At 60.7% G+C, this 48846-nt stretch carries 42 protein-coding genes; 33 read left to right on the forward strand and 9 right to left on the reverse strand.

What is annotated here, in order from left to right:
- Positions 1-154: 154 nt before the first annotated feature.
- Complete coding sequence (locus tag QMX97_RS16845; protein WP_065903110.1) at positions 155-2746, reverse strand: glycosyltransferase; 2592 nt, start codon at positions 2744-2746, stop codon at positions 155-157.
- A gap of 211 nt (positions 2747-2957) precedes the next feature.
- On the opposite strand from QMX97_RS16845, the gene tcdA reads away from it, so the two are divergent.
- Positions 2958-3773 carry a tRNA cyclic N6-threonylcarbamoyladenosine(37) synthase TcdA gene (gene tcdA / locus QMX97_RS16850; RefSeq protein ID WP_083221362.1) on the forward strand — a complete coding sequence of 272 codons (816 nt, stop codon included), beginning with the start codon at positions 2958-2960 and terminating at the stop codon, positions 3771-3773.
- 247 nt (positions 3774-4020) lie between these two features.
- Here tcdA and QMX97_RS16855 read toward each other — a convergent pair whose 3' ends face one another.
- The 4 genes from QMX97_RS16855 to QMX97_RS16870 form a co-directional block, all read right to left on the reverse strand.
- The gene (locus QMX97_RS16855; protein ID WP_282397292.1) at positions 4021-4434 is read right to left on the reverse strand and encodes a SufE family protein; all 414 of its coding nucleotides are present in this window, start codon (positions 4432-4434) and stop codon (positions 4021-4023) included.
- On the reverse strand, positions 4431-5636 hold the full coding sequence (locus tag QMX97_RS16860) for a cysteine desulfurase (protein WP_282397293.1): 1206 nt from the start codon (positions 5634-5636) through the stop codon (positions 4431-4433). The genes QMX97_RS16855 and QMX97_RS16860 overlap by 4 nt, the downstream gene beginning before the upstream one ends.
- A gap of 69 nt (positions 5637-5705) precedes the next feature.
- The gene (gene dapD / locus QMX97_RS16865; RefSeq protein WP_106804963.1) at positions 5706-6740 is read right to left on the reverse strand and encodes a 2,3,4,5-tetrahydropyridine-2,6-dicarboxylate N-succinyltransferase; all 1035 of its coding nucleotides are present in this window, start codon (positions 6738-6740) and stop codon (positions 5706-5708) included.
- A 32-nt stretch (positions 6741-6772) separates the two neighbouring features.
- On the reverse strand, positions 6773-7135 hold the full coding sequence (locus tag QMX97_RS16870) for an ArsC family reductase (protein ID WP_003189147.1): 363 nt from the start codon (positions 7133-7135) through the stop codon (positions 6773-6775).
- Between the two features lie 213 nt (positions 7136-7348).
- Here QMX97_RS16870 and QMX97_RS16875 point away from each other — a divergent pair, with 213 nt between their 5' ends.
- Positions 7349-8992, forward strand: a complete 1644-nt coding sequence (locus QMX97_RS16875) for a Na+/H+ antiporter (RefSeq protein WP_213552389.1) — start codon at positions 7349-7351, stop codon at positions 8990-8992.
- Positions 8993-9004: 12 nt separating this feature from the next.
- On the opposite strand, the gene dapC is transcribed toward QMX97_RS16875, so the two are convergent.
- The 3 genes from dapC to map all read right to left on the reverse strand — a co-directional run bounded on the left by dapC (position 9005) and on the right by map (position 13899).
- Positions 9005-10204 carry a succinyldiaminopimelate transaminase gene (dapC, locus tag QMX97_RS16880; RefSeq protein WP_106804960.1) on the reverse strand — a complete coding sequence of 400 codons (1200 nt, stop codon included), beginning with the start codon at positions 10202-10204 and terminating at the stop codon, positions 9005-9007.
- 143 nt (positions 10205-10347) lie between these two features.
- Positions 10348-13050 carry a [protein-PII] uridylyltransferase gene (locus tag QMX97_RS16885; protein ID WP_106804959.1) on the reverse strand — a complete coding sequence of 901 codons (2703 nt, stop codon included), beginning with the start codon at positions 13048-13050 and terminating at the stop codon, positions 10348-10350.
- 66 nt (positions 13051-13116) lie between these two features.
- Entirely contained in the window at positions 13117-13899 is a 783-nt protein-coding gene (gene map / locus QMX97_RS16890) for a type I methionyl aminopeptidase (protein ID WP_065903086.1), read from the reverse strand.
- Between the two features lie 387 nt (positions 13900-14286).
- On the opposite strand from map, the gene rpsB reads away from it, so the two are divergent.
- The 23 genes from rpsB (at position 14287) to ispD (ending at position 40489) form a co-directional block, all read left to right on the forward strand.
- Positions 14287-15024 (forward strand): 30S ribosomal protein S2, encoded by a 738-nt coding sequence (gene rpsB / locus QMX97_RS16895; protein WP_003189158.1) that lies wholly within the window; start codon positions 14287-14289, stop codon positions 15022-15024.
- Positions 15025-15227: 203 nt separating this feature from the next.
- Positions 15228-16091: a translation elongation factor Ts gene (gene tsf / locus QMX97_RS16900; RefSeq protein ID WP_025855127.1), complete on the forward strand. Its 864-nt coding sequence runs from the start codon at positions 15228-15230 to the stop codon at positions 16089-16091.
- A gap of 212 nt (positions 16092-16303) precedes the next feature.
- Entirely contained in the window at positions 16304-17047 is a 744-nt protein-coding gene (gene pyrH, locus QMX97_RS16905) for a UMP kinase (protein ID WP_003189161.1), read from the forward strand.
- Positions 17044-17601 (forward strand): ribosome recycling factor, encoded by a 558-nt coding sequence (gene frr / locus QMX97_RS16910; protein WP_016974404.1) that lies wholly within the window; start codon positions 17044-17046, stop codon positions 17599-17601. Before pyrH ends, frr begins: the two co-directional genes overlap by 4 nt.
- 17 nt (positions 17602-17618) lie before the next feature.
- Positions 17619-18374, forward strand: a complete 756-nt coding sequence (uppS, locus tag QMX97_RS16915) for a polyprenyl diphosphate synthase (RefSeq protein ID WP_016974405.1) — start codon at positions 17619-17621, stop codon at positions 18372-18374.
- Positions 18374-19180 carry a phosphatidate cytidylyltransferase gene (locus QMX97_RS16920; protein ID WP_065903083.1) on the forward strand — a complete coding sequence of 269 codons (807 nt, stop codon included), beginning with the start codon at positions 18374-18376 and terminating at the stop codon, positions 19178-19180. Before uppS ends, QMX97_RS16920 begins: the two co-directional genes overlap by 1 nt.
- A complete protein-coding gene (ispC, locus tag QMX97_RS16925; RefSeq protein ID WP_106804958.1) occupies positions 19177-20367 on the forward strand; it encodes a 1-deoxy-D-xylulose-5-phosphate reductoisomerase in 1191 nt (396 codons plus the stop codon). The genes QMX97_RS16920 and ispC overlap by 4 nt, the downstream gene beginning before the upstream one ends.
- A gap of 53 nt (positions 20368-20420) precedes the next feature.
- The gene (gene rseP, locus QMX97_RS16930; RefSeq protein ID WP_065903081.1) at positions 20421-21773 is read left to right on the forward strand and encodes a sigma E protease regulator RseP; all 1353 of its coding nucleotides are present in this window, start codon (positions 20421-20423) and stop codon (positions 21771-21773) included.
- A 74-nt stretch (positions 21774-21847) separates the two neighbouring features.
- The gene (gene bamA / locus QMX97_RS16935) at positions 21848-24235 is read left to right on the forward strand and encodes an outer membrane protein assembly factor BamA (protein WP_065903080.1); all 2388 of its coding nucleotides are present in this window, start codon (positions 21848-21850) and stop codon (positions 24233-24235) included.
- Positions 24236-24280: 45 nt separating this feature from the next.
- Positions 24281-24784 (forward strand): OmpH family outer membrane protein, encoded by a 504-nt coding sequence (locus QMX97_RS16940; protein ID WP_003172279.1) that lies wholly within the window; start codon positions 24281-24283, stop codon positions 24782-24784.
- A 3-nt stretch (positions 24785-24787) separates the two neighbouring features.
- Positions 24788-25843, forward strand: coding sequence for a UDP-3-O-(3-hydroxymyristoyl)glucosamine N-acyltransferase (gene lpxD / locus QMX97_RS16945; RefSeq protein ID WP_282397294.1), 1056 nt, complete (start codon positions 24788-24790; stop codon positions 25841-25843).
- Positions 25844-25954: 111 nt separating this feature from the next.
- Positions 25955-26395, forward strand: coding sequence for a 3-hydroxyacyl-ACP dehydratase FabZ (gene fabZ, locus QMX97_RS16950; RefSeq protein ID WP_003172281.1), 441 nt, complete (start codon positions 25955-25957; stop codon positions 26393-26395).
- Positions 26392-27168 (forward strand): acyl-ACP--UDP-N-acetylglucosamine O-acyltransferase, encoded by a 777-nt coding sequence (gene lpxA, locus QMX97_RS16955; RefSeq protein ID WP_065903075.1) that lies wholly within the window; start codon positions 26392-26394, stop codon positions 27166-27168. The genes fabZ and lpxA overlap by 4 nt, the downstream gene beginning before the upstream one ends.
- Before the next feature lie 2 nt (positions 27169-27170).
- Complete coding sequence (gene lpxB, locus QMX97_RS16960) at positions 27171-28310, forward strand: lipid-A-disaccharide synthase (protein ID WP_065903073.1); 1140 nt, start codon at positions 27171-27173, stop codon at positions 28308-28310.
- Complete coding sequence (gene rnhB / locus QMX97_RS16965) at positions 28307-28939, forward strand: ribonuclease HII (RefSeq protein ID WP_065903072.1); 633 nt, start codon at positions 28307-28309, stop codon at positions 28937-28939. Before lpxB ends, rnhB begins: the two co-directional genes overlap by 4 nt.
- A 76-nt stretch (positions 28940-29015) precedes the next feature.
- A complete protein-coding gene (gene dnaE / locus QMX97_RS16970) occupies positions 29016-32537 on the forward strand; it encodes a DNA polymerase III subunit alpha (protein ID WP_213552381.1) in 3522 nt (1173 codons plus the stop codon).
- Positions 32538-32666: 129 nt separating this feature from the next.
- Positions 32667-33614: an acetyl-CoA carboxylase carboxyltransferase subunit alpha gene (locus tag QMX97_RS16975; protein WP_003172288.1), complete on the forward strand. Its 948-nt coding sequence runs from the start codon at positions 32667-32669 to the stop codon at positions 33612-33614.
- A 192-nt stretch (positions 33615-33806) separates the two neighbouring features.
- A complete protein-coding gene (gene tilS, locus QMX97_RS16980; RefSeq protein ID WP_282397295.1) occupies positions 33807-35126 on the forward strand; it encodes a tRNA lysidine(34) synthetase TilS in 1320 nt (439 codons plus the stop codon).
- 273 nt (positions 35127-35399) lie between these two features.
- Positions 35400-37031: a CTP synthase gene (locus QMX97_RS16985; protein ID WP_065903062.1), complete on the forward strand. Its 1632-nt coding sequence runs from the start codon at positions 35400-35402 to the stop codon at positions 37029-37031.
- 5 nt (positions 37032-37036) lie between these two features.
- Positions 37037-37882 carry a 3-deoxy-8-phosphooctulonate synthase gene (gene kdsA, locus QMX97_RS16990; protein WP_106804954.1) on the forward strand — a complete coding sequence of 282 codons (846 nt, stop codon included), beginning with the start codon at positions 37037-37039 and terminating at the stop codon, positions 37880-37882.
- A gap of 163 nt (positions 37883-38045) precedes the next feature.
- Positions 38046-39335 carry a phosphopyruvate hydratase gene (gene eno / locus QMX97_RS16995; protein WP_065903054.1) on the forward strand — a complete coding sequence of 430 codons (1290 nt, stop codon included), beginning with the start codon at positions 38046-38048 and terminating at the stop codon, positions 39333-39335.
- A gap of 171 nt (positions 39336-39506) precedes the next feature.
- Positions 39507-39785, forward strand: a complete 279-nt coding sequence (gene ftsB / locus QMX97_RS17000; protein ID WP_003172294.1) for a cell division protein FtsB — start codon at positions 39507-39509, stop codon at positions 39783-39785.
- Entirely contained in the window at positions 39782-40489 is a 708-nt protein-coding gene (ispD, locus tag QMX97_RS17005; protein ID WP_201143653.1) for a 2-C-methyl-D-erythritol 4-phosphate cytidylyltransferase, read from the forward strand. The genes ftsB and ispD overlap by 4 nt, the downstream gene beginning before the upstream one ends.
- Before the next feature lie 57 nt (positions 40490-40546).
- Here the strand turns inward: ispD and QMX97_RS17010 are convergent, their stop codons facing one another.
- Positions 40547-41443 (reverse strand): LysR substrate-binding domain-containing protein, encoded by an 897-nt coding sequence (locus QMX97_RS17010; RefSeq protein WP_065903049.1) that lies wholly within the window; start codon positions 41441-41443, stop codon positions 40547-40549.
- Positions 41444-41552: 109 nt separating this feature from the next.
- On the opposite strand from QMX97_RS17010, the gene QMX97_RS17015 reads away from it, so the two are divergent.
- The 8 genes from QMX97_RS17015 to rpoS all read left to right on the forward strand — a co-directional run bounded on the left by QMX97_RS17015 (position 41553) and on the right by rpoS (position 48752).
- Positions 41553-42665, forward strand: a complete 1113-nt coding sequence (locus QMX97_RS17015) for an S-(hydroxymethyl)glutathione dehydrogenase/class III alcohol dehydrogenase (RefSeq protein WP_282397296.1) — start codon at positions 41553-41555, stop codon at positions 42663-42665.
- Positions 42666-42747: 82 nt separating this feature from the next.
- Positions 42748-43599: an S-formylglutathione hydrolase gene (gene fghA, locus QMX97_RS17020; RefSeq protein ID WP_282397299.1), complete on the forward strand. Its 852-nt coding sequence runs from the start codon at positions 42748-42750 to the stop codon at positions 43597-43599.
- A 54-nt stretch (positions 43600-43653) separates the two neighbouring features.
- Positions 43654-44127, forward strand: coding sequence for a 2-C-methyl-D-erythritol 2,4-cyclodiphosphate synthase (ispF, locus tag QMX97_RS17025; protein WP_012722614.1), 474 nt, complete (start codon positions 43654-43656; stop codon positions 44125-44127).
- Positions 44124-45182: a tRNA pseudouridine(13) synthase TruD gene (truD, locus tag QMX97_RS17030; protein ID WP_282397297.1), complete on the forward strand. Its 1059-nt coding sequence runs from the start codon at positions 44124-44126 to the stop codon at positions 45180-45182. The genes ispF and truD overlap by 4 nt, the downstream gene beginning before the upstream one ends.
- Entirely contained in the window at positions 45170-45919 is a 750-nt protein-coding gene (surE, locus tag QMX97_RS17035; protein ID WP_282397298.1) for a 5'/3'-nucleotidase SurE, read from the forward strand. The genes truD and surE overlap by 13 nt, the downstream gene beginning before the upstream one ends.
- A 41-nt stretch (positions 45920-45960) precedes the next feature.
- On the forward strand, positions 45961-46596 hold the full coding sequence (locus QMX97_RS17040) for a protein-L-isoaspartate(D-aspartate) O-methyltransferase (RefSeq protein WP_177343936.1): 636 nt from the start codon (positions 45961-45963) through the stop codon (positions 46594-46596).
- A 208-nt stretch (positions 46597-46804) separates the two neighbouring features.
- Positions 46805-47641: a peptidoglycan DD-metalloendopeptidase family protein gene (locus QMX97_RS17045; RefSeq protein ID WP_065903043.1), complete on the forward strand. Its 837-nt coding sequence runs from the start codon at positions 46805-46807 to the stop codon at positions 47639-47641.
- A gap of 106 nt (positions 47642-47747) precedes the next feature.
- Positions 47748-48752 (forward strand): RNA polymerase sigma factor RpoS, encoded by a 1005-nt coding sequence (gene rpoS, locus QMX97_RS17050; RefSeq protein WP_025855149.1) that lies wholly within the window; start codon positions 47748-47750, stop codon positions 48750-48752.
- Positions 48753-48846 lie beyond the last annotated feature (94 nt).

A 48846-nucleotide genomic window follows, 5' to 3' on the forward strand; every position in this document is an offset into this window, starting at 1 on the left:
GCATCGCTGCGGTGTGCCTGGCAGACCGCGGCGTCTGCATCGCCGGCAAGCCAGCTCCCACAGGGAATTGGGCCAGGCCAAGTCTCACAAAACGGCCGTTATCTTATAGCAAAACGGCGGCCAGAGGCCGCCGTTTAGTGCATTGCGCGAGTTTTTACTCCGCCGTTGCCGGCTCAACCGTCGGTGCCGGTTTGGGCAACGACGAGAGGAACGCCATGATCAACGCCGCTACATAGGGCAGCGACTGCACCAGCAGCATGACCACCCAGAAGCGCATGTCATTGCTCGGCAGGCCCTGCACCAGGTAGATCCCCAGCGCCGCGCCCCACAACAGCAGCATGATGAACATTTCTTCGCGGGCTTCGGAAATCGCTACCCAGAAGCCGTGGTTATCCGCGTTTTTCGGTGTACGAAAGAACGGAATGCTGGTGGTGAAGAAACCGTACAGCACCGCTTTGGCGATGGTATGGGACAACGCCAGCCCGGCGAGGGCCGCGCAGAACGCATCTTTCAAGTTCACGCCCACCGCGCGGCGGTAGAGGAAGATGATCTTGCCGACCTTGAACACGAACAGCGCCAACGGCGGGATCGCGAAAATCAGCAGCGGCGGGTCGACCCGGGTTGGCACGATGATCATCGCCGCCGACCACAACAGCGCGCCGACGGTGAAGAAGATGTTCATGCCATCCGCCACCCACGGCAACCAGCCCGCGAGGAAGTGATAGCGCTGGCCACGGGTCAGCTCGGTGTCTTTGCCGCGCAACAGGCTGGCGGTGTGCCGCTTGATGATCTGAATCGCACCGTAGGCCCAGCGGAAACGCTGTTTCTTGAAGTCGATAAAGGTATCCGGCATCAGGCCCTTGCCGTAGCTGTCGTGGTAGTACGCCGCCGACAGGCCTTTCTCGAACACGCGCAGACCGAGTTCGGCATCTTCACAGATGCACCAGTCGGCCCAGCCGAGCTCTTCGAGCACCGAGCGGCGGGTCATGGTCATGGTGCCGTGCTGGATGATCGCGTCACGGTCGTTGCGGGTAACCATGCCGATATGGAAGAAGCCTTTGTATTCGGCGTAGCAGAGCTTCTTGAAGGTGCTTTCGTTCTGGTCGCGGTAGTCTTGCGGCGATTGCACGACCGCGATTTTCGGGTCGGCGAAGTGCGGCACCATGTGCTTGAGCCAGTTCGGCGACACGCAGTAGTCCGAGTCGATCACCGCGATCACTTCGGCATCCTTGGCGGTGTGCGGGATCAGGTAGTTCAGCGCGCCGCCCTTGAAACCGGCCAGGGGCGCGACGTGGAAGAACTTGAAGCGCGGGCCCAGGGTTGCGCAGTAGTCACGCACCGGCTCCCACACCGCCGGGTCCTTGGTGTTGTTGTCGATGATCAGGACTTCGTAGTCCGGGTAATCGAGCGCGGCCAGGGCGTCGAGGGTCTGTTTGACCATCTCTGGTGGCTCGTTGTAGCACGGCACGTGGATCGACACTTTCGGGCGGTAGTCCGAATCCCCTTCAACCGGCAGGAATTCACGCCGGCGCTTGTGAGTCCAGACCGCTTCGGCCAATTCGTGGGCTTCGGTCAGCAACACGATGAATACGCCCAGCGCACCGAGCGCCAACAGGAATCCGACCGTCAGGCTGAACCAGGTGCTGTATTGCTGGCTGTAGTCGTAGCCGATCCACACCAGCACCGACCCGCACAGGAACGCGATAAAGGTCAGGAAGGTGCGGCCACGCTGGCGCAAGGCCGAGCCGTCGATCATCAGCAGGGTCAGTGACAGCAGCGCAAGCACCACCGAACCGATGGCCAGCACGCGCCACTGCGGGATGGCGACCACCGGGCCTTCGAAGTTGAATTTCTGCTGGCGTGCGGCGTTGTACACGCCCCAGTAGGCGCCCACCGAACCTTCGTCGCTGGCTTTCCACGGCTGGTCGAAGGCCTCGATCACGAAGTAGTTGTAGCCCTGGCGGTTCAGCGTATTGACCAGCTTGCGCAGGTAAATTGCCTGGTCCGCCGGCGAGGCGTCAGCACCACCGCGCATGCGCCCGTTGCTCGGCCAGCCAACCTCCGACAGCAGCAACGGCTTTTTCGGGAAGGTCTTCTTCAGGTCCCTGGCACGGTCGAGTACGAACTGGCCCGCCTGGTCGACCGGAATATGTTCCCAGTACGGCAGGATGTGCGCGGCGATCAAGTCGACGTGCTTGGCCAGTTGCGGGTTATGTTCCCAGATGTGCCATTGCTCGGAGGTGGTCACCGGCACTTTCACGGCGGCGCGCACGCGGTCCAGCAGCACGATCAGCGCTTCGGGGGTGATTTCTTCACGGAACAACGCTTCGTTACCGACGACTACCCGCACAACGCTGCGCGAGCTGTTGGCGATCTCGATGGCGCGCTGGATTTCACGCTCGTTGCGCTCCAGGTCCGGGCTGATCCAGATCCCCAGCGTCACGCGCAGGCCGAACTCTTCGGCGAGCTTGGGGATATCCCCCAGCGTACCGTCGACCGAGTAGGTACGGATGTTGTCCGTCAGCTTGCTCATGATCGCCAGATCCTGGCGCATCTGGTCGTCGGTCGGGTACTGGTCTTTCTGCGGGTACTGGCCTTGCTGGAACGGCGAGTAGGAAAAACCGGAGATCTGCTCGGGCCAGTTAGGGGTGGTGACCGGGCGGTTGATCAGCGCCCAGAAGCCGGTGAACAGCGCGGCAATTGCCAGCACCACCACCAGGTTGAGTCCAAATTTACGCGATGACATGGCTATTTCGGGTTCCAAAGGGTGTGGAACGAAAAGAGGTGTCGGCCTACGCCGAACGGCGCGCATCCTACACCGGCGCTTCCCTGAGCGTATAGCAGACAGAGAAAAGCCGGACGTTAGTCAGCGAAAGACCACCTAAGTTCTTTACTTGTAACTTGTAGCTTAAAACTTGCCGCTGCGTAGACCATAATGCGCGCCGGTTTTTGGGGTAATGGTCATGAGTACAGAAGATCCGCGGTTTGCAGGCGTCGCCCGCTTGTATGGCATTGAAGGCCTGGAACGCTTGAAAGCGGCCCATGTGGCAATCGTCGGCGTTGGCGGCGTGGGCTCCTGGGCGGCTGAAGCCATGGCCCGCTGCGGGGTGGGCGAGATTTCGCTGTTTGACCTGGACGATGTCTGCGTCAGCAACAGCAACCGCCAGTTGCACGCCCTGGACATCACCGTGGGCAAGCCCAAGGTCGAAGTGATGGCCGAGCGCCTGCGCGGCATCAACCCGGATTGCACGGTGCACGCGGTGGCCGACTTCGTGACCCGCGACACCATGGCCGAATACATCACGCCGACCATCGATTGCGTGATCGACTGCATCGACGCCGTCAACGCCAAGGCCGCGCTGATCGCCTGGTGCAAGCGCCGCAAGATCCAGATCATCACCACCGGCGGCGCGGGCGGACAGATCGACCCGACGTTGATCCAGGTCTGTGACCTGAACCGTACCTTCAACGACCCGCTGGCCTCGAAAGTGCGTTCCACCTTGCGCCGCGATTACGGCTTTTCCCGCACCGTGACCCGCCATTACAGCGTGCCGTGCGTGTTTTCCACCGAGCAGCTGCGCTATCCCAAGCCGGACGGCAGCATCTGTTTGCAGAAGAGTTTTGTCGGGGATGGGGTGAAACTGGACTGCGCGGGTGGGTTTGGCGCGGTGATGATGGTCACGGCCACGTTTGGCATGGTGGCGGCGACCAAGGCCGTAGACAAGATCGTGGCCGGCGTGCGCAGGCCGTCGGAGCGGGTCAAGCCTGAGTAAGCCTCACTGCTCAGTACGCGCTTAAAAGGTCGGAGCTGGCTTGCCTGCGGTAGCCTCACCGCGGTCTGACTGATAGACCGAGGTGCCTGCATCGCCGGCAAGCCAGCTCCCACCTTTGATCTCCATCTGCCCGGTTGCCTGAGCCACACCTCAATTCCTGTGGTAGCTGGCTTGCCCGCGAAGGCAGTGTGTCAGTTGATGCATCAGGTGCCTGACACACTGCTTTCGCAGGCAAGCCAGCCCACGTTTAGTTTTGTCTACTGCTTAATTCGCGCATGCGCTGCAAGACAGCATTCAAGCCATTGCTGCGCGACGGCGACAGCTGCCGTGACAGGCCCAGCTGTGCAAACCAATCAGGCAAGTCGACGGCCTGTAACTCGGCGGCCGACAAGCCATTGACCCGTGCCAGCAGCAACGCCACCAACCCACGAATCATCCGCGCATCGCTGCTGGCAGCAAACTGCCAGTGGCCGTCCTCTAAACGTCCCACCAACCACACCAGGCTTTCACAGCCCTGCACCAGGTTGGCGTCGACCTTATCCTCATCCGCCAATGGCGGCAGGCGCTCGCCCCATTGCATCAGCATCCGCGCGCGCTGCTCCCAACTGCCGACCGCCTGGAAGGCTTCCAGCGCGGCTACCGCATCCAACGGCAGGCTCATCGCAGCATGTCCAGCGCCTGGTCGAGCGCTTCAAAGAAGCGTTCCAGGTCATCGGAGTCGTTGTACAGCGCCAGGGACACACGAATGGCCCCGGACAAATGCAGCGCCTTGAGCAGCGGCATCGCGCAATGATGGCCGGCGCGAACGGCAATGCCTTGCTCGGTCAGCAGGTGCGCAAGGTCGGCGTTGTGCACGCCCTCGACCACGAAACTCACCAGCGCCACCTGCGGCGCACCCAGCACACGCACGCCATTGCGTGCCTGCAGCCCGCACAGCAGGTAGTCATGCAGTGCCGCTTCATGGGCGGTCACTGCCTGTTCGTCCAGTGAGCTCAGGTAATCCAGGCTGGCACCCAGGCCAATCACACTGGCAATCGGCGGCGTTCCGGCCTCGAAGCCCAGCGGCGCGGGGCGAAAGCTGGCGCTGTGATAATCGGCCTGCTGCACCATCTCGCCGCCGAACTGCCAGTGGCGCAGGTGATGCAGGGCTTCATTGCGGCCAAACAGCACACCGACGCCGTCCGGGCCGTACAGTTTGTGGCTGGAAAATACATAAAAGTCGCAGCCCAGGGCCTGCACATCGTGGCGACCGTGGACGATGCCTTGCGCGCCATCGACCACCGTCAGCGCGCCATGGGCCTTGGCCAGTGCCAGCAAGGGCTCCAGCGGCTGCCAGGTACCGAGCACGTTGGACAGCTGGCTCACCGCCAGCAGGCGTGTACGTGGGCCGATCAACTCGGCAGCGGCATGCAGGTCGATCACGCCGTCAGCGTCCAGCGGCAACACCACCAGCGTAAGCGCGCGACGTTTGGCCAGTTGCTGCCAGGGCAGCAGGTTGGCGTGATGTTCCAGGGCGCTGATGACCAGCTCATCGCCCGCATTGAATAAGTGCTCGAGGCCATACGCCAAGAGGTTCAGCGCTGAGGTAGCGCCATGGGTAAACACGATTTGCCCGCTGTCACCTGCGTTCAACCACTGCGCAACCTTGCTGCGACTGTCCTCGAAGGCCTGGGTCGCATGGGCACCCGGCAAATGTTGGGCACGGTGCACATTGGCTGCGCCATTGGCGTAGTAATGGCTGATGGCATCCAACAGCGCTTGGGGTTTTTGTGTGGTGGCGGCGTTGTCCAGGTAGGTCTGGTCTTGCCGTTGCAGGGTGGCGATGGCCGGAAAATCGGCGCGCCAGGGGGAGGGCACAAGCATGGTGATCAAGACTCGTATAAGCGAGCCGCAACCCGAAGGCGCGGCCCGCTAGTGGCATCGAGTGGCTGCTTAGTTGTGAGCGTGCAGCGCTTCGTTCAGTTCGATGGCCGATTTGTGGGTTTTGCACTCCACGGCACCGGTCTCGGAGTTGCGGCGGAACAGCAGGTCCGGCTGGCCGGCCAGCTCGCGAGCCTTGACCACCTTGACCAGTTGGTTCTGCTCATCAAGCAGCGCGACCTTGGTCCCGGCGGTGACGTACAGGCCCGATTCCACGGTGTTGCGGTCACCCAACGGGATGCCGATACCGGCGTTGGCGCCGATCAGGCAGCCTTCGCCGACCTTGATCACAATGTTGCCGCCGCCCGACAGGGTGCCCATGGTGGAGCAACCGCCGCCCAGGTCCGAGCCCTTGCCGACGAACACGCCCGCCGAAACACGGCCTTCGATCATGCCCGGGCCTTCGGTGCCGGCGTTGAAGTTGACGAAACCTTCGTGCATCACCGTGGTGCCTTCGCCCACATAGGCGCCCAGGCGGATACGCGCGGCGTCAGCGATACGCACGCCGGCCGGTACCACGTAGTCGGTCATTTTCGGGAACTTGTCCACCGAGAACACTTCCAGCAGCTCGCCACGCAGGCGCGCTTCCAGTTGGCGTTCGGCCAGTTCGTTGATGTCGATGGCGCCCTGGCTGGTCCACGCTACGTTTGGCAGCTGCGGGAACACACCGGCCAGGCTCAGGCCATGTGGCTTGACCAGGCGATGCGAGAGCAGGTGCAGCTTGAGATAGGCCTCAGGCGTGGAGGTCAGTGCGGCGTCTTCGGCCAGCAGGGTGGCAACCAGCGGGTTGTGGCTTTCAGCCAGGCGGCTCAGCAGCGCGGCCTGGGCAGCGTCGACGCTTTTCAGCGCGTCAGCCAGTTGCAGGGCTTGGGTCACGGTGAAGGTGATCGCCTGGTTGCCTTCGCTGTAGCCAAGGATTGGCGCGATGGCGGCAACGATTTCAGCCGATGGGTTGAGCAAGGGTTGTGCGTAAAATACTTCCAGCCAAGCACCTTGGCGGTTCTGAGTGCCGACGCCGAAGCCCAGGCTGAACAGGGAATTGGACATGCTGTTACCTCTACAAAAATGGAAGGGCTGGCCTACTTGAGGGCCGCCGAATAACTATCTGGCTTGAAGCCAATCAGGGTTCTGTCACCGAGATCAAGCACCGGGCGCTTGATCATCGAGGGTTGTGCGAGCATCAGTTCAATAGCTTTCGACTGATCGAGATCGGCTTTGCGTTCGTCTTCGAGTTTGCGAAAGGTGGTGCCCGCACGGTTCAAAACCACCTGCCAACCGTGCTCGTTGCACCATTGGGTCAAGTGTTCGCGGTCGATACCGGCCGTTTTGTAGTCGTGGAACTCATAACTGACGCCGTGCTCATCGAGCCACGTGCGCGCCTTTTTCATGGTGTCGCAGGCTTTGATGCCGAAAAGGTGCAACGTTTTGCTTGAAGCGGTCAAGGAATTGCCCCCCTTTGGACAAATGAAACTGAAAGGTCACGGATTATGCCACGGCCAGCGGGTTTGGGTGCCTCTCGTCAGCACCGTGCGACTTTTGTGCAAAGGCCAGCGCGCAGCATAGGCGAGTAACATAGCCCGGTAATATGGCACTTCAACGGCCAGATGTTGCCTGATAGGTGTCGTTGCAAGTCGATTGTCCGGGAAACCCGCGTTATGCAAACCGCCTACACCGTTCTTATCCTGCTGATGCTGGTCAGCGTTTCGCGCCTGGTCGGGCGCATCATTCCCTTGCCGTTGCCCCTCGTACAGATTGCCGCCGGCGCCTTGCTGGCATGGCCTACGCTGGGGTTGCATGTGGCGCTGGACCCGGAGCTGTTCCTGTTTCTGTTCCTGCCGCCGCTGCTGTTCTCCGATGGCTGGCGCATGCCCAAGCGCGAATTGTGGCGCCTGCGCGGGCCGATCCTGACGCTGGCCGTGGGGCTGGTGCTGTTCACTGTGGTCGGTGCCGGCTACTTCATCCATTGGCTATTGCCGACGATCCCGTTACCGGTGGCCTTCGCCCTGGCCGCCGTGCTGTCGCCGACGGATGCCGTGGCGGTGTCGGCGATTGCCCAGAACCGTTTGCCGACCCCCCTGATGCATATGCTCCAGGGCGAGGCGTTGATGAATGATGCCTCGGGCCTGGTGACCTTCAAGTTTGCCTTGGCAGCGGCGTTGACCGGCGTGTTCTCGTTGGCCGATGCCAGCCTGACCTTTGTGTTGGTCGCGGTGGGTGGCCTGGCAGTCGGGGTGGCGCTGAGCTGGCTGGTCGGGCGCCTGCGCGCCTGGATGATCGCGCGGGGCTGGGACGACCCGGCGACCCACGTGGTGTTCATGTTGCTGCTGCCGTTTGCCGCCTATGTGCTGGCTGAGCGCCTCGGCGCCTCGGGCATCCTGTCGGCGGTCGCCGCGGGCATGATGCAAAGCTGGCTCGACCTGCTGCCGCGCCAGACCAGCACGCGCCTGCTCAACCGCAGCGTCTGGTCGCTGCTGGAGTTTGCCTTCAATGGCCTGATCTTCCTGCTGTTGGGCCTGCAATTACCGGACATCATCAAGGCTGTGGTCAGCCATGAGCCGACGCTGTGGCCGACCTTGTTGTATCGCTGCCTCGACGTGATCGCGATTTTCCTGGTGCTGGTGGTGTTGCGCTTTATCTGGGTGCAAAGCATCTGGCGCCTGTCGGGCTTGCTCCGCCGCCTGCGTGGGAAAAGTGAGTTGACCCTGGTGCCCACTGCACGCTCCTGCTGGCTGTTGACCGTCGGCGGTGTGCGCGGTGCGGTGACCCTGGCCGGCGTCATGTCGGTGCCATTGTTGCTGGCGCCGGGCCAGAATTTTCCCGAGCGCGACCTGCTGATCTTCATCGCGGCCGGCGTGATCCTGCTGTCGCTGATTGCCGCCTGTATCGCCTTGCCGCTGCTGCTGCGCGGCATCGAAAAAAGCCCGGATGAAAAGCGCCACAACGAGGTACGCGAGGCCTGGAAAAAGACTGCGGTGGCCGCAATTCATGCCCTGGAGACAGAGGAACCCGCCGAAAGCGGCACCCCGGACGCCGCCCAGGCCGCACTGGCGACCGAGCTGAAGGCGCGGCTGATGTCGGAATATCGTCATCAACTGGAGGTGTTCAACGACTCGGCAGAAGCCCAGGCGCTGGCGCAGCAGATGGATCAGCTTGAACGCAAACTGCGCCTCAAGGCCCTGCGTGCGCAGCGGTTGGAGCTGTACAGCCTGAGCCGTCATCACCAGATTGGTGATGACGTATTGCGCGAAGTGTTGGCGGATCTGGATATGAGCGAGGCGAACCTGGGTCAGGTGAAGTGACCTGCGGGGCGCTTAGCGGCGACGCTGGATAAAGTCGCGAATCCGCTCAGCGGCCTCCACACACTCTGCCAATGGCGCAACCAGTGCCAGGCGCACACGCCCGGCGCCGGGGTTGAAACCGTCGACTTCCCGCGACAGGTACGAACCCGGCACCACGGTCACGTGTTCTTCCACGAACAGGTCGCGGCAGAAGGCGGCATCGTCGCCATTCACATTCGGCCACAGGTAGAACCCGCCGTCCGGGGCCTGTACGTCCAGCACCGGCTTGAGGATTGCCAGCACGGCGTCGAACTTCTCGCGATACAGGTCGCGGTTGGCCTGCACGTGGGCTTCGTCCTGCCAGGCGGCGATGCTCGCCAGTTGGGTTTGCACGGGCATCGCGCAGCCGTGGTAAGTGCGGTACAGCAGGAAACCCTTGAGGATTTCGGCATCGCCGGCCACGAAGCCCGAGCGCAGGCCTGGCAGGTTGGAGCGCTTGGAGAGGCTGTGGAACACCACGCAACGCTTGAAGTCCTTGCGACCCAGCGCCACGCAGGCGCTGAGCAGGCCTGGCGGCGGGGTCTGTTCGTCGAAGTACAGCTCGCTGTAGCACTCGTCGGCGGCGATCACGAAGTCGTATTCGTCGGCCAGGGCGATCAGTTTTTTCAGTGTGTCGACCGGGATCAGGGCGCCGGTCGGGTTGCCTGGGGAGCACAGGAAGAGGATCTGGCAGCGTTTCCAGATATCGGGCGAGACCGCATCGAAATCCGGGTTGAAGCCATTTTCGTCCAGGCACGGCAGGTAGTGCGGCTTGGCCCCGGCCAGGAACGCGGCGCCTTCGTAGATCTGGTAGAACGGGTTCGGGCTGACGACCAGCGCGTCGTCGCCGCGGTTGACCACGGTCTGGGTGAAAGCGAACAAGGCCTCACGGGTGCCATTGACCGGCAGGATGTTACGCGCCGGATCGAGCCAGCCCTTGGGCACATTGAAGCGGCGTTCGCACCAGGCGCCGATGGCCTCGCGCAGGGCCGGGATGCCCAGGGTGGTGGGGTAGACCGCCATTTGGTCGAGGTTGTTGCTCAGCGCTTCGGCGACGAATGCCGGCGACGTGTGCTTGGGTTCGCCGATGGACAGCGCGATCGGGCGTTTGTCCGGGTTCGGCGTGACACTGCCGAGCAGGGCGCGCAATTTCTCGAACGGGTAGGGCTGCAGCTGGTTCAGGGCGTTGTTCATAAGGGCCTCAATCACGGTGGGCACGGACCCTGTGGGAGCTGGCGTGCCTGCGATGGCATCGCGTCGGTGTAGCTGATACACCGAGCGGCCCGTATCGCAGGCAAGCCAGCTCCCACAGGGATCGTGTTTACAGCGTTAAATAATCAAATGGTCAGGCGCGACAGCTCGACGCCAGGCTCCTGGGTCACGCTCAACTGCTGGACGATGGCCTCCTGCAAGCGGCGGCACAGTTCAGGGTCGGACAGCGGCTGGTTATCCGCATCGGTAATAAAGAACACGTCTTCCACGCGCTCGCCGAGGGTCGCAATCTTGGCGTTCTGCAATGACAGGTCGAACTCCAGGAAAATCCCGCCGATACGCGCCAGCAGGCCTGGCCGGTCCGGGGCGCTGAGTTCCAGCACCGTCACCGGGCGCTGGGCGTCGTTGGAAATGGTGACCTGGGGCGCGAACGCAAAGTGCTTGAGCTGGCGCGGTACGCGACGCTGGATGATGGTCGGGTAGTCATCCGGGTTGCGCAGCGCTTCGGTCAGGCCTTCGCGGATCTTTTTCACGCGCACCGGATTGTCGCCAATCGAGTCGCCGTCGGTGTCGAGCACGATATAGGTGTCGAGGGTGAACTGGCTGCTGGAGGTGATGACCCGGGCGTCATGGATGTTCAGGTTGAGCTGGTCCATCGCCGCCACGGTCACGGCGAAGAAATCGTGCTGGTCGGGCGCGTAGATGAAAATCTGCGTGCCGCCTTCGAATTCGCGCTGGGTGGTTTCCTTGATCAGCACCAGCGGGCCGCCATCGGCAGGCTGCTGCAGGATCGCGTCAGTGTGCCAGGCAACATCGCCGGCGGTGTGGCGCAGGAAATAATCGTCTCCCAGCTGCGACCATAGCTGTTCGACGTCGTCCGGGTCATTGCCGCCGCGCACCAGGATATCCAGGGCTGCGCTTTGCGTGCGGCGGATCTGCTCCTCGCGGTCCACCGGGTTTTCCAGGCCGCGACGCAGGGCACGCTTGGTCTCGGTGTACAGCTGGCGCAACAGGCTGGCGCGCCAGGAGTTCCACAGCGTCGGGTTGGTGGCGTTGATGTCGGAGACGGTCAGCACATACAGGTAATCGAGGCGGGTTTCATCACCGACGATCTGCGCGAAATCATGGATCACCTGCGGGTCGGACAAGTCCTTGCGCTGGGCGGTGGTCGACATCACCAGGTGGTTCTGCACCAGCCAGACGATCAGGCGGCTGTCCCACAGCGGCAACTGGTGGCGCTGGCAGAAGGCCTCGGCATCCACTGCACCGATTTCCGAGTGGTCGCCATGCCGGCCTTTGCCGATGTCGTGGTACAGGCCGGCCAGGTAGATCAGCTCCGGCTTGGGCAGCTTGGCCATTAGCTTACTGGCCAGCGGGAATTTCTCTGACACCTGAGTGTACTGCAACTTACGCAGGTGCTTGATCAGGTTGAGGGTGTGGGCGTCCACCGTATAGATGTGGAACAGGTCGTGCTGCATCTGCCCGACGATAAAGCCGAATTCCGGCAGATAGCGCCCGAGAATGCCGTAGCGGTTCATCCGACGCAGGTTGCGGTGGATGCCGATCTTGCACTTGAACAGCTCGATGAACAGGCTGGTGTTGCGAATGTCGTGGCGAAAATCGTCGTCGATCAGGTGACGGTTTTCTCGCAGCAGGCGAATGGTGTCGGCGCGCACACCTTTGATTTCCGGCTGTTGGGCCATCAGCACGAAGATTTCCAGCATGGCGAACGGGGTGCGGCGGAACACGTTGTCGTTGCGCGCCTCGATATAGCCGTCATGCAGTTGGAAGCGCGAGTTGATCGGCTGCGGCGGCGCTTCGTCTTCAGGGGCCAGGATCACTTCTTCGAAGTGCTGGATGATCAGGTCGCTGAGTTGGGCAATGCTCATGACCACCCGGTAATACTGCTGCATGAAGCTTTCGATGCTGGTCTTGGCGTCCTCGCCTTCGAACCCCAACAGGGTCGCGATGGAGCGCTGGTGGTCGAACAGCAGGCGGTCTTCGGCGCGCCCGGCGAGCATGTGCAAGGCGTAGCGCACTTTCCAGAGAAACTCCTGGGACGAAGCCAACAGGGCGTTTTCGCTCTCGACCAGGAACCCTTCGCCCGCGAGGGCGCGCAGGTTCAGGGTGCCGTACTGGCGACGGGCAACCCACAAAATCGTCTGGATATCCCGCAACCCGCCCGGCGAGCCTTTGACGTTGGGTTCCAGGTTGTATTCGGTGTCGTTGTACTTGTGATGGCGGGCCTTCTGCTCGGCACGCTTGGCCAGGAAGAAGTCCTTGCTCGGCCACATGTGTGCGGTACTGGTGACTTCGAGCATGCGCTGGCGCAGGCGCTCGGGGCCGGCGATGGTGCGGCTTTCCATCAGGTTGGTGATCACCGTCAGGTCGGCGCGGGCCTCTTCGGCGCATTCGTCCACCGAGCGCACGCTCTGGCCGACTTCCAGGCCGATGTCCCACAGCAGCGTCAGAAAACGCTCGATGGAATCGCGAAAGATCTCATGATCGGCGCTGTCCAGCAGGATCAGCAGGTCGATGTCGGAGTAGGGGTGCAACTCGCCGCGACCGTAGCCGCCGACCGCCACCAGGGCGATGTCGGCGTCTTCGCTCCAACTGAACTGTTCCCAGGCCTTCTGCAGGATGTTATCGACGAACCAGGCGCGGTCCTCGATCAGCCGACGGATGTCCCGGCCGCTGCGAAAGCGCTCGTCGAGCACCTCGCGGGCCTGGCGGATAGCTTTCTTGAAAGCGGCGATAGGGCTCGCCTTCAGGGCCAGTTCGGCCTGGAACTGGCCACGGTCGAAGAGTTCGGGATCCACCTGGGGCATCGATCGGCTTTCCTTTCTATCTAACAGTCAGTCACAACACAATGGGGGAAAACCAAGGCTGCTGCCTTACGCCGAGACGCGAGGGATCGTGTCGTCGGCGCGCAGGGTGAAGATCTCGTAGCCGGTCTCGGTGACCAGCAGGGTGTGTTCCCACTGGGCCGAGAGCTTGCGGTCCTTGGTGATGGCGGTCCAGCCGTCGCCCAGTACCTTGGTGTCGGCCTTGCCCTGGTTGATCATCGGCTCGATGGTGAAGGTCATGCCGGCCTTGAGTTCCATGCCGGTGCCGGCACGGCCGTAGTGCAGGATCTGCGGCTCCTCGTGGAACACTGTGCCGATGCCGTGCCCGCAGAATTCGCGCACCACCGAGAAGCCGTTCTTTTCAGCATGCTTCTGGATCACTTCACCGATGTCGCCCAGGCGGCAGCCAGGCTTGACGATTTCGATGGCCTTGTACATGCATTCCTGGGTGACCTGGGACAGGCGCTCGGCCCAGACCGGCACGGTGCCGACGTGGAACATGCGGCTGGTGTCGCCGAAGTAGCCATCCTTGATCACGGTGACGTCGATGTTCAGGGTGTCGCCTTCCTTCAATGGCTTGTCACCCGGGATCCCGTGGCAGACCACGTGGTTGACCGAGGTGCAGATCGATTTGGGGAAGCCCTTGTAGTTCAGCGGCGCAGGGATGGCCTTTTGCACGTCGACTATATAGTCGTGGCAGATCTGGTTGAGCGTTTCGGTGGTGACGCCTGGCTTGACGTGCTCGGCAATCATTTCCAGCACGTCGGCAGCCAGTTTGCCGGCGATGCGCATGCCGGCGATGTCTTCGGCGGATTTCAAACTAACGGTCATACAGGCTCTCTCTAGCGCGACGCGCTGAAATCAATACGGTTTACGGGTGTGCGACAAAAGGTTGCAGAACTCGCACAAGCCCCAAAAAACGCGATTCTAACAGACGATGGCGTCAAATCATGACCCTCTGATGATCGCTTCTCTCTATCAGATGGGGCTAAATTCGCTCTATTCAAAGGGTTACGCCAATGCCGCGCACGGCAAATGTGATTGCGGGTTTCGTTTTCGCCCTTCGTGTGGTATAAAATGCGCCGCTTTCCGGGGATACCCCGCAAAGCTTAAATCCACACACGTGTCGACACGATGACCTGGGTGCCGGAGGCCTTGCTGCCGCTGGTTGGTCATTGGGATACGTGGAGGCCAAACCCGACTTATTAAGGAACTATCATGTCCCAAGTCAACATGCGCGATATGCTGAAGGCCGGTGTGCACTTCGGTCACCAGACCCGTTACTGGAACCCGAAAATGGGTAAGTACATTTTCGGCGCGCGTAACAAGATCCACATTATCAACCTTGAAAAAACCCTGCCAATGTTCAACGAAGCTCTGACTTTCGTAGAGCGCCTGGCCCAGGGCAAAAACAAGATTCTGTTCGTCGGCACCAAGCGTTCCGCTGGCAAGATCGTTGCTGAAGAAGCAGCACGTTGCGGTTCGCCGTACGTCGATCACCGCTGGTTGGGCGGCATGCTGACCAACTTCAAAACCATCCGTGCTTCCATCAAGCGTCTGCGTGACCTTGAAGTGCAAGCCGAAGACGGTACTTTCGCCAAGCTGACCAAGAAAGAAGCGCTGATGCGCTCCCGTGACCTGGAAAAGCTCGATCGTTCCCTGGGTGGTATCAAGGACATGGGCGGTCTGCCTGACGCACTGTTCGTTATCGACGTTGATCACGAGCGCATCGCGATCACCGAAGCCAACAAGCTGGGCATCCCGGTTATCGGCGTAGTCGATACCAACAGCAGCCCGGAAGGCGTTGACTACATCATCCCAGGCAACGATGACGCAATCCGCGCTATCCAGCTGTACATGGGTTCGATGGCTGATGCTGTAATCCGTGGTCGCAACCACGTTGCTGGCGGTACCGAGCAGTTCGTTGAAGAAGCTCCGGTAGCAGCCGCTGAGTAATTGACGCCCTGGCGTTGACTCAGTAAGCAAAAAGGGGGCTTGGCCCCCTTTTTGCCACCTCGAAAACCATTTGTGGGCGCCCACTTGTGGCAGCGCAACCTAGCGACTGTAACGTGCAGCGGCCTACAACGGAGATTCGGGAAGAATTGATCGCCCGTTTGATCGGGTGGAATGGTTGAAAACCTATCCAAGAGGATTTTGAAATGGCAGAGATTACTGCAGCGTTGGTTAAAGAACTGCGTGAGCGTACCGGCGAAGGCATGATGGATTGCAAAAAGGCCTTGACCAAGGCCGGCGGCGACATCGAAAAAGCCATCGACGACATGCGTGCTTCGGGCGCCATCAAGGCCGCCAAGAAAGCCGGTAACGTTGCTGCTGAAGGCGCCATCGCCCTGAAGGAAGACGGTAAATCCGCAGTCCTGCTGGAAGTGAACTCGCAGACCGACTTCCTGGCTCTGCAGGATGACTTCAAGGCATTCGTTGCTGCCAGCGTTGAAAAAGCATTCGCTGACAAGCTGACGACCGTTGAGCCTCTGATCGAAGCTCAAGAAGCTGCTCGCCTGGTACTGGTCGGCAAGGTTGGCGAAAACGTCAACATCCGTCGCCTGGCTCGCGTTGAAGGTGATGTTGTCGGTGGTTACCTGCACGGCAACAAAATCGGTGTAGCGGTTGTTCTGAAAGGCGGCGACGTTGAGCTGGCCAAAGACATCGCTATGCACGTTGCTGCCAGCAACCCTGAGTTCCTGCTGCCTTCGGAAGTTTCTGCCGAAGCGATCGAGCGTGAAAAAGCTGTGTTCCTGCAGCTGAACGAAGAAAAAATCAAAGGCAAGCCAGAAAACATTGTTGAGAACATGGTCAAGGGCCGTATCAGCAAGTTCCTGGCTGAAGCAAGCCTGGTTGAGCAGGCGTTCGTCAAGAACCCTGAAATCAAGGTCGGCGAACTGGCCAAGAAAGCCGGTGCTGAAATCGTTTCCTTCACTTACTTCAAAGTAGGCGAAGGCATCGAGAAGCCGGTCGACAACTTCGCTGAAGAAGTTGCTGCCCAGCTGGCTGCCGCCAAGCAATAAGACAGTTTTCAACTGTCGCCCAAAAGAGGCTGCCCGCTCACGCGCGCAGCCTCTTTTCAAATGGGCAGGCCGATTTTATTTGGCTTACCCTCGGAACTGGCTTACAAAGCCGTGTTCCGATGGCGCTGTGACAGCGTCCAGCTAGAGTGAACGCAAGCCGTAAACGGCTCGCCAAGAATTTTTTAAAAAATACGCCGCAGGAGAGATTCGCAATGGCTCAGCAGGGCAGTGGTTATCAGGCTCGCTATAAACGCATTCTACTCAAGCTTAGCGGCGAGGCCCTGATGGGCTCGGAAGAGTTCGGGATCGATCCGAAGGTGCTCGATCGCATGGCGCTTGAAGTCGGCCAACTGGTCGGTATCGGCGTGCAGGTCGGCCTGGTGATTGGCGGCGGCAACCTGTTCCGCGGCGCGGCACTGAGTGCGGCCGGCATGGATCGGGTAACCGGCGACCACATGGGCATGCTGGCCACTGTGATGAACGCCCTGGCGATGCGTGACGCCCTGGAGCGTGCCAATATCTCGGCTATCGTGATGTCGGCTATTTCCATGGTTGGCGTGACCGATCACTATGATCGCCGCAAAGCCATGCGCCACCTGAACTCCAAAGAAGTGGTGATCTTCGCTGCGGGTACTGGCAACCCGTTCTTCACCACGGACTCGGCTGCCTGCCTGCGCGCCATCGAGATCGATGCCGACGTAGTGCTCAAGGCCACCAAGGTGGACGGCGTCTACACCGCAGACCCATTCAAAGACCCGCATGCCGAGAAGTTCGATCATCTGACCTACGATGAAGTGCTGGATCGCAAGCTGGGTGTGATGGACCTGACGGCTATTTGCCTGTGCCGCGACCACAAGATGCCGCTGCGCGTATTTAACATGAACAAGCCCGGCGCCCTGCTGAACATCGTACACGGCGGCGCGGAAGGGACTCTGATCGAGGAAGGCCAACAATGATCAACGAAATCAAGAAAGACGCCCAAGCGCGTATGCAGAAATCCCTGGAGTCTCTGAGCCATGCTTTTGGCCAGATTCGTACCGGCAAGGCTCACCCAAGCATCCTGGGTAGCGTGATGGTGCCTTACTACGGCGCTGACACCCCGCTGAGCGGCGTGGCCAACGTCACTGTGAAAGACTCGCGCACCCTGCAGGTCGTGGCGTTCGAGCGCAACATGCTCGCTGCCGTCGACAAGGCAATCCAGAGCGCTGGGCTGAACCTCAACCCGACCAACCTGGGCGAGTTGCTGCTGATCTCCATGCCTGCCCTGACCGAAGAAACCCGCAAGGGCTTCACCAAGCAGGCGCGCAGCGCCGCGGAAGATGCTCGTGTTGCCGTGCGCAACATCCGTCGTGATGCCCTGGGTGACCTGAAGAAGCTGGTCAAGGACAAGGAAATCAGCGAAGACGAAGAGCGTCGCGCCGTCGCCGATATCGACAAGCTGACCAAGGACGCCGAGGCCCAGATCACCAAGGCCACGGAAGAGAAAGAAAAGGACCTGATGGCCGTATAAGGGGTCAGGACGCCTTCATGGAAAAGACCAAGCAGACTGTACCCTCTGTGGTGCCGCGCCATGTCGCGATCATCATGGATGGGAATAATCGCTGGGCGAAGAAACGCTTTATGCCGGGTGTTGCCGGGCATAAAGCGGGTGTCGATGCGGTACGGGCTGTGATTGAGGTGTGCGCCGAGGCCAAGGTCGAAGTCTTGACCCTGTTTGCCTTCTCCAGCGAGAACTGGCAGCGCCCGGCCGAAGAAGTCAGTGCCTTGATGGACCTGTTCTTCAAGGCTCTGCGTCGCGAGGCCAAGCGCCTCAACGACAACAACATCAGCCTGCGCATCATTGGCGATCGCTCGCGTTTCCACCCGGAATTGCAGGCCGCCATGCGCGAAGCCGAGGCCATTACCGCCGGGGCCAACCGTTTTGTGCTGCAGATCGCGGCCAACTACGGCGGCCAGTGGGATATCGCCCAGGCCGCGCAGCGACTGGCCCGCGAAGTGCAGGCCGGTCATCTGCGCCCGGACGACATCACGCCCGAACTGCTGCAGACCTGCCTGGTGACCGGCGACCTGCCGTTGCCGGACTTGTGCATCCGCACCGGTGGCGAGCACCGCATCAGCAACTTCCTGCTGTGGCAGCTGGCCTATACCGAGCTGTACTTCTCCGACCTGTTCTGGCCGGACTTCAAACACGATGCCATGCGTAATGCGCTGGCCGATTTCGCTTCCCGTCAGCGTCGCTTCGGTAAAACGAGCGAGCAGATCGAAGCTGGAGCCCGGGTTTAATGCTTAAACAACGAATCATCACAGCACTGATCCTGTTGCCGATCGCCTTGTGTGGGTTTTTCCTGCTCGATGGTTCCGGCTTTGCGCTGTTTATTGGCTTGGTCGTAACCCTGGGCGCCTGGGAATGGGCGCGCCTGGCGGGCTTCAGTGCACAGTTGCCACGTGTGGTGTACGCCGCAATCGTGGCGCTGTTGCTGTTTCTCATGTACATCCTGCCGGACGTCGCGCCCTGGGTGCTGGGGGCGGCGGTCTTGTGGTGGGCGCTGGCGACGTTCCTGGTGCTGACCTATCCGCGCACCAGCAGTCATTGGTCCAGTGTGGCCTGCAAGCTGGTCATTGGCCTGTTGATCCTGCTACCGGCCTGGCAAGGGCTGGTACTGATCAAGCATTCGCCGATGGGCAACTGGCTGATCATGGCGGTGATGGTGCTTGTCTGGGGCGCGGATATCGGCGCCTACTTCTCGGGTCGTGCGTTCGGCAAGCGCAAGCTGGCGCCGGCGGTCAGCCCGGGCAAGAGCTGGGAGGGCGTGTACGGCGGCCTGGCATTGACCCTGCTGATCACGCTGGTGGTGGGTGTGGTGCGTGACTGGTCGGTGAAGGAGATCTTCCTGGCGCTGCTGGGCACTGCCATCGTCGTCTTTATCTCGGTGGTCGGTGACCTGACCGAAAGCATGTTCAAGCGCCAGGCCGGGATCAAGGACAGCAGCAACCTGCTGCCGGGCCACGGCGGCGTGCTGGATCGTATCGACAGCCTGACGGCGGCCATCCCGATTTTTGCCGTACTGCTGTGGATGACTGCCTCGTGAGCCGCCTGCAACAGGTAACCGTGCTGGGGGCTACGGGCTCGGTAGGGCTGAGCACCCTGGACGTGATCGCTCGCCACCCGGATCGCTATCAGGTCTTCGCGCTGACCGGGTTCTCACGTTTGAGCGAATTGCTCGCCCTGTGTGTGCGCCATGCACCGCGTTTCGCCGTCGTGCCTGAGGCCGCGTTGGCGCGCGGGCTGCAGGATGATCTGCGGGCTGCCGGGCTGGCTACCCAGGTGTTGGTGGGCGAGGAGGGGCTGTGCCAGGTGTCGGCGGATGCCGAGGTGGATACCGTTGTCGCCGCCATCGTCGGGGCAGCTGGCTTGCGTCCAACCCTCGCTGCGGTCGATGCTGGCAAGAAGATCCTGTTGGCCAATAAAGAAGCGCTGGTGATGTCCGGTGCGCTCTTTATGCAAGCGGTGCGCAAGAGCGGCGCGGTGTTGCTGCCCCTCGACAGTGAGCACAACGCCATCTTCCAGTGCATGCCGGGTGACTTTGCCCGAGGCCTGAGCCAGGTCGGCGTGCGTCGGATTCTGCTGACGGCCTCTGGTGGTCCTTTCCGTCAAACTCCGTTGGCTGAGCTGGAGCATGTGTCTCCGGACCAGGCCTGCGCTCATCCGAACTGGTCCATGGGGCGCAAGATCTCCGTGGATTCGGCAAGCATGATGAACAAGGGGCTGGAGTTGATCGAGGCCTGCTGGCTGTTCGATGCACGCCCCGAGCAAGTCGAGGTGGTGATCCACCCGCAAAGTGTGATTCATTCCCTGGTCGACTATGTGGATGGTTCGGTGTTGGCGCAGTTGGGTAACCCCGACATGCGCACGCCCATCGCCAACGCCCTGGCCTGGCCGGAGCGGATTGATTCCGGCGTGGCGCCATTGGACCTGTTTGCAATTGCGCGGCTGGATTTCGAGGCGCCGGACGAGCAACGCTTTCCTTGCCTGCGCCTGGCTCGACATGCAGCGCAAGCGGGTAACAGCGCACCGGCGATGCTCAATGCTGCCAATGAAGTGGCCGTGGCGGCGTTTCTCGAACGGCGCATCCGCTTTCCGCAGATCGCGAGTATCATCGAGGACGTCCTGGCGCTTGAGCCTGTCGTGGCAGTGAATGATCTGGGAGCGGTGTTCGAGGCTGATGCCAAGGCTCGTGCCCTGGCTCAACAATGGCTGGACCGCAACGCGCGTTAGTTTGAGGGCGTGTTTGAGCCTTCAGGCACTGGATTGGAATGCGGAGAAATTAGATGAGTGCGCTTTACATGATTGTCGGCACCCTGGTTGCTCTGGGTGTGCTGGTTACCTTCCACGAATTCGGCCACTTCTGGGTGGCACGTCGTTGCGGCGTCAAGGTATTGCGCTTTTCCGTCGGTTTCGGCATGCCGCTGTTGCGCTGGCATGACCGTCGCGGCACCGAGTTTGTGATTGCGGCCATCCCCTTGGGTGGCTACGTCAAGATGCTTGACGAGCGCGAAGGTGAAGTGCCGGCTGATCAACTGGACCAGTCCTTTAACCGCAAGACCGTTCGTCAGCGTATTGCGATTGTTGCCGCGGGACCGATCGCCAACTTCCTGCTGGCGATGGTGTTCTTCTGGGTGCTGGCCATGCTCGGCAGCCAGCAGGTGCGCCCGGTCATCGGCGCGGTCGAGGCCGATAGCATGGCGGCCAAGGCCGGCCTGGTCGCAGGGCAAGAAATTGTATCCATTGATGGCGAGCCCACCACGGGGTGGGGCGCGGTCAATTTGCAATTGGTTCGTCGCCTGGGTGAGAGCGGTACCGTCAATGTGGTGGTGCGCGAGCAGGATTCCACTACCGAAACCCCGCGTACGCTGGCCCTTGACCATTGGCTGAAGGGGGCTGACGAGCCTGATCCGATCAAATCCCTGGGTATCCGTCCGTGGCGCCCGGCGCTGCCGCCGGTGCTCGCCGAGCTGGACCCGAAAGGCCCGGCCCAGGCCGCCGGGTTGAAAACCGGTGATCGCCTGTTGGCCCTCGATGGCCAGGCATTGGGCGACTGGCAGCAAGTGGTCGACCTGGTTCGTGTACGGCCTGATACCAAAATTGTGCTGAAAGTTGAGCGCGACGGTGCTCAAATCGACATCCCTGTCACCCTGGCGGTGCGCGGGGAAGCCAAGGCGGCCGGGGGTTACCTGGGTGCCGGGGTGAAAGGTGTAGAGTGGCCGCCATCGATGGTGCGCGAGGTCAGTTTCGGGCCGTTGGCAGCAATTGGCGAGGGCGCTCGACGCACCTGGACCATGAGTGTGCTGACCCTCGAATCCCTCAAGAAAATGTTGTTCGGCGAGCTCTCGGTAAAAAACTTGAGTGGACCGATAACCATTGCTAAAGTGGCGGGCGCTTCTGCCCAGTCGGGTGTCGCGGATTTCCTGAATTTCCTGGCTTATCTGAGTATTAGCCTGGGTGTTCTGAATTTGCTGCCCATTCCAGTATTGGATGGGGGGCATCTGTTGTTTTATCTGGTCGAGTGGGCGCGTGGTCGTCCCTTGTCGGATCGGGTGCAGGGTTGGGGGATACAGATCGGTATCAGTTTGGTGGTCGGGGTGATGTTGTTAGCCTTGGTCAACGATCTGGGTCGTCTGTAACGCTTCGCTGAATTGCGAATCTGCCGCATTTTGCGGCAGTTTGTTTATTGCCAGTTGGAATAAGAAAGGACTTCATGAAACGTCTGCTGCTAACTGCGGTTCTCACCGTATTGATGATCGCCGAAGTTCACGCCGAGTCCTTCACCATCTCCGATATTCGCGTCAACGGCCTCCAGCGGGTTTCCGCGGGTAGCGTCTTTGGTGCCTTGCCGTTGAACGTTGGGGAACAGGCTGATGACCGTCGCCTGGTGGAATCCACTCGTGCGCTGTTCAAAACCGGTTTCTTTCAAGACATCCAACTGGGTCGCGAAGGCAACGTCCTGGTCATCACTGTCGTCGAGCGACCTTCCGTCGCCAGTATCGAGATCGAAGGCAACAAAGCGATCTCCACTGAAGACCTGATGAAGGGCCTCAAGCAATCCGGTCTGGCCGAGGGCGAGATCTTCCAGCGCGCCACCCTTGAGGGTGTGCGTAACGAGCTGCAACGCCAGTACGTTGCCCAGGGCCGCTACTCCGCGACCGTGGAAACCGAAGTGGTCCCGCAACCTCGTAACCGTGTCGGCCTCAAGGTCAACATCAACGAAGGTACCGTGGCGGCGATTCAGCACATCAACGTGGTGGGCAATACCAAGTTCGCTGATGACGACCTGATCGACCTGTTCGAACTCAAGACCACCAACTGGTTGTCGTTCTTCAAGAACGACGACAAGTACGCACGTGAAAAACTCTCCGGTGACCTGGAGCGTCTGCGCTCCTACTACCTGGACCGTGGCTATATCAACATGGATATCGCTTCGACCCAGGTGTCCATCACCCCGGACAAGAAGCACGTCTACATCACCGTCAACGTCAACGAAGGCGAGAAGTACAAGGTTCGTGACGTCAAGCTCAGCGGCGACCTGAAAGTCCCTGAAGACCAGGTCAAGGCGCTGTTGCTGGTGCAGAAGGACCAGGTGTTCTCGCGCAAGCTGATGACCACCACCTCCGAACTGATCACCCGCCGCCTCGGTAACGAAGGCTATACCTTCGCCAACGTCAACGGCGTGCCGACCCCGCACGATGATGACCACACCGTGGACATCACTTTCGTTGTCGACCCAGGCAAGCGTGCCTACGTGAACCGCATCAACTTCCGTGGCAACACCAAGTCTGCGGACGAAGTGCTGCGTCGTGAAATGCGTCAGATGGAAGGTGGCTGGGCGTCGACTTACCTGATCGACCAGTCCAAGACCCGTCTTGAGCGCCTGGGCTTCTTCAAGGAAGTCAACGTCGAGACCCCGGCCGTACCGGGCGTGGATGACCAGGTTGACGTGAACTACGCCGTGGAAGAGCAGGCGTCGGGTTCCATCACCGCCAGCGTTGGTTTCGCACAGAGCGCCGGCCTGATCCTCGGTGGTTCGATCACCCAGAACAACTTCCTCGGTACCGGTAACAAGGTTTCCATCGGCCTGACCCGCAGCGAATACCAGAGCCGCTATAACTTCGGTTATGTCGACCCCTACTGGACTGCCGACGGTGTGAGCCTGGGCTACAACGCCTTCTACCGCACCACCGACTACAAAGACCTCGACGTTGACGTAGCAAGCTATGCGATCGACAGCCTGGGTGTGGGCGCCAACATTGGCTACCCGATCAGCGAAACGTCGCGCCTGACCTTTGGCCTGACCGCGCAACAGGATGAGATCAAGACCGGTGTGTACACCGTGGACGAGATCTTCGACTTTACCCGTCGCGAAGGTGACAAGTTCCTGAACTTCAAGGCGTCCGCCGGCTGGTCCGAGTCGACCCTGAACAAAGGTGTGCTGGCAACCCGTGGTCACTCCCAGAGCCTGACCCTGGAAACCACGACGCCGGGCAGCGACCTGTCGTTCTTCAAACTCGACTACCGCGGCCAGTTGTTCCAGCCGTTGAGCGATAACTACACCATGCGCCTGCACACTGAGCTGGGCTATGGCGATGGTTATGGTTCGACCAATGGCTTGCCGTTCTATGAGAACTACTATGCTGGTGGTTTCAACTCGGTACGTGGCTTCAAGGACAGCACCCTGGGTCCTCGTGGTACGCCAAGCCGTGGTGTGGGTGTAACCGGTAACCAAGGCACTGTGGCGGATTCGGACAACGACCCGCTGCCGTTCGGTGGTAACGTTTTGATTCAGGGTGGTGCGGAGATTCTGTTCCCGCTGCCATTCGTGAAGGATCAGCGTTCGCTGCGTACTTCGGTCTTCTGGGACGTGGGTAACGTGTTCGACTCCAAGTGCGAGCAGATCCGTAACCCGAGCGGCGTGAAGTCCGAAACCCAATGCAACGACGTGAGCCTCAGCAACCTGGCAAGCTCCGTGGGTGTGGGTGTGACCTGGGTGACTGCGCTTGGCCCATTGAGCTTTGCTCTGGCCATGCCGATCAAGAAACCGGATAACGCTGAAACCCAGATTTTCCAATTCTCCCTCGGCCAGACGTTCTAAGCGTCTGACCCAAGATAACGACAACGGATTCTGTAGGAGTACATCGTGCGTAAGTTGACTCAATTGGTTCTGCTGGCCACCGTGCTGGTAACCACCCCGGCCTTCGCCGAAATGAAAATCGCCGTCCTGAACTATCAGATGGCTCTGTTGGAATCCGATGCGGCCAAGAAGTACGCCGTGGATGCCGAGAAGAAATTCGGTCCGCAACTGACCAAGCTCAAGACCCTGGAAAGCAGTGCCAAGGGCATCCAGGATCGCCTGGTAGCCGGTGGCGACAAGATGCAGCAGGGCGAGCGCGAGCGCCTGGAGCTTGAATTCAAGCAAAAGGCCCGTGACTACCAGTTCCAGTCCAAGGAGCTGAACGAAGCCAAGGCAGTTGCCGACCGCGAAATGCTCAAGCAGCTGAAGCCGAAACTGGACAGCGCTGTGGAAGAAGTCATCAAGAAAGGTGCCTTTGACCTGGTGTTCGAGCGTGGCGCTGTCATCGACGTCAAGCCTCAATACGACATCACCCGTCAGGTGATCGAGCGCATGAACCAGCTGAAGTAAGCCATGACCGCGACTATCAAGCTCGGCGAGTTGGCCGAGTTCCTGGGGGCCACCTTGCGTGGCTCCAAGGAGAAAGAAATCACTGGGCTAGCCACCTTGCAGGAGGCTGGCCCAGCTCAGTTGAGCTTCCTCGCAAATCCCCAATACCGTAAATACCTCGTCGATAGCCAGGCTGCAGCCGTGTTGCTCAAAGCCGCTGACGCCGAAGGGTTTGCCGGGGATTCGCTGGTGGTGGCCGACCCGTACCTGGCTTATGCACGGGTATCGCACCTGTTCGACCCGAAACCCAAGGCTGGCGCCGGTATTCATCCTTCGGCGGTCATTGCCGATGATGCGCAGGTTGACCCTGCGGCCAGCGTCGGCGCGTTTGCGGTGATCGAGAGCGGTGCACGCATTGCGGCGGGTGTGACTGTCGGTGCGCATTGCTTCATCGGCGCACGCTGCGAAATCGGTGCCGATGGCTGGCTGGCACCCCGCGTGACCCTGTACCACGATGTGCGTATCGGCGAGCGTGTGGTCATCCAGTCGGGTGCCGTGATCGGCGGTGAAGGTTTTGGCTTTGCCAATTCCAAAGGTGTCTGGAACAAGATTGCCCAGGTCGGCGGCGTATTGATCGGCGACGACGTGGAAATCGGTGTCAACACCGCTGTTGATCGCGGGGCCCTGGCCGATACCGTGATCGGTAACGGCGTGAAGCTCGATAACCAGATCCAGATCGCCCACAACGTCCAGATTGGCGATCACACCGCCATGGCGGCGTGTGTAGGCATCTCCGGCAGCACCAAAATCGGCAAGCATTGCATGCTAGCCGGTGGCGTAGGGTTGGTGGGGCATATTGAAGTTTGCGACAACGTATTCATCACCGGCATGACCATGGTGACCCACTCGATTACCGAGCCGGGTGCCTATTCTTCCGGTACCGCCATGCAGCCTGCAGCTGAATGGCGCAAGAGTGCAGCACGGTTGAGGCAGCTCGACGACATGGCTCGACGCCTCAAACAGCTGGAAAAGCGTGTTGGAGACGTGACCCCTGGCGGTAATGCTTCATCAGAAGGCTGATACCATTTCCATATCAAGTGTGCACAGCCGCTAGACTGCCTCCTTGATTTGCTAGCGGGGCGTGCTTTTAGTTCGCCCGCCCCCAATCTTTATTACAGGCTTCCCCCCGAAATGATGGACATCAACGAGATTCGCGAATACCTGCCTCACCGTTACCCGTTCCTGCTGGTGGACCGCGTAGTGGACCTCAATGTTGAGGAAAAGCGCATTCGTGCCTACAAGAATGTCAGCATCAACGAACCGTTCTTCAATGGTCACTTTCCTGCGCATCCCATCATGCCGGGCGTGTTGATCATCGAAGCGATGGCCCAGGCTGCCGGTATCCTTGGTTTCAAAATGCTCGACCTCAAGCCTGCCGATGGCACGCTTTACTATTTCGTGGGCTCCGACAAGTTGCGTTTCCGCAACCCGGTTACCCCGGGTGACCAGTTGATCCTGGAAGCCAAGTTCATCAGCTGCAAGCGCCAGATCTGGAAGTTCGAATGCCAGGCTTCGGTGGATGGCAAGCCGGTGTGCTCCGCCGAGATCATCTGTGCGGAACGCAAACTATGAGTTTGATTGACCCTCGCGCAATCATCGATCCGTCGGCCGTGCTGGCCGCCGACGTTGAGGTCGGCCCTTGGTCGATCATCGGCGCAGGTGTGGAAATCGGCGAGGGGACTGTCATCGGGCCGCACGTGATCCTCAAGGGTCCGACCCGCATTGGCAAACACAACCGCATCTACCAGTTCTCCTCGGTAGGCGAAGACACCCCGGACATGAAGTACAAGGGTGAAGAGACACGCCTGGTAATCGGTGATCACAACATCATCCGTGAAGGCGTGACCATTCACCGTGGCACTGTGCAGGATCGTGCCGAGACCACGCTGGGTGATCACAACCTGGTCATGGCCTATGCCCATATCGGCCATGACAGCGTGATCGGCAACCACTGCATCCTGGTCAACAACACTGCCTTGGCTGGCCATGTGCACGTTGACGACTGGGCCATCCTGTCCGGCTTTACCCTGGTGCATCAGTACTGCCATATCGGCGCCCACAGCTTTTCCGGCATGGGTACCGCAATCGGCAAGGATGTACCGGCGTTTGTCACGGTATTCGGCAACCCGGCCGAAGCCCGCAGCATGAACTTCGAAGGCATGCGCCGTCGGGGTTTCAGCGAAGAGGCGATCCACGCCCTGCGCCGTGCCTACAAGGTGGTTTATCGTCAGGGGCTGACGGTGGACCAGGCGTTGATCCAACTGGCCGAGTCGGCAGCGTTGTTCCCGGAAGTCGCGGTGTTTCGCGACTCGATCCAGGCGTCGACTCGCGGCATCACCCGCTGATCATGGCCACTCTGCGTATCGCGCTGGTGGCCGGAGAAGCCTCCGGCGACATTTTGGGCGCAGGTCTGATGCGGGCGCTCAAGGCCCAGCATCCAGCGGTGGAGTTCATCGGCGTCGGCGGCCCGCTGATGCAGGCTGAAGGGCTCACGTCCTACTTCCCCATGGAGCGCCTGTCGGTCATGGGCCTGGTTGAGGTGCTGGGGCGCCTGCGCGAGCTGTTGGCCCGTCGCAAGCTGCTGATCCAGACCCTGATCGAGGAAAAGCCTGACGTCTTCATCGGCATCGACGCACCGGATTTCACCCTCAACATCGAACTCAAGTTGCGCCAGGCCGGGATCAAGACCGTGCACTACGTCAGCCCATCCGTTTGGGCGTGGCGGCAGAAGCGCGTGCTGAAAATCCGTGAAGGCTGTGACCTGATGTTGACCCTGTTGCCGTTCGAGGCCAGGTTCTACGAAGAGAAGGGGGTGCCGGTAAGGTTTGTCGGGCATACCCTGGCGGACACCATTCCCTTGCAGGCTGACCGCGCGGCTGCGCGTGCCGAGCTGGGCCTGCCCGACGGCCCGCTGGTGGCGCTGATGCCGGGCAGCCGTGGCGGCGAAGTCGGCCGTTTGGCCTCGGTGTTTTTTGATGCCGCCGAGCGCCTGCAGGCCTTGAAGCCGGGCGTACGTTTCGTGCTGCCGTGCGCCAGCCCGCAGCGTCGCGCGCAGATCGAAACCTTGCTGGAAGGCCGCAACCTGCCATTGACCTTGCTCGACGGTCAGTCGCACCTGGCTCTCGCGGCCTGCGACGCGGTGTTGATCGCCTCGGGTACCGCGACCCTGGAAGCCTTGCTGTACAAGCGCCCGATGGTTGTGGCCTACCGCCTTGCGCCGCTGACGTTCTGGATTCTCAAGCGCATGGTCAAGAGCCCTTACATCTCCTTGCCCAACCTGCTGGCCCAGCGCCTGCTGGTGCCGGAGTTGTTGCAGGACGATGCGACGCCCGAGGCCCTCGCGCAAACTCTACTACCCTTGATCGACGGCGGCGAAGAACAGACCCGTGGTTTCGACGACATCCACCGCACCCTGCGCCGGGATGCCTCGAACCAGGCGGCTGACGCCGTGTTGAGCTTGATCGGCCACAAACAGGAAGCTTTATGAGCACGCAAATGGGCCTGGATTTCAGCCTGGTTGCCGAAGCCCACGCACTCGTGGCCGGCGTTGACGAAGTCGGACGCGGCCCGCTGTGCGGCGCGGTGGTGACGGCGGCGGTGATCCTCGACCCGAACCGCCCGATCCTGGGCCTCAACGACTCGAAGAAGCTCACCGAAGCACGCCGTGAAAAGCTCTACGACGAGATCTGTGAAAAAGCCCTGAGCTGGCATATCGCCCGGGCCGAAGTCGAAGAAATCGACGAATTGAATATCCTCCACGCCACCATGCTGGCCATGCAGCGTGCGGTGGAAGGCCTGCACATCACGCCGAAAATGGCGATGATCGACGGCAACCGTTGCCCCAAGCTGGCCATGCCGTCCGAGGCGGTGGTCAAGGGCGATAGCAAGGTGCCGGCCATTGCCGCCGCTTCGATCCTGGCCAAAGTCAGTCGCGACCGTGAAATGGCTGCGTTTGAATTGATCTATCCCGGCTACGGCATCGGTGGGCACAAGGGCTATCCGACGCCCGTTCATCTGGAAGCCCTGGCACGCCTGGGTCCTACCCCGATCCACCGCCGCTCGTTCGCCCCGGTGCGCCAGGCCTACGAGCTGCGCGAGAGCCTCAGCGAGGTTTAGTCGCGAGGCTGATGTTTTTGCCAAGGCCCGGTACAATCCGGGCCTTGTTGTTTTCATGTATCAAGACAGGATCACTATGCCGGCTTCATTCGTTCATCTACGCCTGCACACTGAATACTCCCTGGTCGACGGCCTGGTACGGATCAAACCGCTGGTCAAAACCCTGGTGGGCATGAATATGCCTGCGGTCGCGGTGACCGATCAGAACAACATGTGTTCCCTGGTCAAGTTCTACAAGAACGCCATGGGCGCCGGGATCAAGCCGATCTGCGGCGCCGACCTGTGGCTGTCCAACAAGGACCCCGATAACCCCCTGAGCCGCATCAGCCTGTTGGCGATGAACGGCGTCGGTTATCGCAACCTCACCGAATTGATTTCCCGTGGTTTTATCGATGGCCAGCGCAACGGCTCGATCATCATCGAGCGCGAGTGGGTCGCCGAGGCCAGCGAAGGCCTGATCATGCTGTCGGCCGCCAAAGAAGGCGAGATCGGCATCGCGCTGTTGGGCGGCAACCCGCACGAAGCCGAAGTGTTGGCGAGTGAGTGGATGCAGGTCTTTCCGGGGCGCTTCTATCTGGAAGTGCAGCGCACCAACCGCCCCAACGATGAAGAGCATCTGCACGCCGCCGTGGCCCTCGCCGACAAGCTGGGTGCGCCGCTGGTGGCGACCAACGATGTGCGCTTCATCAAGAAAGAAGATTTCGAGGCCCACGAAACCCGCGTGTGCATCGGCGAAGGCCGGGCCCTGGATGACCCGCGCCGCTCCAAGAACTACAGCGAAGAGCAGTACCTCAAAAGCGCGGATGAAATGGCCGAGCTGTTCAGTGACCTGCCCGAGGCCCTGGAAAACTCGGTCGAAATCGCCAAGCGCTGCAATATCGAAGTGAAGCTGGGCAAGCACTTCCTGCCCAACTTCCCGATTCCCGATGGCATGACCATCGATGAATACTTTCGCAAGGTGTCGTTTGACGGCCTGGAGGAGCGCCTCAGCGTCCTGCTGCCCAGGGACACCACCGAAGACTACGAGGCCAAGCGCCAGGTCTACGTCGATCGGCTGAATTTCGAGCTGGATATCATCATCCAGATGGGGTTCCCCGGTTACTTCCTGATCGTGATGGACTTCATCCAGTGGGCCAAGAACAACGGCGTACCGGTCGGTCCGGGCCGGGGGTCAGGTGCTGGCTCGCTGGTGGCCTATGTGCAGAAGATCACCGACCTCGACCCGCTGGAATATGACCTGCTGTTCGAGCGCTTCCTCAACCCGGAACGGGTCTCCATGCCCGACTTCGACGTCGACTTCTGCATGGACGGTCGCGACCGCGTGATCGAATACGTGGCCGAGAAGTACGGCCGCAACGCCGTGAGCCAGATCATCACCTTCGGTTCGATGGCGGCCAAGGCGGTAATCCGCGACGTGGCACGGGTGCAGGGCAAGTCCTACGGCTTGGCTGACCGCCTGTCGAAAATGATTCCGTTCGAAGTCGGCATGACCCTGGAGAAGGCTTACGAGCAGGAAGAAATCCTGCGCGACTTCATCAAGGTCGATGAAGAAGCCGCCGAAATCTGGGACATGGCGCGCAAGCTTGAAGGTGTGGTGCGTAACGTCGGTAAACACGCCGGTGGTGTGGTTATCGCGCCGACCAAGCTGACCGACTTTTCGCCGATCTATTGCGACGAAGAAGGCGATGGCCTGGTGACCCAGTTCGACAAGGATGACGTCGAGGCTGCCGGCCTGGTGAAGTTCGACTTCCTCGGCCTGCGGACCCTGACGATCATCGACTGGGCGCTCAAGACCATCAACCGCGACCGCGCCAAGGTCGGTGAAGAACCGCTGGATATCGCCTTTATCCCGCTGGACGACAAACCGACGTACACGCTGTTGCAAAAAGCTGAAACCACAGCGGTGTTCCAGCTTGAATCGCGTGGCATGAAAGAGCTGATCAAAAAGCTCAAGCCCGACTGCCTGGAAGACTTGATCGCACTGGTGGCCCTGTTCCGTCCGGGCCCGTTGCAATCGGGCATGGTGGATGACTTCATCAACCGTAAGCACGGGCGTGCCGAGCTGGCGTACCCGCACTCGGACTACCAGTACGAAGGCCTCAAGCCCGTATTGGCGCCGACCTACGGCATCATCCTGTATCAAGAACAGGTGATGCAGATTGCCCAGGTCATGGCCGGTTACACCCTCGGTGGTGCGGACATGCTGCGTCGAGCCATGGGTAAGAAAAAGCCCGAGGAAATGGCCAAGCAGCGCGGCGGTTTCATTGAAGGTTGCGCCACCAACAATATCGACGCTGACCTCGCCGGTAACATCTTCGACCTGGTGGAAAAATTCGCCGGTTACGGGTTCAACAAATCCCACTCCGCCGCGTACGGCCTGGTCTCGTACCAGACCGCCTGGCTGAAAGCCCACTACCCGGCGCCGTTCATGGCTGCGGTACTCTCGGCGGATATGCACAACACCGACAAGGTCGTGACCTTGATCGAGGAAGTGCGCACCATGAAGCTGCGCCTCGACGCGCCGGATGTGAACGCCTCGGAATTCAAGTTCACGGTGAACGACGAAGGCCGCATCATCTATGGTCTCGGCGCGATCAAGGGCGTCGGCGAAGGCCCGGTGGAAGCCATCACCGAAGCCCGCCAGGACGGCCCGTTCAAGGACCTGTTCGACTTCTGCGCACGGGTTGACCTCAAGCGCATCAACAAGCGCACCCTCGACGGCTTGATCCGCAGCGGTGCGCTGGACCGCCTCGGCCCGTACTTCCATGACGAGCCGAAGGCCTACCAGGCGAACATCGACCGCAACCGCGCCGTGCTGCTCACCGCCATGGAAGAAGCGATCAAGGCCGCCGAACAGACCGCCCGCACCCACGACAGCGGTCACGCCGACCTGTTTGGCGGGCTGTTCGTCGAGGAAGACGCGGATGTGTACGGCAACCATCGCAAGGCCAAGGAGTTGACCCTCAAGGAGCGCCTCAAGGGTGAGAAAGACACCTTGGGCCTGTACCTCACCGGTCACCCGATTGATGAGTACGAAGGCGAGATTCGCCGTTTCGCCCGCCAGCGCATCATCGACCTGAAGCCGGCGCGGGATACCCAGACCGTCGCCGGCATGATCATCGCCCTGCGCGTGATGAAAAACAAAAAGGGCGACAAGATGGGCTTTATCACCCTTGACGACCGCTCGGGCCGGATCGAGGCGTCGCTGTTTGCCGACGCCTTCCATTCCGCGCAGTCGCTGCTGCAGACCGATGCCATGGTGGTCGTGGAAGGGGAGGTCAGCAACGACGACTTCTCCGGCGGCCTGCGCCTGCGGATCAAGCGGGTGATGAGCATGGAGGATGCGCGTACCAATCTGGCCGAAAGCCTGCGCCTGAAGGTGAAAACCGAGGCACTCAAGGGCGATCAGCTACGCTGGTTGGGCGACCTGCTCAAGCGCCACCGTGGTGCGTGCCCGGTGACCATGGAGTACACCGGCAATGACGCCAAGGCGATGCTGCAGTTTGGTGAGACCTGGCGAATTGATCCCGCTGATGGCTTGATTCAAGCATTGCGTGACCAGTTCGGGCGAGACAACGTCTTCCTCCAATACCGTTGACGGTCAGATATGTCTGATCACGACTAAACATTTAATCTCGACCTAAACGCGCCTCTCCCTTAAGGTAGGGCGCGAATAGACAACCGGCTGGCCAGGCACTCCCTGGCCGTCGACCCAAGACGGACGCTTATGAACCCGAATTTTCTTGATTTCGAACAGCCGATCGCTGACCTGCAAGCCAAGATTGAAGAACTGCGCCTGGTCGGCAATGACAATTCGCTGAACATCGGCGATGAGATCGCTCGCCTGCAAGACAAGAGCAGCACGCTCACCGAGGACATCTTCGGCAAGCTGACCAGCTGGCAGATCGCGCGCCTGGCTCGCCACCCGCGCCGTCCATACACCCTGGACTACATCCAGCACATCTTCACCGAGTTCGACGAGCTGCACGGCGACCGCCACTTCTCCGACGACGCGGCCATCGTTGGCGGTATTGCCCGCCTGGACGACCAGCCAGTGATGGTGATCGGTCACCAGAAAGGCCGTGAAGTGCGCGAGAAAGTCCGTCGCAACTTCGGCATGCCGCGTCCGGAAGGCTACCGCAAGGCGTGCCGCCTGATGGAAATGGCCGAACGTTTCAAGATGCCGATCCTGACCTTCATCGACACCCCGGGTGCATACCCAGGTATCGACGCTGAAGAGCGCAACCAGAGCGAAGCGATCGCCTGGAACCTGCGAGTGATGTCCCGTCTGAAAACCCCGATCATCGCCACCGTGATCGGTGAAGGTGGTTCCGGCGGTGCACTGGCCATTGGCGTCTGCGATCAGCTGAACATGCTGCAATACTCGACCTACGCGGTGATCTCGCCGGAAGGTTGCGCCTCGATCCTGTGGAAAACCGCCGAAAAGGCGCCGGACGCTGCTGAAGCCATGGGCATCACCGCCGATCGCCTCAAAGGCCTGGGTATCGTGGACAAAGTCATCGCCGAGCCTTTGGGCGGTGCCCACCGTGACCCGGCCGCGGCTGCCGCGACCATCCGTGCCGAACTGGGCTCGCAACTGGCGATGCTCAAGAAGCTGGATAACGAAGCGCTGCTGGCTCGTCGCTATGAGCGCCTGATGAGCTACGGCCTCTAAGCACGACGCAGTACTCAATGTGGGGGCTGGCTTGTGTGGGAGCTGGCTTGCCTGCGATAGCATCAACTCGGTGTCACTGATGACCCGAGTTGCCTGCATCGCGGGCAAGCCCGGTTCCCACGCAAGCCCGCTCCCACATTTGCTTTGTGTATGCTTGGCGGACGTATTCCAGATTGGCGGCGGTAATGTGTGATGAAACCAACTCTACCCGCCCAACTCCTGCAAGCCCTTGCCCCGTGGCGCAATGCCCCGGCCTGGCACGTCGCATTCTCGGGTGGCCTTGATTCCACTGTCCTGCTGCACCTCCTGGCCACGTTGGCCAACACTGACCACCTCCCGCCACTGAGCGCGATCCATGTCCACCATGGCCTGCAAGCTGCCGCCGACGCGTGGCCTGTTCACTGCCAGTCAGTATGCGACAGCCTGGGCGTGGCCCTGCGTGTGATGCGCGTGCAGGTGCAACCCGGTGCCAGCCTGGAGCGCGCCGCCCGAGACGCGCGTTACCAGGCGTTTACCGAGGTGACGGGGGCAGGGCAGGTGCTGCTCACCGGCCAGCATCGTGACGATCAGGCTGAAACCCTGCTGTTTCGCTTGTTGCGTGGCGCCGGGGTGCGCGGGTTGGCGGCAATGCCGGTACAGCGGCCATTGGCAGGTGGCTATCTGGTGCGGCCATTGCTGCATGTCTCGCGTGAAGAGCTGGAAGCCTACGCCCGCGTGCATCAGCTCAGGTGGATCGAAGACCCGTCCAACGCCGATCCACGCTTCTCTCGCAACTACCTTCGTCATCGTGTGTTGCCGGTGCTTGCGCAGCGCTGGCCTCAGGCCGTAGCCAGCCTTGCGCGCACGGCCGAGCACCTGAGTGAAGCCCAGGGCCTGCTCGATGAGCTGGCACACATGGATCTGCACGCCGCCGATCAGCCGTCCCCCTTTGCCTGGCTGCCGTTACCGTCGCTGGAGCTAGCGCCGCTGTGTGAACTGTCCGACGCTCGTCAACGCAACGCCCTGCGGCATTGGCTGACTCCGCTTACCCGCTTGCCCGACAGCGACCATTGGGCCAGCTGGCTTTCCCTGCGGGATGCCAAGGACGACGCACAGCCTGTGTGGCGCCTTGCTGACGGTGAGCTGCATCGTTGCCGTGGGCGTATCTGGTGGCTGCCTGCCGTTTGGTCGGAATTTTCCGACGCATCGGTGAGCTGGCCTGATCCGCAATACCCACTAGAGTTACCCGGCAATGGTCGGCTGAGTGTGACCGGCAATGCGCCTGCAGGCCCTTTGGTTGTCCGTTATCGCCAGGGCGGTGAAATCGTCGAAGTGCCAGGTCGAGGCCGGCGTGACTTGAAGCGCCTGCTTAATGAAAGTGGGCTGCCGGGTTTTGTCCGTGGCAGATTGCCGCTGCTCTATCAGGGCGAGCAATTGCTGGGTGTGCCCAGCCTTGCGGGACTCTGGCCAGCAACGCGCGAACGCTGGCAATTGCATTGGGTGCCACAGACCTGCGATCAAGGTTTGAGCTGATAGAGCCTTTCCGGTAGACTACGCTCCCTTCTTGATACAACTTCTGTGGATTCGCCTGAATCGCAGCAGTTGCCGATTACCAAGCAGTCTTTGCTGGGCGATTCCAAAAAATGTGTAGCGATCAACGTACCGGTGTTTCATTGCTGGTCTGTCACAACGCGGCGGTTTTTTTGAAAGGTGCACTGTGATTAATGCAGGTGATCGGGGGCTTCGGCCTTCCTTCGCTTTCCCCGGCGGCTCGGACCGCTTTAACGCAGACTTCTAGGGTTTTTCATGACGCGCTACATATTCGTCACGGGCGGTGTTGTTTCTTCATTGGGGAAAGGCATTGCCTCCGCTTCATTGGCGGCCATCCTGGAGGCGCGGGGACTTAAGGTCACCATGCTCAAGCTGGACCCGTATATCAACGTCGACCCGGGCACCATGAGCCCGTTCCAGCACGGTGAAGTGTTCGTCACCCACGACGGCGCCGAGACTGACCTGGACCTGGGCCACTACGAGCGGTTCATCCGCACGACCATGACCCAGAACAACAACTTCACCACTGGCCGTGTCTACGAGCACGTGCTGCGCAAGGAGCGCCGTGGCGACTACCTGGGTGCAACCATCCAGGTGATCCCGCACATCACCGACGAAATCAAGCGCCGCATCATCAAGGGTGCAGGCGACGCGGACGTGGCGATGGTCGAGATCGGTGGCACCGTGGGTGACATCGAGTCCCAACCGTTCCTCGAAGCCATCCGCCAGTTGCGTTTCGAAGTCGGCGCCAAGCGCGCGATGCTGATGCACCTGACGCTGGTGCCGTACATCGCCACCGCCGGCGAAACCAAAACCAAGCCCACCCAGCACTCGGTCAAGGAACTGCGTTCCATCGGCCTGCAGCCGGACGTGCTGGTGTGCCGCTCCGATCACCCGATCGACATCTCCTCGCGTCGCAAGATCGCGCAGTTCACCAACGTTGAAGAGCGTGCGGTAATTGCCCTGGAAGACGCCGACACTATCTACAAGATCCCGGGCATCCTGCACTCGCAAGGCCTGGATGATTTTGTGGTCGAGCGTTTCGGCCTGCAGTGCGGCGGTGCCGACCTGTCCGAGTGGGAAGCCGTGGTCGACGCCAAGCTCAACCCTGAGCATGAAGTCACCATCGCCATGGTCGGCAAGTACATGGAACTGCTGGACGCGTACAAGTCGCTGATCGAAGCGATGAGCCACGCCGGCATCAGCAACCGGACCAAGGTCAACCTGCGCTACATCGATTCCGAAGACATCGAGAACCAGGGCACCGCGCTGCTCGAAGGGGTTGACGCGATCCTCGTACCGGGCGGTTTCGGCCTGCGTGGCGTGGAAGGCAAGATCACCGCCGTGCAGTACGCCCGTGAGAACAAAGTGCCATACCTGGGTATCTGCCTCGGCATGCAAGTGGCCGTCATCGAGTTCGCCCGTAACGTGCTGGGCTGGAAAGACGCCAACTCCACCGAGTTCGACAGCAAGAGCGGCCACCCGGTCGTGGGCCTGATCACCGAGTGGGAAGATGCCACCGGTGCCGTCGAGACCCGCACCGAAGCCTCCGACCTGGGCGGCACCATGCGCCTTGGCGCGCAAGATTGCCTGCTGGAGCCGGGCTCGCTGGTCCACGACTGCTACGGCAAGGACGTGATCGTCGAGCGTCACCGTCACCGCTACGAAGTGAACAACAACCTGCTGCCGCAAATCAAAGAAGCTGGCCTGAAGATCTCCGGTCGCTCCGGTGATGGCGCGCTGGTTGAAGTGGTCGAGGCACCGGATCATCCGTGGTTCGTGGCTTGCCAGTTCCACCCCGAGTTCACCTCGACGCCGCGCGACGGTCACCCGTTGTTCAGCGGTTTCGTCAAAGCAGCACTGACGCAACATCAGAAGAAGGCGTAACCCTGATGGCCCAGAAGATCATTCGCGTAGGCGATATCGAGATTGCCAACGACAAGCCCATGGTGCTGTTCGGCGGCATGAACGTGCTGGAAAGCCGCGACATGGCGATGCAGGTCTGTGAAGAGTACGTACGCGTTACCCAGAAACTGGGGATCCCGTATGTGTTCAAGGCCAGCTTCGACAAGGCCAACCGTTCGTCCGTGACCTCCTATCGCGGCCCGGGCCTTGAAGAAGGCATGCGGATCTTCCAGGACATCAAGCAAGCCTTCGGCGTGCCGATCATCACCGACGTCCACGAGCCTGAGCAGGCTGCCGTGGTCGCCGAGGTGTGCGACATCATCCAGTTGCCGGCCTTCCTGTCGCGCCAGACCGACCTCGTGGTCGCCATGGCCAAGACCGGCGCGGTGATCAATATCAAGAAAGCCCAGTTCCTCGCACCCCAGGAGATGAAACACATCCTGAACAAGTGCGTGGAAGCGGGTAACGACCAGTTGATCCTCTGCGAGCGTGGTTCGAGCTTCGGCTACAACAACCTCGTGGTGGACATGCTCGGTTTCGGCATCATGAAACAGTTCGAATACCCGGTGTTCTTCGACGTGACCCACGCGCTGCAGATGCCGGGTGGCCGCGCCGATTCCGCTGGCGGGCGTCGTGCCCAGGTATTGGACCTGGCCAAGGCGGGCATCAGCCAGTCCCTGGCGGGCCTGTTCCTGGAAGCCCACCCGGACCCGGACAACGCCAAGTGCGACGGCCCCTGCGCCCTGCGCCTGGACAAGCTGGAGCCGTTCCTGGCCCAGCTCAAGCAGATGGACGAACTGGTCAAGAGTTTTCCTGTCGTCGAAACCGCGTAAGATCACGATCCCTGTGCAGGAGCCGGCTTGCCGGCGATGGCGCCCTCGAGCCTTGCGGCGATGCAACGGACCGCATCGCCGGCAAGCCGGCTCCTGCAATGTGCACCACAAGTTAAATCGAGCGGTATAGAGCGTTTTCGTCAACTTTGGAGTGTTTACAACAATGGCAAAAATCGTCGACATCAAAGGTCGTGAAGTTCTCGACTCCCGTGGCAACCCCACCGTCGAAGCCGACGTGCTTCTCGATAACGGCATCATCGGCAGCGCCTGCGCGCCGTCCGGTGCTTCCACCGGTTCGCGCGAAGCGCTGGAACTGCGTGATGGCGACAAGAGCCGTTACCTGGGCAAGGGTGTACTCAAGGCCGTAGCCAACATCAACGGCCCGATCCGTGACCTGTTGCTGGGCAAGGACCCGCTGGACCAGAAAGCCCTGGACCACGCGATGATCAAGCTCGACGGCACTGAAAACAAAGGTAGCCTGGGCGCCAACGCCATCCTCGCGGTGTCCCTGGCAGCTGCCAAGGCCGCGGCCCAGGACCAGGACCTGCCGCTGTACGCCCACATCGCCAACCTGAACGGCACGCCGGGTGTCTACTCGATGCCGGTCCCGATGATGAACATCATCAACGGCGGCGAACACGCCGATAACAACGTCGACATCCAGGAATTCATGGTGCAGCCGGTGGGCGCCAAGTCGTTCTCCGAAGGCCTGCGCATGGGCACCGAGATTTTCCATCACCTGAAGGCTGTACTGAAGGCCCGTGGCCTCAGCACTGCTGTGGGTGACGAAGGTGGTTTCGCGCCGAACCTGGCGTCCAACGAAGATGCACTGAAAGTGATCTCCGAAGCGGTGGCCAACGCTGGCTACACATTGGGCACCGACGTGACCCTGGCCCTGGACTGCGCGGCCAGCGAGTTCTACGAGGACGGTAAATACAACCTGTCCGGCGAAGGCCACGTGTTCACCTCCGAAGGTTTTGCCGACTACCTCAAGGGCCTGACCGAGCGCTACCCGATCATCTCGATCGAAGACGGCCTGGATGAGTCCGACTGGGCTGGCTGGAAAGTCCTCACCGACAAGATCGGCGAGAAAATCCAACTGGTGGGCGACGACCTGTTCGTGACCAACACCAAGATCCTGAAAGAAGGCATCGATAAAAAGATCGCCAACTCGATCCTGATCAAGTTCAACCAGATCGGCACCCTGACCGAAACCCTGGAAGCCATCCAGATGGCCAAGGCTGCGGGCTACACCGCCGTGATCTCCCACCGCTCCGGCGAAACCGAAGACTCGACCATTGCCGACCTGGCCGTGGGCACCTCGGCGGGCCAGATCAAGACCGGTTCCCTGTGCCGTTCCGACCGCGTTTCCAAGTACAACCAATTGCTGCGTATCGAAGAGCAACTGGGCGGCAAAGCCAAATACAACGGTCGCAGCGAGTTTCGCGGCTGATTGTTAAATGGTAAAAAGTCCGCGGATTGCGTCGGAAAAATCACGACAGTGTGCATTTCGACGCTAATCTGATGACTATCTAGCACAAGCCTGGTTCTTCCAGGCTTCGTGCTATCAGTTGCTGCAAAAGTTTTGCATGGCGGTCTTTTTTCACTGGATACCCGATATTCGATGCGCAGTCCCAATTGGTTGTTCCTCGTCTTGCTCTTGTTGCTGGCTGGCCTGCAGTACCGCCTATGGGTGGGTAATGGCAGCTTTGCGCAGGTAAAAGACCTGACGCAGCAAATTGCCGACCAGCATGCCGAGAACGAGCGTCTGCTGGAGCGTAACCGCGTCCTCGATGCCGAAGTGCTTGAGCTGAAAAAAGGCACCGAGACCGTGGAAGAGCGCGCGCGTCATGAGCTGGGCATGGTCAAGGAGGGTGAAACCCTCTACCAGTTGGCCCAATGAGTCACCGTTTGCCGGCCTTCTGGGCCGTGATACCTGCCGCGGGCGTCGGTGCCCGTATGGCTGCGGACCGTCCCAAGCAATATCTGCAACTGGGCGGGCGCACTATTCTCGAACACAGCCTCGGCTGTTTCCTTGACCACCCTACGCTCAAGGGCCTGGTGGTCAGTCTTGCTGTTGATGATCCCTATTGGCCCAGCCTGGCGTGTGCCACTGACCCGCGCATCCAGCGTGCGGACGGCGGTTCGGAGCGCTCGGGGTCGGTGCTCAATGCACTGCTGCATCTGAATGCGCTGGGCGCCGGCGACGACGATTGGGTATTGGTGCACGATGCGGCGCGACCCAACCTGAGCCGCGATGATCTCGACAAACTCCTGGCGGAGCTGGCGGACGACCCGGTGGGTGGCCTGCTCGCCGTGCCGGCCCGCGACACCCTCAAGCGTGTCGACAAGCACGGCCGGGTGCAGGAAACCGTGGATCGCAGCCTGATCTGGCAAGCGTACACCCCGCAGATGTTCCGCCTCGGGGCTTTGCACCGTGCGCTGGCTGACAGCCTGGTGGCGGATGCGGTGATCACCGACGAAGCGTCGGCCATGGAGTGGGCCGGTCAGGCCCCCCGGCTGATCGAAGGGCGCTCGGACAATATCAAAGTGACCCGGCCGGAAGATCTGGAGTGGTTGCGCTTGCGGTGGGCGAATCGGCGCTAGTCGGTGATATGTGGGAGCTGGCTTGCCTGCGAAGAGGCCGGCACCAACAGCCCAGCATTACCGGCTGTACTCCGGCCGCTCAGCCAACCCTTCCTTCAAGAAATCCACTAATTTCCTTACCTTCGGCGACAAGTGCCGTTGCTGCGGATACAGCGCCCACACCGCCGTATTCGGCGGCTGATGCGCCTCCAGCAGTGACACCAGCGCGCCGCTGTGCAAGTGCTCCAGGACGTAATAGTCCGGCAGCTGGCACAAGCCGACGCCTTGCAAGGCCGCGTCCAACACCGCTTGCCCACTGTTGCAGCGCCAATTGCCCTGCACCCGCTGGGAAAATTCGCGCCCGTCCTGGGCCAGTTGCCAGATATCCGAGCTGCCGATCAGGCAGTTGTGCCGGCTCAATTCCGACAAACTATGTGGCCGACCATACCGGGCGAGGTAGGACGGTGACGCGCACAGGTACATGCGCCGGGGAGCGAGGCGGCTGGCGACCATGCGTGAATCCTGCAAGCGTCCCAGGCGAATCGCCAGGTCCAGGCCCTCGTGCACCAGGTCGAGCTGGCGATTGGTCAATTCGATATCTACCCGCAACTGCGGATACAGCGCCATGAACCGCGTCACCAACGGCACGATAAAGCGCTCGCCGTAGGCCACGGCGCAGGTCATGCGCAACATGCCCTTGGGCTCGCTGGTCAGGTCACCCACGGCGCGCAACGCTTCCTCGCGGCCATCCTGCAGGCGTTGGCAATGTTGCAGGAAAGTCTGGCCGGCCTCAGTCAGCGTCACTTTGCGCGTGCTGCGATAGAGCAAACGCGTCTGCAGGCGTTCTTCCAGGCGTGCCACTTGCCGGCTGATATGCGACGACGACACGCCCAGCCGCTCGGCTGCTGCAGTGAATTGGCTGCACTCGGCGACGGCGACGAACTCATCGATGCCTTCCCAGCGGTTTTCCAGCATGGCGATTATCCCTGTACAGCAATAAAGTTTTGCTTTCGCCTGGATTATTAATCAGGTAGCCATGTTTTACACTCACCGTCTCAGTTTTTAACCCGATGGAGAATCCCGGATGATCAAGTCCCGTGCCGCCGTAGCCTTCGAAGCCAAGAAGCCCCTTGAGATCGTTGAAGTGGATGTGGCCATGCCCAAGGCGGGCGAGGTGCTGTTGCGGGTGGTTGCGTCCGGTGTGTGCCATACCGATGCCTACACCCTGTCGGGCGCCGACCCGGAAGGTATCTTCCCGTCGATTCTGGGCCATGAAGGCGGTGCGGTCGTTGAAGCGATCGGCGAGGGCGTGACCTCGGTGGCCGTCGGCGATCACGTGATCCCGCTGTACACCCCGGAATGCGGCAAGTGCAAATTTTGCCTGTCGGGCAAGACCAACCTGTGCCAGGCCATTCGCTCCACTCAGGGCAAAGGCTTGATGCCTGATGGCACCACGCGCTTTTCCTACAAGGGCCAGCCGATTTTCCACTACATGGGTACCTCGACATTCTCCGAGTACACCGTGCTGCCGGAAATTTCCGTGGCAAAAATTCCTAAAGAAGCCCCATTGGAAAAAGTCTGCCTGCTCGGCTGTGGCGTCACCACGGGTATTGGTGCAGTGATCAACACCGCCAAGGTCAAGCCGGGCGACACCGTGGCCATCTTCGGTCTCGGCGGGATCGGCCTGTCGGCGGTGATCGGCGCGGTGAAGGCCAAGGCGGGTCGTATCATTGCCATCGATATCAACCCGGCCAAGTTCGAAATCGCCAAGCAACTGGGCGCCACCGACTGCATCAACCCGAAAGACTACGATCGCCCGATCCAGGACGTGATTGTCGATTTGACTGACGGCGGCGTGGACTTTTCCTTCGAGTGCATCGGCAATGTGCAACTGATGCGTGCCGCCCTCGAGTGCTGCCACAAAGGCTGGGGCGAGTCGGTGATCATCGGCGTTGCCGGTGCTGGCCAGGAAATCGCTACGCGCCCCTTCCAGCTGGTGACCGGGCGCGTCTGGCGCGGTTCGGCCTTCGGTGGCGTGCGCGGCCGCAGCGAATTGCCAAGCTATGTGGAAATGGCCCAGACCGGCGAAATCCCGCTGGATACCTTCATCACCCACACCATGGGCCTGAAAGACATCAACAAGGCGTTTGACCTGATGCACGAAGGCAAGAGCATTCGTACCGTCATCCATTTCTGAAGCAGCGGCAAGCTGCAAGCGACAAGCTGAAAGTGAGCACGCCTTACTTGCAGCTGATTGCTTGCCGCTTGCAGCTGGGAGCATTCTCATGACCCTGGAAAACATCTCATGCCAGAAGAGTTTTGGTGGCTGGCATAAACGCTACAAGCATCATTCCGATGTGCTCGATTGCGACATGACTTTCGCCGTCTACCTGCCGCCGCAAGCGGAGCAGGGCGGCAAGTTGCCGGTGCTGTACTGGCTGTCCGGGCTGACCTGCACCGACGAAAACTTCATGCAGAAGGCCGGCGCCCAGCGCATGGCCGCCGAACTGGGGTTGATCATCGTCGCGCCAGATACCAGCCCGCGCGGGCCGGGTGTACCCGGTGATCCGGATAATGCATGGGATTTTGGCCTGGGCGCGGGTTTCTATCTGAATGCCACCCAGCAACCCTGGGCCAAGCACTATCGGATGCATGACTACGTGGTGCAGGAATTGCCGGCACTGGTCGAGGCCCATTTCCCCGCATCGGATAAACGCGGGATCAGCGGGCACTCCATGGGCGGCCATGGTGCGCTGGTGTGTGCCTTGCGCAACCCCGGGCGTTACCTGTCGGTGTCGGCATTTTCGCCGATCAACAACCCGATGGATTGCCCCTGGGGCCAGAAAGCCTTCTCCCGTTACCTGGGCGAAGAGCGCTCGAAATGGCGTGAATGGGATGCCTGCGTGCTGATCAGCGAAGCCTCGCAGAAGCTGCCGATGCTGGTAGACCAGGGCGACCGCGACGACTTCCTCACCGTGCAACTCAAGCCGGAAGCCTTGCAGCAAGCGGCCAAGGCCGCCAACCATCCGCTGGAACTGCGCCTGCAGCCCGGCTATGACCACAGCTACTTCTTTATCGCCAGCTTCATCGAAGACCATTTGCGACACCATGGTCGTGCTTTGCTCGGTTAATGTGAGGCAAAAGTAGGTAGAATCACGCCCTGAATTAAATCGGGGCGTTTTTTTATGCGTATTGGCCACGGCTACGATGTGCACCGTTTCGCTGAAGGCGATTTCATCACCCTGGGCGGCGTGCGCATTGCACACCACCATGGGTTGCTGGCTCATTCCGACGGCGACGTTGTCCTGCATGCCTTGAGCGATGCCTTGCTCGGCGCAGCGGCGTTGGGCGATATCGGCAAGCACTTTCCGGACACCGACCCAACCTTCAAGGGGGCGGACAGCCGCGTGTTGCTGCGCCATGTGGTCGGCCTGATCCACGCCAAGGGCTGGAAGGTCGGCAACGTCGACAACACCATCGTGGCCCAGGCGCCGAAAATGGCCCCGCATATCGAATCGATGCGCGCGCTGATTGCCGCAGACCTGCAAATTGAATTGGATCAAGTCAACGTGAAAGCCACCACCACCGAAAAGCTCGGGTTTACCGGTCGTGAAGAGGGCATCGCGGTGCACTCCGTCGCCTTGTTGCTGCGCGCATGAATGACCTGCAACTGCTGGGCCCACGGGCCTACGGCGAGGCCTTGGGCAGCGCGGTCCTCAAGGCCACGGCGGAAGATTTCCAGGTGGACGAGGTGCTGGACATCCCGCTGAGCGGCGAGGGCGAGCACCTGTGGCTGTGGGTGGAAAAGCGCGGTCTGAATACCGAAGAAGCTGCGCGGCGGATTGCCAAGGCCGCTGGCGTGCCGTTGCGCACCGTCAGCTACGCCGGGCTCAAGGACCGCCAGGCGTTGACCCGCCAATGGTTCAGCGTGCAACTGCCGGGCAAGGCCGACCCGGACATGAGCAGCGCCGAAAACGACACCCTCAAGATCCTCAAGACCGGTCGGCATAAACGCAAGCTGCAGCGGGGCGCGCATTCGGCCAACGGTTTCACCTTGCGCCTGACCCAGTTGGACGGTGACACCGCCGCCATCGACGCGCGGTTGCAACTGATTGCCCAACACGGCATTCCGAACTACTTCGGCGCGCAGCGCTTTGGTCACAATGGCGGCAACGTCACCGACGCCCGCGAATGGGCGGCGCGCAAGGCCTTGCCGGAACAGCGCAATGTGCGTTCGCGCTTGCTGTCTACCGCGCGCAGCTACCTGTTCAACAAAGTCCTGGCAGCCCGTGTGGCCGATGGTTCGTGGCAGAAGGCCCAGGTCGGCGACCTGCTGGCGTTCACCGACAGTCGCAGCTTTTTTCCGGCGGGGGAGGCTGAATGCAGCGACCCGCGCCTGGCGATTCTGGACCTGCACCCCACCGGCCCACAGTGGGGCGAGGGCGACTCACCGGCGGCGGGTGCCACCCACGCGTTGGAACAGGCGATTGCCGCCGAAGAAGCTGACCTGCGCGATTGGCTGGTGAAAGCCGGCATGAGCCAGGAACGTCGCATTCTGCGACTGCCCATTGGCGGGTTGACGTGGCATTATCCCTCGCTGGACATTCTGCAATTGGAATTCGTCCTGCCGGCCGGATGCTTCGCCACTGTCTTGGTGCGCGAGCTTGTTGATCTGGTGCCGGTGGGGCAGACGGACAACCCATGCGTATTCTGATATCAAACGATGACGGTGCCACCGCACCCGGGCTTGCCGCGCTCTATGCTGCGCTGCAGGATTATGCCGAGTGTGTGGTGGTCGCCCCCGACCAGGACAAAAGCGGCGCCAGCAGCTCGCTGACGCTCGACCGTCCGCTGCACCCGCAGGTCCTGGCCAATGGCTTTATCAGCGTCAACGGTACCCCTACCGACTGCGTGCACCTGGCAATCAACAGCCTGCTGGAGCAGGAACCGGACCTGGTGGTGTCGGGCATCAACCTCGGGGCGAACCTGGGCGATGACGTGCTGTATTCCGGTACCGTGGCGGCGGCCCTTGAAGGGCGTTTCCTGGCGCGTACCGCGTTCGCTTTTTCGTTTGCCTCGCGCCAATTGGACAACCTGCCCACTGCCGCCTATTTCGCGCGCAAGCTGGTGGAGGCCCATGGTTCCCTCGACCTGCCGCCACGCACGGTGCTCAACGTCAATATTCCCAACTTGCCCCTCGGCCATATTCGCGGCATCCAGCTGACACGCCTGGGCCATCGCGCCCGTGCGGCAGCGCCATTGAAGGTGGTCGACCCGCGTGGCAAGGAAGGCTACTGGATCGCCGCTGCGGGCGACGCTGAAGATGGCGGCCCAGGCACGGACTTTCATGCGGTGATGCAAGGTTATGTTTCGATTACCCCGTTGCAACTTGATCGCACCTTCAGTGATGCCTTCAGTGGTCTCGATGGATGGCTGGAGGGCCTGCGCTGATGGCTCGTGAACAAGACGACCTGCTGCGCCGTGGCATCGGGATGACGTCCCAGCGCACCCGCGAGCGTTTGATCCAGCGCCTGTACGAGGAAGGCTTGTCCAACGCCCAGGTACTGGAAGTGATCCGGCGCACGCCTCGGCATCTGTTTGTCGACGAGGCCCTGGCCCACCGTGCCTATGAAGACACGGCATTGCCGATCGGTCATAACCAGACCATCTCCCAGCCTTATATGGTGGCTCGCATGAGCGAGCTGCTGCTGGCCGCCGGGCCGTTGGACAAGGTGCTGGAAATCGGCACCGGCTCCGGCTACCAGACCGCGGTACTGGCGCAACTGGTGGAGCGGGTGTTCTCGGTGGAGCGCATCAAGGTGCTGCAGGACCGCGCCAAGGAACGCCTGGTGGAGCTGAACCTGCGCAACGTGGTGTTCCGCTGGGGTGATGGCTGGGAAGGCTGGCCGGCGCTGGCGCCGTATAACGGCATCATCGTCACCGCCGTGGCCACGGATGTGCCGCAAGCGTTGCTCGACCAACTCGCGCCGGGCGGCCGCCTGGTGATCCCGGTGGGTTCCGGCGAAGTGCAACAATTGATGCTCATTATCCGTGAGGACGACGGCTTTTCCCGGCATGTGCTGGGGGCTGTGCGATTCGTACCGTTGCTGAACGGCCCGCTGGCCTGATCATTTGTTCATGGGCAGTGAATTCTGCTGGTGAGGATGTGTCTTACGGCGGGGTTCATCGAGTCAACAAGATGAGCGGCGGCATTCAACAGGATGAATTTTTCGTTTCAGTCGTGTGCCGGTAAAAAGCCAATGCCCAGTTATACTTGCGTCATATTTCAAGCCTGATACAGGCGTTCATGTTCAGCCACCACAAAGGGAGCGGCGGGTGAGTCTCACAGGTCTTGCGCAGCGTATGAGTAAAACAAGCTTTCAGCGACTGGTGCTTGGCCTTGTCTTGAGTTCCCTGTTGGCGGCGTGCTCCAGCTCGCCAAGCAGCGGCGCGCGGGTAGTTGACCGTAATAGCGCAGTGCCGCAAAAGCCGACGGTCACCACTGGTCAGTACGTGGTTCGCAAAGGCGACACACTGTTCTCGATTGCCTTCCGCTATGGCTGGGACTACAAGGCACTTGCAGCTCGCAACAATATTCCTGTGCCGTATACGATACATCCGGGTCAGACCATTCGCTTCGATGGGCGCACTGGTTCAACGCCTACGGCAGTGGTGACAAACAGCGGATCTTCGCCGTCGTCTTCGAGCAAGACCACCATCATCACCCGGCCTGCAGGCACCGCCGCGCCTACGGTTGCAAGCAAGCCAGCACCCGCGCCGCTGCCGCCGGCAGGGCCTGCACCGACCGGTTGGGGGTGGCCTTCAAACGGTGTATTGATTGGAAAATTCTCTTCAAACGGTAGTTTGAATAAAGGCATTGATATCGCCGGAGATTTGGGACAGCCTGTTTTAGCTGCGTCTGATGGGACAGTGGTGTACGCCGGGAGTGGTTTACGGGGCTACGGCGAGCTGGTCATCATCAAACACAGCGATACCTACGTCAGTGCCTACGGTCACAACCGCAGGCTGTTGGTTCGGGAGGGGCAGCAGGTCAAAGTCGGACAGACAATTGCCGAAATGGGGTCAACTGGTACAGACCGGGTGAAACTGCACTTTGAGATTCGCCGTCAGGGGAAGCCCGTAGATCCGCTGCAATTCCTACCCCGTCGTTGATGTGTTGCACAGCCTGTTCCCTCACGTAGAAGGAACAGGCTCCAGCGTTGCCAAGGATAAAGGCGTCGCTTGAGCTTGAGGTCGAACTCACCAAAGGACTATAACAATGGCTCTCAGTAAAGAAGCGCCGGAGTTTGACATCGACGATGAGGTTCTCCTTATGGAGACCGGTATCGCTACGGAATCGATGTCGAATGAGGGACCTGCTGTACCTTCAGTTCGTACCAAATCCAAGAACTCCACCGCGTTAAAGCAACACAAATACATTGACTACACCCGGGCGCTCGACGCGACCCAGCTGTACCTCAATGAAATCGGCTTTTCCCCTCTGCTGACCCCCGAAGAAGAAGTCCATTTTGCGCGCTTGTCGCAAAAGGGCGATCCGGCTGGGCGCAAGCGCATGATTGAAAGCAACCTGCGACTGGTGGTGAAAATCGCCCGACGCTACGTCAATCGTGGGCTGTCCCTGTTGGACCTGATCGAGGAAGGCAACCTGGGCTTGATCCGGGCGGTGGAGAAGTTCGACCCTGAGCGGGGCTTCCGCTTCTCAACCTATGCCACCTGGTGGATTCGCCAGACCATCGAACGGGCGATCATGAATCAGACCCGCACGATCCGGCTGCCAATCCATGTGGTCAAGGAGCTCAACGTCTACCTGCGGGCGGCGCGTGAGCTGACACAAAAACTCGATCATGAACCCTCGCCCGAAGAAATCGCCAACCTGCTGGAAAAACCGGTAGGGGAGGTCAAGCGCATGCTGGGCCTTAACGAGCGGGTGTCTTCGGTCGACGTCTCGCTGGGTCCGGATTCGGATAAAACCCTGCTGGACACCCTGACGGATGATCGTCCTACGGATCCTTGCGAGCTGTTGCAGGACGATGATCTGTCCCAAAGCATTGACCAGTGGTTGTCGGAGCTCACGGACAAGCAGCGTGAGGTGGTGATCCGCCGCTTCGGCCTGCGTGGCCACGAGAGCAGCACCCTGGAGGATGTAGGCCTGGAGATCGGCCTGACCCGTGAGCGGGTGCGGCAGATCCAGGTAGAAGGGCTCAAGCGCTTGCGTGAGATCCTGGAGAAGAATGGCTTGTCGAGTGAGTCGTTGTTCCAATAGGCGACGCAGGACGAAATGTGGGAGCGGGCTTGCTCGCGAATGCGCAGTATCAGTAGGCAGATGTGCTGACTGATCCAGCGCTTTCGCGAGCAAG

The sequence above is a fragment of the Pseudomonas sp. PS01298 genome (assembly GCF_029959745.1).
GTDB classification, from domain to species: Bacteria; Pseudomonadota; Gammaproteobacteria; order Pseudomonadales; family Pseudomonadaceae; genus Aquipseudomonas; species Aquipseudomonas aylmerensis.

Excerpts from the sequence above, each read along its gene's own strand:
- QMX97_RS16845 (WP_065903110.1), bottom strand. The coding sequence starts at position 2,746 with ATGTCATCGCGTAAATTTGGACTCAACCTGGTGGTGGTGCTGGCAATT.
- tcdA (WP_083221362.1), top strand. The coding sequence starts at position 2,958 with ATGGTCATGAGTACAGAAGATCCGCGGTTTGCAGGCGTCGCCCGCTTG.
- QMX97_RS16855 (WP_282397292.1), bottom strand. The coding sequence starts at position 4,434 with ATGAGCCTGCCGTTGGATGCGGTAGCCGCGCTGGAAGCCTTCCAGGCG.
- QMX97_RS16860 (WP_282397293.1), bottom strand. The coding sequence starts at position 5,636 with ATGCTTGTGCCCTCCCCCTGGCGCGCCGATTTTCCGGCCATCGCCACC.
- dapD (WP_106804963.1), bottom strand. The coding sequence starts at position 6,740 with ATGTCCAATTCCCTGTTCAGCCTGGGCTTCGGCGTCGGCACTCAGAAC.
- QMX97_RS16875 (WP_213552389.1), top strand. The coding sequence starts at position 7,349 with ATGCAAACCGCCTACACCGTTCTTATCCTGCTGATGCTGGTCAGCGTT.
- dapC (WP_106804960.1), bottom strand. The coding sequence starts at position 10,204 with ATGAACAACGCCCTGAACCAGCTGCAGCCCTACCCGTTCGAGAAATTG.
- QMX97_RS16885 (WP_106804959.1), bottom strand. The coding sequence starts at position 13,050 with ATGCCCCAGGTGGATCCCGAACTCTTCGACCGTGGCCAGTTCCAGGCC.
- map (WP_065903086.1), bottom strand. The coding sequence starts at position 13,899 with ATGACCGTTAGTTTGAAATCCGCCGAAGACATCGCCGGCATGCGCATC.
- rpsB (WP_003189158.1), top strand. The coding sequence starts at position 14,287 with ATGTCCCAAGTCAACATGCGCGATATGCTGAAGGCCGGTGTGCACTTC.
- tsf (WP_025855127.1), top strand. The coding sequence starts at position 15,228 with ATGGCAGAGATTACTGCAGCGTTGGTTAAAGAACTGCGTGAGCGTACC.
- pyrH (WP_003189161.1), top strand. The coding sequence starts at position 16,304 with ATGGCTCAGCAGGGCAGTGGTTATCAGGCTCGCTATAAACGCATTCTA.
- frr (WP_016974404.1), top strand. The coding sequence starts at position 17,044 with ATGATCAACGAAATCAAGAAAGACGCCCAAGCGCGTATGCAGAAATCC.
- uppS (WP_016974405.1), top strand. The coding sequence starts at position 17,619 with ATGGAAAAGACCAAGCAGACTGTACCCTCTGTGGTGCCGCGCCATGTC.
- QMX97_RS16920 (WP_065903083.1), top strand. The coding sequence starts at position 18,374 with ATGCTTAAACAACGAATCATCACAGCACTGATCCTGTTGCCGATCGCC.
- rseP (WP_065903081.1), top strand. The coding sequence starts at position 20,421 with ATGAGTGCGCTTTACATGATTGTCGGCACCCTGGTTGCTCTGGGTGTG.
- bamA (WP_065903080.1), top strand. The coding sequence starts at position 21,848 with ATGAAACGTCTGCTGCTAACTGCGGTTCTCACCGTATTGATGATCGCC.
- lpxD (WP_282397294.1), top strand. The coding sequence starts at position 24,788 with ATGACCGCGACTATCAAGCTCGGCGAGTTGGCCGAGTTCCTGGGGGCC.
- fabZ (WP_003172281.1), top strand. The coding sequence starts at position 25,955 with ATGATGGACATCAACGAGATTCGCGAATACCTGCCTCACCGTTACCCG.
- lpxA (WP_065903075.1), top strand. The coding sequence starts at position 26,392 with ATGAGTTTGATTGACCCTCGCGCAATCATCGATCCGTCGGCCGTGCTG.
- lpxB (WP_065903073.1), top strand. The coding sequence starts at position 27,171 with ATGGCCACTCTGCGTATCGCGCTGGTGGCCGGAGAAGCCTCCGGCGAC.
- rnhB (WP_065903072.1), top strand. The coding sequence starts at position 28,307 with ATGAGCACGCAAATGGGCCTGGATTTCAGCCTGGTTGCCGAAGCCCAC.
- dnaE (WP_213552381.1), top strand. The coding sequence starts at position 29,016 with ATGCCGGCTTCATTCGTTCATCTACGCCTGCACACTGAATACTCCCTG.
- QMX97_RS16975 (WP_003172288.1), top strand. The coding sequence starts at position 32,667 with ATGAACCCGAATTTTCTTGATTTCGAACAGCCGATCGCTGACCTGCAA.
- tilS (WP_282397295.1), top strand. The coding sequence starts at position 33,807 with ATGAAACCAACTCTACCCGCCCAACTCCTGCAAGCCCTTGCCCCGTGG.
- QMX97_RS16985 (WP_065903062.1), top strand. The coding sequence starts at position 35,400 with ATGACGCGCTACATATTCGTCACGGGCGGTGTTGTTTCTTCATTGGGG.
- kdsA (WP_106804954.1), top strand. The coding sequence starts at position 37,037 with ATGGCCCAGAAGATCATTCGCGTAGGCGATATCGAGATTGCCAACGAC.
- eno (WP_065903054.1), top strand. The coding sequence starts at position 38,046 with ATGGCAAAAATCGTCGACATCAAAGGTCGTGAAGTTCTCGACTCCCGT.
- ftsB (WP_003172294.1), top strand. The coding sequence starts at position 39,507 with ATGCGCAGTCCCAATTGGTTGTTCCTCGTCTTGCTCTTGTTGCTGGCT.
- ispD (WP_201143653.1), top strand. The coding sequence starts at position 39,782 with ATGAGTCACCGTTTGCCGGCCTTCTGGGCCGTGATACCTGCCGCGGGC.
- QMX97_RS17010 (WP_065903049.1), bottom strand. The coding sequence starts at position 41,443 with ATGCTGGAAAACCGCTGGGAAGGCATCGATGAGTTCGTCGCCGTCGCC.
- QMX97_RS17015 (WP_282397296.1), top strand. The coding sequence starts at position 41,553 with ATGATCAAGTCCCGTGCCGCCGTAGCCTTCGAAGCCAAGAAGCCCCTT.
- ispF (WP_012722614.1), top strand. The coding sequence starts at position 43,654 with ATGCGTATTGGCCACGGCTACGATGTGCACCGTTTCGCTGAAGGCGAT.
- truD (WP_282397297.1), top strand. The coding sequence starts at position 44,124 with ATGAATGACCTGCAACTGCTGGGCCCACGGGCCTACGGCGAGGCCTTG.
- surE (WP_282397298.1), top strand. The coding sequence starts at position 45,170 with ATGCGTATTCTGATATCAAACGATGACGGTGCCACCGCACCCGGGCTT.
- QMX97_RS17040 (WP_177343936.1), top strand. The coding sequence starts at position 45,961 with ATGACGTCCCAGCGCACCCGCGAGCGTTTGATCCAGCGCCTGTACGAG.
- rpoS (WP_025855149.1), top strand. The coding sequence starts at position 47,748 with ATGGCTCTCAGTAAAGAAGCGCCGGAGTTTGACATCGACGATGAGGTT.